The 45,768-nt window shown below is 73.9% G+C and carries 34 protein-coding genes, 1 tRNA gene and 1 pseudogene; 14 read left to right on the top strand and 22 right to left on the bottom strand.

Annotated elements, in window-relative coordinates; translation table 11 throughout:
* Positions 1-293 precede the first annotated feature (293 nt).
* Together ACFWOG_RS11480 and ACFWOG_RS11475 are read right to left on the bottom strand one after the other, a co-directional pair.
* The gene (locus tag ACFWOG_RS11480) at positions 294-1,634 is read right to left on the bottom strand and encodes a hypothetical protein (protein ID WP_380357083.1); all 1,341 of its coding nucleotides are present in this window, start codon (positions 1,632-1,634) and stop codon (positions 294-296) included.
* Positions 1,631-2,335 carry an RNA polymerase sigma factor gene (locus ACFWOG_RS11475; protein WP_380357080.1) on the bottom strand — a complete coding sequence of 235 codons (705 nt, stop codon included), beginning with the start codon at positions 2,333-2,335 and terminating at the stop codon, positions 1,631-1,633. Before ACFWOG_RS11475 ends, ACFWOG_RS11480 begins: the two co-directional genes overlap by 4 nt.
* A gap of 633 nt (positions 2,336-2,968) precedes the next feature.
* Here ACFWOG_RS11475 and ACFWOG_RS11470 point away from each other — a divergent pair.
* Together ACFWOG_RS11470 and ACFWOG_RS11465 are read left to right on the top strand one after the other, a co-directional pair.
* Positions 2,969-3,703, top strand: a complete 735-nt coding sequence (locus tag ACFWOG_RS11470) for a hypothetical protein (RefSeq protein WP_380357077.1) — start codon at positions 2,969-2,971, stop codon at positions 3,701-3,703.
* A 242-nt stretch (positions 3,704-3,945) separates the two neighbouring features.
* Positions 3,946-4,683: a tyrosine-protein phosphatase gene (locus ACFWOG_RS11465; RefSeq protein WP_380357074.1), complete on the top strand. Its 738-nt coding sequence runs from the start codon at positions 3,946-3,948 to the stop codon at positions 4,681-4,683.
* A 28-nt stretch (positions 4,684-4,711) separates the two neighbouring features.
* Here ACFWOG_RS11465 and ACFWOG_RS11460 read toward each other — a convergent pair whose 3' ends face one another.
* Positions 4,712-5,284, bottom strand: a complete 573-nt coding sequence (locus ACFWOG_RS11460) for a GNAT family N-acetyltransferase (RefSeq protein WP_380357071.1) — start codon at positions 5,282-5,284, stop codon at positions 4,712-4,714.
* A gap of 51 nt (positions 5,285-5,335) precedes the next feature.
* Between ACFWOG_RS11460 and ACFWOG_RS11455 the strand changes: the two genes are divergently transcribed.
* From ACFWOG_RS11455 to ACFWOG_RS11445, 3 genes are all read left to right on the top strand, one after another.
* The gene (locus tag ACFWOG_RS11455; protein ID WP_355400625.1) at positions 5,336-5,782 is read left to right on the top strand and encodes a GNAT family N-acetyltransferase; all 447 of its coding nucleotides are present in this window, start codon (positions 5,336-5,338) and stop codon (positions 5,780-5,782) included.
* Between the two features lie 107 nt (positions 5,783-5,889).
* Positions 5,890-6,597: a class I SAM-dependent methyltransferase gene (locus ACFWOG_RS11450; protein ID WP_329952359.1), complete on the top strand. Its 708-nt coding sequence runs from the start codon at positions 5,890-5,892 to the stop codon at positions 6,595-6,597.
* A 186-nt stretch (positions 6,598-6,783) separates the two neighbouring features.
* Positions 6,784-7,533, top strand: coding sequence for a Clp protease N-terminal domain-containing protein (locus ACFWOG_RS11445; protein ID WP_329885653.1), 750 nt, complete (start codon positions 6,784-6,786; stop codon positions 7,531-7,533).
* A gap of 57 nt (positions 7,534-7,590) precedes the next feature.
* On the opposite strand, the gene ACFWOG_RS11440 is transcribed toward ACFWOG_RS11445, so the two are convergent.
* The gene (locus ACFWOG_RS11440; RefSeq protein ID WP_329885654.1) at positions 7,591-8,082 is read right to left on the bottom strand and encodes an NUDIX hydrolase; all 492 of its coding nucleotides are present in this window, start codon (positions 8,080-8,082) and stop codon (positions 7,591-7,593) included.
* Between the two features lie 197 nt (positions 8,083-8,279).
* Entirely contained in the window at positions 8,280-8,717 is a 438-nt protein-coding gene (locus tag ACFWOG_RS11435) for an SRPBCC domain-containing protein (RefSeq protein ID WP_380357066.1), read from the bottom strand.
* Here ACFWOG_RS11435 and ACFWOG_RS11430 point away from each other — a divergent pair.
* A pseudogene (locus ACFWOG_RS11430) lies at positions 8,686-9,084 on the top strand (hypothetical protein); the annotation flags it as partial. The gene ACFWOG_RS11435 and the pseudogene ACFWOG_RS11430 overlap by 32 nt on opposite strands.
* Positions 9,085-9,267: 183 nt before the next feature.
* Here ACFWOG_RS11430 and ACFWOG_RS11425 read toward each other — a convergent pair.
* The 3 genes from ACFWOG_RS11425 to ACFWOG_RS11415 form a co-directional block, all read right to left on the bottom strand.
* Positions 9,268-10,284, bottom strand: coding sequence for a sigma-70 family RNA polymerase sigma factor (locus ACFWOG_RS11425; protein WP_380357063.1), 1,017 nt, complete (start codon positions 10,282-10,284; stop codon positions 9,268-9,270).
* A gap of 293 nt (positions 10,285-10,577) precedes the next feature.
* Positions 10,578-10,850 carry a hypothetical protein gene (locus tag ACFWOG_RS11420; protein WP_355400633.1) on the bottom strand — a complete coding sequence of 91 codons (273 nt, stop codon included), beginning with the start codon at positions 10,848-10,850 and terminating at the stop codon, positions 10,578-10,580.
* A gap of 174 nt (positions 10,851-11,024) precedes the next feature.
* Entirely contained in the window at positions 11,025-11,291 is a 267-nt protein-coding gene (locus ACFWOG_RS11415; RefSeq protein WP_329952365.1) for a UBP-type zinc finger domain-containing protein, read from the bottom strand.
* A 210-nt stretch (positions 11,292-11,501) separates the two neighbouring features.
* On the opposite strand from ACFWOG_RS11415, the gene ACFWOG_RS11410 reads away from it, so the two are divergent.
* Positions 11,502-14,084, top strand: a complete 2,583-nt coding sequence (locus tag ACFWOG_RS11410) for a lysylphosphatidylglycerol synthase domain-containing protein (protein ID WP_380357059.1) — start codon at positions 11,502-11,504, stop codon at positions 14,082-14,084.
* Between the two features lie 86 nt (positions 14,085-14,170).
* Here the strand turns inward: ACFWOG_RS11410 and ACFWOG_RS11405 are convergent, their stop codons facing one another.
* Positions 14,171-14,362 (bottom strand): hypothetical protein, encoded by a 192-nt coding sequence (locus tag ACFWOG_RS11405; protein WP_329885660.1) that lies wholly within the window; start codon positions 14,360-14,362, stop codon positions 14,171-14,173.
* A gap of 210 nt (positions 14,363-14,572) precedes the next feature.
* Between ACFWOG_RS11405 and ACFWOG_RS11400 the strand changes: the two genes are divergently transcribed.
* The 3 genes from ACFWOG_RS11400 (at position 14,573) to ACFWOG_RS11390 (ending at position 16,485) form a co-directional block, all read left to right on the top strand.
* On the top strand, positions 14,573-15,121 hold the full coding sequence (locus ACFWOG_RS11400; protein WP_380357056.1) for a carboxymuconolactone decarboxylase family protein: 549 nt from the start codon (positions 14,573-14,575) through the stop codon (positions 15,119-15,121).
* 138 nt (positions 15,122-15,259) lie between these two features.
* On the top strand, positions 15,260-15,904 hold the full coding sequence (locus tag ACFWOG_RS11395; RefSeq protein WP_380357054.1) for a class I SAM-dependent methyltransferase: 645 nt from the start codon (positions 15,260-15,262) through the stop codon (positions 15,902-15,904).
* The gene (locus ACFWOG_RS11390; protein ID WP_380357050.1) at positions 15,901-16,485 is read left to right on the top strand and encodes a TrmH family RNA methyltransferase; all 585 of its coding nucleotides are present in this window, start codon (positions 15,901-15,903) and stop codon (positions 16,483-16,485) included. The genes ACFWOG_RS11395 and ACFWOG_RS11390 overlap by 4 nt, the downstream gene beginning before the upstream one ends.
* 59 nt (positions 16,486-16,544) lie before the next feature.
* Here ACFWOG_RS11390 and ACFWOG_RS11385 read toward each other — a convergent pair whose 3' ends face one another.
* From ACFWOG_RS11385 to ACFWOG_RS11360, 6 genes are all read right to left on the bottom strand, one after another.
* Positions 16,545-17,603 carry an MDR family NADP-dependent oxidoreductase gene (locus ACFWOG_RS11385; protein ID WP_380357048.1) on the bottom strand — a complete coding sequence of 353 codons (1,059 nt, stop codon included), beginning with the start codon at positions 17,601-17,603 and terminating at the stop codon, positions 16,545-16,547.
* Positions 17,600-19,414, bottom strand: coding sequence for a phytoene desaturase family protein (locus ACFWOG_RS11380; protein WP_380357045.1), 1,815 nt, complete (start codon positions 19,412-19,414; stop codon positions 17,600-17,602). Before ACFWOG_RS11380 ends, ACFWOG_RS11385 begins: the two co-directional genes overlap by 4 nt.
* 63 nt (positions 19,415-19,477) lie before the next feature.
* Complete coding sequence (locus ACFWOG_RS11375; protein WP_329885666.1) at positions 19,478-20,668, bottom strand: cytochrome P450; 1,191 nt, start codon at positions 20,666-20,668, stop codon at positions 19,478-19,480.
* Positions 20,669-20,777: 109 nt separating this feature from the next.
* Positions 20,778-30,530, bottom strand: coding sequence for an amino acid adenylation domain-containing protein (locus tag ACFWOG_RS11370; RefSeq protein ID WP_380357042.1), 9,753 nt, complete (start codon positions 30,528-30,530; stop codon positions 20,778-20,780).
* Positions 30,531-30,799: 269 nt separating this feature from the next.
* Positions 30,800-31,678: a sterol desaturase family protein gene (locus tag ACFWOG_RS11365; protein ID WP_380357039.1), complete on the bottom strand. Its 879-nt coding sequence runs from the start codon at positions 31,676-31,678 to the stop codon at positions 30,800-30,802.
* A gap of 189 nt (positions 31,679-31,867) precedes the next feature.
* The gene (locus ACFWOG_RS11360; protein WP_380357036.1) at positions 31,868-32,878 is read right to left on the bottom strand and encodes an Lrp/AsnC family transcriptional regulator; all 1,011 of its coding nucleotides are present in this window, start codon (positions 32,876-32,878) and stop codon (positions 31,868-31,870) included.
* 129 nt (positions 32,879-33,007) lie between these two features.
* Between ACFWOG_RS11360 and ACFWOG_RS11355 the strand changes: the two genes are divergently transcribed.
* Positions 33,008-34,543, top strand: coding sequence for an MFS transporter (locus ACFWOG_RS11355; RefSeq protein WP_380357027.1), 1,536 nt, complete (start codon positions 33,008-33,010; stop codon positions 34,541-34,543).
* A gap of 161 nt (positions 34,544-34,704) precedes the next feature.
* On the opposite strand, the gene ACFWOG_RS11350 is transcribed toward ACFWOG_RS11355, so the two are convergent.
* Complete coding sequence (locus tag ACFWOG_RS11350) at positions 34,705-35,721, bottom strand: DUF2332 domain-containing protein (protein ID WP_380357024.1); 1,017 nt, start codon at positions 35,719-35,721, stop codon at positions 34,705-34,707.
* 149 nt (positions 35,722-35,870) lie between these two features.
* Positions 35,871-36,356, bottom strand: coding sequence for a nuclear transport factor 2 family protein (locus ACFWOG_RS11345; protein WP_380357021.1), 486 nt, complete (start codon positions 36,354-36,356; stop codon positions 35,871-35,873).
* Positions 36,357-36,656: 300 nt separating this feature from the next.
* Here ACFWOG_RS11345 and ACFWOG_RS11340 point away from each other — a divergent pair, with 300 nt between their 5' ends.
* The 3 genes from ACFWOG_RS11340 (at position 36,657) to ACFWOG_RS11330 (ending at position 40,039) form a co-directional block, all read left to right on the top strand.
* A complete protein-coding gene (locus tag ACFWOG_RS11340) occupies positions 36,657-37,763 on the top strand; it encodes a sugar ABC transporter substrate-binding protein (protein WP_380357020.1) in 1,107 nt (368 codons plus the stop codon).
* Between the two features lie 171 nt (positions 37,764-37,934).
* Positions 37,935-38,714 (top strand): ATP-binding cassette domain-containing protein, encoded by a 780-nt coding sequence (locus ACFWOG_RS11335; RefSeq protein ID WP_380357017.1) that lies wholly within the window; start codon positions 37,935-37,937, stop codon positions 38,712-38,714.
* Positions 38,715-38,770: 56 nt separating this feature from the next.
* Positions 38,771-40,039 carry a sugar ABC transporter permease gene (locus ACFWOG_RS11330; RefSeq protein WP_380357087.1) on the top strand — a complete coding sequence of 423 codons (1,269 nt, stop codon included), beginning with the start codon at positions 38,771-38,773 and terminating at the stop codon, positions 40,037-40,039.
* Positions 40,040-40,101: 62 nt separating this feature from the next.
* Here the strand turns inward: ACFWOG_RS11330 and ACFWOG_RS11325 are convergent.
* From ACFWOG_RS11325 to ACFWOG_RS11305, 5 genes are all read right to left on the bottom strand, one after another.
* Positions 40,102-40,175 (bottom strand) — tRNA-Thr (locus ACFWOG_RS11325).
* A 79-nt stretch (positions 40,176-40,254) separates the two neighbouring features.
* Complete coding sequence (leuE, locus tag ACFWOG_RS11320) at positions 40,255-40,905, bottom strand: leucine efflux protein LeuE (RefSeq protein ID WP_329885756.1); 651 nt, start codon at positions 40,903-40,905, stop codon at positions 40,255-40,257.
* Between the two features lie 124 nt (positions 40,906-41,029).
* On the bottom strand, positions 41,030-42,766 hold the full coding sequence (locus tag ACFWOG_RS11315) for an alpha/beta hydrolase (protein WP_380357014.1): 1,737 nt from the start codon (positions 42,764-42,766) through the stop codon (positions 41,030-41,032).
* A gap of 117 nt (positions 42,767-42,883) precedes the next feature.
* Positions 42,884-44,056: a hypothetical protein gene (locus ACFWOG_RS11310; protein ID WP_380357011.1), complete on the bottom strand. Its 1,173-nt coding sequence runs from the start codon at positions 44,054-44,056 to the stop codon at positions 42,884-42,886.
* 312 nt (positions 44,057-44,368) lie between these two features.
* Positions 44,369-45,580: a DNA polymerase III subunit delta' gene (locus ACFWOG_RS11305; protein WP_380357085.1), complete on the bottom strand. Its 1,212-nt coding sequence runs from the start codon at positions 45,578-45,580 to the stop codon at positions 44,369-44,371.
* Positions 45,581-45,768: the final 188 nt, after the last annotated feature.

Below are 45,768 nucleotides of genomic sequence, written 5' to 3'. Positions count from 1 at the left end.
GGTGCGACGGGCGGCGGAGCACCGGCGTCGGCGGTCAGCGGGGCGGCGGGCCCGGCGGGGGGGGCCGGGCGGGGCGGGGGGGGGGGCCGGGTGGTGCGCCGGCGGGCCGGGCCGGGGCCGGGCCGGGTGGGCGGCGGGCACGGGGGAGCCGACCGGCCACCCGGAGTCTTCGGGTGGAGCTGGGTACTGCGGCGGAACGGGTCACGCGGGTGGAACGGGTGGTGCCGGGTGGGGCGGTCCGGATGGGCGGCGAGCCCGGGGGGATTCGCTCACCGCCCACCCGGAGTTCTGGGTCACCTCTCGGACGAGGCGTCGTCGGACCGGGTGTCGACCTTGTCGTCGGGTCGGCTGTCGGGTCGGCTGTCGGGGTCGGGTGTCGGACGGCCGGTGGCGGACCGGTCGGCCGGCGCGGACGCGGCCGTGGACGGGCCGCCCGGTGCGCCCGTGGACGGCGGGAGCGGTGCGGTCACGGGCGGGGTCACCGCGCCCGCGTCCGCCCTGCCCGTGTCGTTCCCCCCACCGGTACCACCGGCACCACCGTTGCCGCTGCCGCTGCCGCTGCCGGCACTGCCCCCGCGACCGTCCCCGGAACCTCCCGAGCCGCCCGAGCGGCCGCCGCGGTCGCGGTCGTCGTCGGAGCCCTTGCCGGATCCGTTCCCGCCGGGCTGCGGACGCGAGGAGGAGTTGCCCCGGCGATCGTCCTCCGACTTCCGGAGCACGTCCGCGCAGTAGGCCTCCACCTTCTCCGGCCCGCCCGCCGCCGCGATGAGCGCGTCGAACTGCGGGTCCTTGACCAGCTGACGCGGCCGCTCGCCCTTGCCCGCCCGGTCCGTGAAGCGCTTGCAGAGGGCGGCCGACACGCCCTGACCCGGCAGGCCCCGGCCCTCCGCGTCCGGCGAGGCCGACGTACCCGGAACCGCAGGACGGCCGGCCCCGGCGGACGGGCCGAAGGCGGTGGGGCCTTCGGACGGGACGCCGGAGGAGGTGCCGGACGACCCCGCGGACGAACCTGCGGACGACCCGGCGGAGGGGGCTGCGGAGGATCCGGCCGACGACCCGGCGGACGGACCCGCGGTGAGCGGCACGGGCGACGGCGTACCGGTCGCCGCTCCGGGCCGCACCGCCGAGGAGGACGACGGGCCCGCGCCGGTCGGCGCGACCGGACTGCGGCGCGGCTCGTCCGCGCCGCCGCCCAGCGCCGACGGCAGGTTGCCCGTGCCCGCCGCGACCGCGACCCCGCCGAGCGCCGTGGCGCCGAGCACGACGGCAGCGGCCTTCGTACTGAAGGCCCTCGTCAGCGCGGCGGTCGCCATCGTTCGTCTCCGGACGGGTGCGGGTACGGCAGGTGCGGCGGGCACTGCCGGAACAGGTGCGAGACGGGCCTCCCGGAACGCGGCCAGGGCCGCGGCCTCCCCGGCCAGTTCACCCTGCGTCGCCGGAGCCGCCGCAGCGGCGAGCACGCGGGCGACCTGCCCCGTCCGCCCGTCCTCGGGCGGCCTGGGGCCGGTGCGCGCGGTTCCGCCGTCCGGTCCGGTGAGCGAGGCGCCCTGCCCGGCCGACGGGCCTCCCACGGCACCGGAGAGCAGCTGCTCGGCGGTGTCACGGTCGATCCGACGGGGTCGGTTGGTGCTCATCTCATGTCCTTCAGCGTCGCGGCCCGGCGTTCTGTCACACCCTGCGGAGAACTTTTTTCGACCGGCGTCCCGGCGCCCTCCCGGACAGCCCTGCCGGTGCCCCCGCCCGTCCGGGCGGCGGGGATCCCCGGTCCGGCCGGCCCCGGCACGAAGGGCTGCTCCAGCAGCTTGGCGAGCCGCCGCAGCCCCCGGTGCGCGGCCATCCGGACGCTGCCCGACCGCTTGCCCAGGACCCGGGCGGCGCTCTCGGCGTCCAGTTCCATCACCACCCGGAGCATCACGGCTTCGGCCTGGTCCCGCGGCAGGCGGGCGATCAGCGCCAGAGCGTCCGAGGTGCCGACCGCGGTGAGGGCCGCACCGGCGGTGTCGTCCCCTGCGGCGAGCTCGGCCAGGTACTCGAACGGCAGGTCCGCGACCGGCCGGCGGCGCCGGGACCGCAGGTGGTCCAGCGCCCGGTTGCGCGCGATGGTGGCGGCCCACCCCCGGAAGCCGTCCCCGTCGCCGGAGAACGAGCGCAGGTCCCGGGCGATCTGCAGCCAGGCCTCGGAGGCGATGTCCTCGGCGTCCTGGGCGCCCTCGGGCCGACCGCCGACCAGCACGCCCAGGTAGCGGAGCAGACCCGGCTGAACGCTTCGGAACAACAGCCGGTAGGCCTCCTCGTCCCCGTCCTGCGCGGCCCGTACGGCCTCGGTCAGATCCACGGGGGAGGTGGCCGCGCGCGCGGGCGGGCCGGGCGGCGGGCCTGACGTCGTCACCGGGACGGACCGGCCGACGTGCCTGTCGGTGCCCGCTCCGGGGCGTTCTGCACTCTGCACCCGCCACATCATGCGCCATCCGGGCGAACAGCCGGCCGTGGCGGAGTCGGACCGTTACGCGGGGCCCGGGGAACGGGCGGGCACGGGTCCGGCGGGCGGTCCGTGACCGCGGCCGGGGGCGCCGGTCTGCCGGACCAAAGACATCCGGCCTTCGGGTCGAAGGTCCTGCCGCCCGCTGGCCTTGGCCCGCAGCGGTCGAAGCGGCCTCCTGCCTATGTTGTCAGTGGACGATCCATTCGGCCGGCCTCTCCCCGGCCCTCGGATCCCGGCCTTCGGATCCGGCCTCCGAACCCGGCGGCCGGCCCCGGCCGCCCGCTTCGGGCGGCCCGAGTCCGGCAGCCCGCACCCGCCCACCGCGCCGCCACCCCCTTCGCCCCGGCCGCCCTCCCCGGCCGCCGAGCCCCGCCTCCCCGGCCGCCGAGCCCTGCCTCCCCGCTGCGGCCCCCGCCGGAGTCCCGGCCCCTTCCGCCTCCCCACCGGCACCACCCGCCCGCCCGACACGACCGTTCAGGACCCGCCATGACGACCGCCCACGAGCTCTACGAGCGCGGGCTGCGCGACCACCTCGCCCCCGCCCTCCGCCTCCTCGGTCTCACCGGACGGCTCCGGACCTTCAGCCTCCCCGACGAGACCCACTGGGCGCTGCTCGGCCTGGTCGAGCAGCGGACCGAGGACCGGCTCCGCTACACCTTCGACCTGAGCCTGGTCGGCCGCGCCGACTGGGCCGGGGCCGCCTTCCCCGGCCCGCGTCCGGACCCGCGCGCCGTCTACGGCATCGAGGTCTGGCGGGCCCGGATCGGCGAGCTGATGCCGGTCGGCGAGGACGTCTGGTGGGAGGTGCTGCCCGGGCCGCGCTGGCGGGTCGCGCTGGACGACTCGGTGGCCGCCGTCCGGCACTACGGCCTTCCCGAGCTGCGCCGCCGTGCCGAGCGCGACCGGGGCGGCGAAGTCGGCGAGACCTACCTCTCCCCCGCCGAACTGGAGCAGGTCAACGCGACCCTGCTGACGGTCGCGGTCGCCCGGATCCAGCGCGCCGAGCTGGTCGACAAGGCACTCGTGCTCACGGGCGCGTGGACGAGGGCAGACGCGGCCGCCCGGACCGTCCTGCGGGGCGTCGCCCGGGGGTTCCTCTCGGCGGAGGACGAGCGCTTCCGCACCGTCCGCTGCCAGGACACGCTCGGGCGGCCGCTCTGGGACTTCGGCCCGGGCCTCGACCGGGGCACGGGCGGCGACGGGCGCCACCCGGAGCGGTGAGCCGACTCCCGCGCCGGTGAACAGCCCCGAAGGCAGCCTGCCGGTCGGCGCGGAGCCTCCGTCCGACCGCGGGGACCCGTCCCGCCGTCCCGTACTCCGGCCCGTCACTCTCGTCGATCACACCCCATCTGACGCCCCATCAGGCATACGATCGTCCGAACATCAGAGGAACCATCCGGACCCCCTGAGAGTCCATAGATAACGAGGGGGTAACGAGCCCCCGTTCGGGAAACGGGGAGCCAATGAGCCGGGCACACGCGCAGACCACCACCGAGGACCGCACCCTGGTCTGGGACGGCTGCCTCAACGTCCGCGACCTGGGCGGCCTCCGCACCACGACCGGCGCCCGCACCACCCGCCGCTCGATCACCCGGGCCGACAACCTGGACCGGCTCACCGCCGAGGGCTGGGACGCCCTCCTCGACCACGGCGTCCGCACCGTCGTCGACCTGCGCAACATCGAGGAGTACAAACCGCTCCTCCCGCTCCCGGAGGGCGTCGAGCTGATCCGCGTACCGCTGGACGAACTCGCCGGCCCCGCCTGGTGGGAGGCGTACGGACACCTCGACGGCACCCCCCTGGCGCTGCGCCCCTACCTGGACCACTGCCCGCACGCCGCAGCCGAGTTGATCACCACGATCGCCGGCGCCCGCCCCGGCGGCCTCGTCGTGCACTGCGGCGCCGGCCGCGACCGGACCGGCCTGGCCGCCCTGCTGCTGCTCGCCCTGGCCGGCGTCGAGCCCGCCGAGATCGTCACCGACTACCTGCTGAGCGCGCCCAACGTCCGCCCGCTGTACGGCATGCTCGGCCTCCCGGACCAGTACCGCCGCATCGACGCGGTGCTCGCCGAAGCCGGCACCACCGCCGAGGACGCCCTGCACGCCACTCTCGACGACTTCGACCCCGTGCCGTACCTGCTGGCCGCAGGCGTCGACCCGTCCGACCTCACCGCCGCCCGGGACCGTCTGATCACCATCTGAATCTGACGCCCCGCCATCCCGGCCTGCTCTACCAGAGCCTGTCGATCTCACCGGGGTAGAGGCCGATCCGGGCACCGGCAAAGTCCGCCCGGTGCCGCCGGGCGCGCCCGGTCAGGAACGCCGCCATGGTCAGCTTGTCGAACCCCTCCCGATCGCTCGGGAAGGGCCGCTCGACCGTCCCGCCGACCAGCACCGCACCCGGGAGCAGCTCCCAGCCCGCCCCCTCGTAGAAGGTCCGGAGCTCCCGGTCGCAGGTGAAGAGCCCGAGATCCGCGCCGCTCTCCTCGATCGCCGCACGGGCCGCGACCACCAGTCGCCGCCCGTACCCGCGACCCCGCAGGGCCCGGTCGGTGACCACCGCACTCAGCCCGCTCGCCGCGTACGTCCGACCGGCGTGGTCCAGCGACTTGGAGAGCACGTCGAGCGCGGCCACCACCCGGTCGCCGTCCAGCAGCAGCATCGACCGCGGACGCAACACCGGGTCGTGCACCGGCTCGGCCGACGGGCCGGGCGGCCCGGGCCAGACCTGGTCCTGCAACTCGGCCACCTGGAGCTTCAGTTCGCGAGGCACCTCGGCCTCCGCCAGAGTGACCGTCCGCATCACCGCTCCTCCGATCGACCGGCCCGGACGCCGCTCTGGCAGACTCCGGGCGTGATTCTCCGCACCGCGACCCGCCAGGACCTGCCCGCCGTCATCGCCCTCCTCGTCGACGAGGAGGGCGTGACCGACCCTGCCGAGGTCCGGGTCGACGAAGCCTACGCCCGCGCCTTCGCGGAGGTGGACGCCGACGCCCGCAACGAGATGCTGGTGCTCGACGAGGGCGACGGCACGGTGATCGGCTACCTCCAGCTGACCTACATCCCCGGCCTCGGCCGGGGCGGCGCGGAACGCGCACTGATCGAGGGCGTCCGGGTGCGGGCCGACCGGCGGGGTGCGGGCCTCGGACACGAGCTGTTGACCGAGGCGGTCGCCCGGGCCCGCGCGCGCGGCTGCACCCTCGTCCAGCTGACCAGCGACAAGCGCCGCACCGGGGCGCACCGGTTCTATGCCTCGCTCGGCTTCGAACGCAGCCACGACGGGTTCAAGCTGGCCCTCTGAGCGGCGAGTTGCGCCCCTCGCGCCCCGTCGCCGAGCCATGGCCGGGTCCGCGACCGGCCCCGATAATCGTTCGCGGCCGACCGGCGCCGCCGACGATACTGCCCGACATGGTGCACTTCTCCGACTTCGACACCCGCAACTACCCCACCGTGGACGTCAGGACCGGCTACGCCCAGTGGGTGGCCACGTACGAGCAGACCGTCGAGGACGCGATGGACCTCGCCGTACTCGACCGCCTCACCACTCCGGCCTGGCCGGAGGTCGGCCGCGCGGCCGACCTCGGCTGCGGCACCGGCCGCACGGGCGCCTGGCTGCGCGCCCGGGCCACGGACGGCCTGGTGCTCGACGGGGTGGACCTCACCCCCGAGATGCTCGCGGCGGCCCGGGAGCGGGGCGCCCACGACAGCCTCACCGAGGGCGACGTCGCCGCCACCGGCCTGGCGGAGGGCGGGTACGACCTGGTCATCTCCTCGCTGATCGACGAGCACCTCGCCGACCTCGGCCCGTACTACCGCGAGGCCTGGCGGCTGGCCCGTCCGGGCGGCCGCTGCGTGCTGGTGGGCCTGCACCCGTACTTCATCATGGCGGCCGGCATGCCGACCCACTTCACCGGTGAGGGCGGCGCCGACATCGCCATCACCACCCACGTCCACCTGGTGTCGGACCACCTCACCGCCGGCCTGGCGGCCGGCTGGACGCTGGTCGAGATGGCGGAGGCGGTCGTGGACGACGAGTGGATCGCGCTCAAGCCGAAGTGGGAGAAGTACCGCAGCCACCCGGTCTCGGCGGCGTACGTCTGGGAGAAGCGGGCCTGAGTCCCGGCGGAACCGGCGGGCGGGCAGCCGGGGCACACGGGCCGAGCAAGGTAGGTAGGCAGGTAGGACAGGTAGGACAGGTAGGACAGGTAGGCAGGCAGGTCGGGGAGACGGTCGGAGGACACAACTCGCAGGATCGTCAACCATCGGTTGACGATCCTGCAACGACAACCTAAGGTTGACGCTATGGAGAATCCGATCGTTCCCAAGACCACTCCGCTGCGTCTCGACGACCTGATCGACGCGATCAAGAAGATCCACACCGACGCGCTCGACCAGCTCGCCGACGCGGTCATCGCCGCCGACCACCTCGACGAGCTGGCCGACCACCTCATCGGCCACTTCGTCGACCAGGCCCGTCGCTCCGGGGCCTCCTGGACCGACATCGGCCACAGCATGGGCGTCAGCAAGCAGGCCGCCCAGAAGCGCTTCGTCCCCAAGGACCCGGCCACCCCCGCCGACCTCGACCCGAGCCAGGGATTCGGCCGGTTCACCGACCGGGCCCGCAAGGTCGTGATGGCGTCCCAGGAGGAGGCCCGTCGGGCCGGCAACGCCGAGATCGGTGCCGGACACCTGCTGCTCGGCCTGCTCGCCGAACCGGACGGCCTGGCCGTCCGGGCCCTCGCCGGCCAGGGCATCACCCCGGAGGCCGTCCGGACCGCGACGGCGGCGGTGCTGCCGGCCGCCGCCGCCGAGGTGCCGGCGCTCATCCCGTACGACGCCCAGGGCAAGAAGGCGCTGGAACTGACGTTCCGCGAAGCGCTGAAGCTCGGTCACAACTACGTCGGCACCGAGCACATCCTGCTGGCGCTGCTGGAGCTGGAGAACGGCGCCGGCGTGCTCAACGACCTCGGTGTCGGGAAGCCGGAGACCGAGGCCTTCATCACCGACCTCCTCGCCGCGTTCATCGCGTCGAGCGCCACCGACCAGGGGTGACCGGAGCGTTCCGGGGCCCCGGGACAGGCGGGGCCCCGGAACCCCCGGTGCGCGGACTCAGAATCCCGACACGTGGGTGGTGATGATCCGCACGCGCCCGTCGGCCGCCGCCTCCACCGCCGCGCGGAGGCGCAACGACCGCGCCGGACCGAGCAGTTCGAGCGCCTCCTCGTCGTCGGCCCAGCGGTGGTCGTCCAGTTCACCGGCCGGGACGGTCACGGGGGTGCCGTCCGGGACGGTGCCGAAGTCGAAGAGGAAGTGCTGGGCCGGGTGGTCGAGTTCGTCCGATGCGTGGGTCCAGGAGATGGCCAGCAGGTCACCGGCCCGGCGGACGATCCCGGTCTCCTCCTCCAGCTCACGGGCCGCGCACTCGACCGGCCCCTCACCGAGGTCGATCGTCCCGCCCGGGAACTGCCAGTACTCCCGGTACCCGGCCTTGACGATCAGGATCCGTCCGGACTCGTCCCGCAGGACGCACCCCGCCGCCGCGTAGATCCGGGGCAGTGACGCCAACCACTCTTCACGGGACTTCAACGGCTCGGCCGCCACGGCGGACCTCCTCCGGCTCAGGGGACGACTGCGCCCACTCTGCCATCCCGCCCCGCCGCAGGCAGCCTCAGACCGTCACGGGCGTTCGCGGACGCGGTCGGAGACGAGGCCGGCGGGAGCGGCCGGCAGGCGTGGCCGGCGGGAGCGGGCCTCGGGGGTCCGCGGTGGCCCGCCGTGGCCCGGAGCGCCGTTGCGGGTCAGCTCCGGGCCACGAGGTGCTCCACCAGGCGGTCGAAGCTGGAGTTGAGGCCCGCCTCGGCCTCCGGGCCGAGGTACATCTCCGGGACGTCGCGCTGCTGCATGACCACCTTGGTGCGGCCTTCGCCCAGGTCGACGAAGGTGAGGCTGCCCGTCATCCCGATGCCGTCCTCGACGAACTCCAGCAGCTCGCCCTCCCGGATCGCCGTGATCGTGCCCCGGACCGGGTAGCGGTCGCCCGTCTCCTCGATCACCATCGTGCTGTCGAACCGCCCGCCGACCTTCGGCTCGATGGTCACGGTGTCCAGCGGCACGTGGGTGCCGACCGGACCCCAGAAGCGGACGAACTGCTCGGGCTCGACGTACGCCCGGAAGACGTCCGCCGGGGTGGCGGGCAGCTCGCGGATGATGGTCAGCTCGCCCAGGTTCTCGCTCATGTCGTTTCCTCTGCTGTGTTCCGCCGCGTTGTGCGGCTCGGTGTCGCGCTCTCGAAGGGGTAGACCGGACCACCGCACGGAACTCATCGCTCCTCGGCGAACTTCTTCGAGAATTTTCGGGAATCCTCCCGACCGGCCGATGAGCCGGGAGCGCAGCACCGGTCTCACCTACGTGAACACCCGACCCAGCACCGGACCCACGGCCGGACCGACCACCACGCGCCAGGTCACCTGTGACCTCGGCGCCCTGCCCGCCCCCGACCTCGCCGTCGTGGACGCCCTCGCCCGGCTCCGGCTCGCCGCCGCCCGGCAGGGCGTCGGTCTGTCCCTGCGGAACGCGAGCGGCCCTCTGCGGGAACTGCTCGCGTTCAGCGGGCTGGCCGCCGTCCTCCCCACCCAGGCACCTACCGACGCCCCCGGGACCACGGAGGCCACGGAAGCCGTGACCGCCACGGCCCCGCCCGGCGACCTCCCGTTCCTGGTCCCCGACCGGCTGCCCGGCCCGATCCCCGAACCGCAGCCCGGGCAGCTGACGGATCTGCCGCCGTGGCTACCGCCCGATCTCCCCGCCGATCTCCTGGCCGATCTCCTGACCGGCCTCCAGCCGGGGCGGCAGGCCGAACAGCGGGAAGAGCGTGTCGGTGTCGAGGAAGTTGGTGAGCCCCGCGATCCGGCCCGCTGAAACGTCCAGCACGATCAGTGCCCACGGCTCGTGGCCGCCCTCCGGGCTCGGCCGGTACTGCCCGAAGGCCGGGCTGCCGTTGGCCACCACCGGCACCAGCCGGGAGCCCCGGCAGCCGTGGCCCGGGCCGAGCATCCACTCGCGGATGTCCGTGTGCCCGGTCAGCCACAGCGCGTACGGCGGCATGTTGAGCGTGACGTCCTCGTGCAGCAGCGCGGCCAGCCCGTCCATGTCGTAGGCCTCGAAGGCGCTGACGTACCGGGCGAGCAGCGCGCGGTGGTCCTCGTCCAGCACGGGCGCCGGGCGGGCGGCGGCGGTGTCGGCGGCGAGGGTGGCGCGCGCCCGCTGGAGCGCGCTGTTCACCGAGGCGACGGTCACGCCGAGCAGTTCGGCGACCTCGCCGGCCTTCCAGGCGAGCACCTCGCGCAGGATCAGCACCGCCCGCTGGCGGGGCGCCAGCCGCTGGAGCACGGCGACGAAGGCCAGCCGCACCGACTCCCGCTGGGCGGCCACCTCGGCCGGGTCCCCGGTCTCGGGCACCACCCGGCCGTCCGGCGCCGGGCCGATCCAGGTGACCTCGGGCAGCTGGGCATCGGTCGCGGTGGCCACGGTGGACGGGCCGGCCAGGTCCATCGGACGGGCCCGGCCGTTGCGGCCGTTCAGCGCGTCGAAGCAGACGTTGGTGGCGATCCGGTACAGCCACGACCGCAGGGCCGCCCGGCCCTCGAAACCCCGGTACCCGCGCCAGGCCCGGACCATGGTCTCCTGCACCGCGTCCTCGGCCTCGAAGACGGAGCCGAGCATGCGGTAGCAGTATCCGGTCAGCTCCGTCCGGTGCCGCTCCAGCTGGAGCTCGACCGGCTCCTCCGTCATCAGGTCGGCCATCGCCCTGCCCCCGTCCCACACCGTTTCCGGCCCTGCCGGTGATCGGCACGAACGTATCGCAGACCACCGACACCGGCCGTCGCGACCGGGGCGTCGACGGCTCCGGCCTCGCCGACGCTTCGGTCGCCCACCCCGAACGGACGGCGGCGGGGCGGGAGCCGTCGTGCGGCTCCCGCCCCGGTGGAGGACGGAACGGCCGACGAACCGACGCACGGTCCGCATCCGGCCGGCCCGTGACCGGCGCGCGCGGCCGAACGCGATCAGCGCGCGATCAGTGCGCGATCAGTGCGCGATCAGTGCGCCGAGTGCTTCTCGGCCCCACGGTGCCGGTGGCCCTTGAGCTCGGCGTGCTGCGCGGGTGCGGATTGCACGGACCCCGTCCGGATGTCCCGGCCGCCGTGCCGGAAGGCCGCGTCACCTCCGTACGCGCCGCCGGCTCCCGCCGCGGCGCCGGTGCGCGGGCTCGGTGGGGACGTCATCGGGGTCGTCGCCATGCCCCGGCGTTCCAGCAGCTCCTGGGTTCCCCTGCGGAGCTTGTCGGTGCTGCCCGGTGTTCGCTTGGTCATCGTCGGCCTCCCATCGGCGGTGGCCGGCCGGGTGTCGGCCGGAGGGACCGCACGGGCGTTATGTCCCGATTATGGCCGAGTTACACCTGGGAGTTCGTTCCGGTGTCCGGGCGGGGAACCGTCGGCACCGCCCCCCGGCGGCGGACCCTGAACCGCACACCCCGCACCACCGCCTCAGCCCATCACCTCGTGGACGTAGCACCAACGCCAGTCCTCACCCGGCTCGTACGAGCGGATCACCGGGTGGGAACTGTTGTGGAAGTGCGAGGTGGCGTGGCGCTGCGGCGAGAAGTCGCAGCAGCCGATGTGGCCGCAGTCCAGGCAGACCCGCAGATGCACCCAGTCCCGACGGCCCTCGGCGAGACAGTCGGAGCAGCCGTCCGCGGGCGGGAGGGGCGCGATGTCCCGGGGTGCGGCGGCGAGGTCTTCGCAGGCACTCATGGACGCAGAGTAGTGACGACCGCCCCGGACCGCGCCCCGAGACACGCTGCACTCCGCACCCGCCCCGCCCCGCCGCAGACCGCCCCGGACACGGACACGGACCGCCGGCCGGTCCGCCACCCACCCGGCCCCGCCTCCCACACCGGACCACGCCCGGCACCCCCGCCCGGCGGCCGACCCCGGCGTGGGAGCATGCCAACCGTGGTGGACGTGACGGGGAGAACGAACAGCGACACCGGTGGCACCCCCACCGCCGAGGGGGCCGACCAGGCGCCGACGAGCAGCGCCGGGGCCCCGCCCGACCTTCCGGGCATCGCGGGCACCGGCCGGGTCCGGCAGCCCGTGGCGCTGATCCGTCTGCTCGTCGGCCTGGGCGCGATCACCCTCACCCTCCTGCTCGCCGACTACGCCCGCGCGACCACCGGCGGCATCGCCGCCGACGTCGCCCAGGTCGCCGAGCTGGTACCGCCCCCGCTCGCCGGCATCGCCGCCGGACTCACCACCGCCGCCCTCCTGCTGGTCCCCGCCTACTCGGCGACCCGGCGGCTGCTCGGTGCGGTGCCCGACCGCCGGCACGTCCTCCAGCACCTCGCCGACGGTCTGCTGGCCGCCGTCCTCGCGTACGGCGTCTCGCTCGTCATCGATCTCTGGATCGACGGCCCCGCCCCGTTCTCCCTGGTCTCCGCGCTGACCCAGCCCCTGCCCGGCGACGCCCTCGCCCGCACCGAACCGGTGTACGGCTACCTCGCTCCCGTCCTCGCCTTCCTCACCGCGTCCGGAGCGCGCGAACGACGGGTGCCCCGAGCCGTCCTCACCCTCTCCGGACTCGCCGGGCTCGCCGGCGGCTTCGCCACCCCGATCGCCCTGCTGCTCGGACTGCTGATCGGCTGGACGGCCGCCCACGGCACCCGCTACGCCGTCGGCACCCCGGACCCCCGGCCCCGGCCGGCGCAGCTCCTGCACACCCTGCGCGAGGCGGGCCTGCGCCCGGTCGCCGCCGTCCCGGCCGGCCCCGACCGCTACCTCGTCCACCAGGAGGCCGGCCGCCCCGACCTCGACGTCCAGGTGCTCGACCGGCAGGCGGTCACCGCCGCCCTGGTGCAACGGGCCTGGCGCCGGCTGCGCCTGCGCACCGCCCCGCACCCGCGGGCGCTGCGCTCGCTCCGCACCGGCCTGGAACACGAGGCACTGGTCTCGTACGCGGCCGTCGCCGCCGGGGTCCGCACCTGCCGGATCGCCGCCACCGCCGAACTCGGCCGGGACACCGCACTCGTCGCGTACGAGCGTCTGCCCGGCCGCACCCTCGACCTGCTCGCCGACGACGAGGTCACCGACGCGCTGCTCGTCGACGCCTGGCGCCAGCTCGCCCTGCTCCAGCGGCGCGAGATCTCCCACCGGGCGCTGGTCCCGTCCGCGCTGCTGGTCGACGGGGCCGGCTCGGTGCACCTGGTGGACTTCGCGGACGGCGACATCGCGGCGAGCGACCTCGTCCTGCGCTGTGACATCGCCCAGCTGCTCACCACCCTCGCACTGCGCACCGGCGCCGAACGCTCGGTCCGGGCCGCGGTCGCGGTACTCGGCCCGGACGCGGTCGGCGCGGCCCTCCCGCTGCTGCAACCGATCGCCCTGTCCCGCAGCACCCGGCACGCCCTCAAGCAGTCCTCCGCCCTCGCCGACTGCACACCGGCCCCGGCGGCCGTCCCGCCCCAGCGCCCCGCGCCGGACACAGCGGGCACGCCCGGCGCGCCCGACACGGACGGCGCGCCCGCCGCGGCGACGCCTCCCGACCTGCTCGACGCCATCCGCACCGAGGTGCTCCGCACCCGGCCGCAGGCACCGGTCCGCCCGGTCAAGCTGGAGCGGCTGCGTCCCCGCACCCTCCTCGCGGTCGGCGGCGGCGTGGTGGCCGGCTGGCTGCTGCTGCCCCAGTTCTTCGCCACCGAACAGAACCCGATCGCCGCCGTCGTCGATGCCGATCCGCTCTGGCTCGTCCTCGCCCTGCTCGCCGCGGCCGCCAGCCACGTCATGTCGGCGATGGGGTTCGTCGGCTTCGTCCCGGAGCGGCTGGACTTCCGCAACGCGGTGCTCGCCCAGGTCGCCGGCTCGTTCGTGAAGCTGGTCTCCCCCGGCGGGGTGGGCGGCGTCGCCCTGAACATCCGCTTCCTCCAACGGGCCGGCATCCCGACCCCCCAGGCGGTGTCCAGCGTCGGCGTGGGCCAGCTCCTCGGCCTGGTGCTGCACCTGCTGCAGCTGGGCGCCTTCGTCTACCTGCTGGGGCTGGAACCCGGTGGCTCCGAGCTGGACGCCCTGCCCGCCGTGGTCGGCGGCCTCGTCGGGGCGGCCGTGCTGCTGGCCGGGGTGTCCACCGTGCCGCCGGCCCGGCGGTGGCTGGCCGCCAGGCTGCGTCCGCTGACCGCCGAGGTCCTGCCCCGGCTGCTGGAGCTGCTCCGCAACCCGGGGCGGCTGGCGGTCGGGATCACCGGCCAGCTGCTGGTCTCGATCTCGCTGGTCGCCTGCCTGTACTGCTGTGCCCGGGCGGTCGGGCGGGAGCCGGCCTTCGCCTCGGTCGCGGTGGTGTTGCTGATCGGCAACGCGGCCGGCAGCGCGGCGCCGACCCCGGGCGGGGCCGGCGTCGTGGACAGTGCGCTGGTGGCGCTGCTGGAGCACACCGCGTCGATGGAGGAGGGCGGGGCACTGGCCGCCGTCGCGCTCTACCGGCTGCTCACCCTCGTCCTGCCGGTGCTGCCCGGCTGGGCCGCGTTCACCTGGCTGCAGCGCCGCCGGGCCCTGTAGCACCGACCGCCGGGCCCGGCCGTCCCTGACCTCCGACCGGCGCCGGCCCGGCTTCCGGGCGCCCCGGCGCGCGCTCCGGTGAGCGGCTACTCCCGGTACTCGTCCTCGTCGAGCTGTACCACCCGGCTCTGCTCGGCGACGTCCGCGACGTCGGTGGCCGGGTCCGCGCCGAGTGCCCGGCGCTCCGCGAGCTCGTCGTACTCGTCCTCCTCCACCTCTTCGTCCGGCTCCACGGCCTCGGCGACCTCGTCCAGGTAGTCCTCGTGGTTCTGCGGCATGACGTCCGTCCTCGCTGCTCGGAGGCTCCCTCGGGTCCGGTGGGGGTACTGGAAGTATCCGCCGCCGGGCGCCCGGGCGCGACGCGCCGCCCGCCGACCGGCGTACGTCCGCGGCCGCTGCGGGCCCGCCCGGCGGTGGCGGATTGACCCGCGAAAGAGACCTGTGAATGCACCATGAACGGGGTTCACCCGCTCCCTAGGCTCATCGCCATGACGACGAACACGACCACGAACGCCGCGCAGACCCGGACCCGGGACCAGCCCCAGCCCCAGGACCAGGTCCGGACCCGGACCCGGACCCACGAGGAGCACCCGCCTGCCGGCCGCCTCGACTACGCCCGCACCGTCCCCAAGGTCTTCCGCGCGATGATCGCCCTGGACGCCGCGGCCCGGGAGGGCCTCGACCCGGCCCTGGTCGAGCTGGTCCAGGTCCGCTCCTCCCAGCTCAACGGCTGCGCCTACTGCCTCGACATGCACATCAGGGACGCCCGCAAGGCCGGTGAGAGCGACGAGCGGATCTACCTGCTCCCGGTCTGGCACGAGGCCCCGGAGGGTGTCTACAGCGACCGCGAGCGCGCCGCCCTGGCGCTGGCCGAGGAGATCACCCACATCGGCGGCGGCGTCTCCGACGCGGTGTACGGGCGGGCCGCCGCACTGTTCGAGGAGAAGGAACTCGCCCAGCTCATCTCGCTCTGCTTCACGATCAACGCCTGGAACCGGATCAACGTGGCCACCCGCAAGGCCCCGGGCACCCGGTAGCCGCCGGCCGCGCCACCGGCACCCCCGCCCTCGGGGAGAACGGGTCACAGGCCGCCGGGGGTACGATCGGTGCCGTACCAGCAGGGCTTACCCACACCTCCCGGTGGCCCCGAGGCCCATACGAACGACGGGGAAATCATGTCCGGCTCGCACTACTTCACCGGTGCACCCGAGGTCGCCAGCGAACGCCGCCCGATCACGATCACCCTGCCGGACCTCACCCTGGAACTGACCACCGACGCGGGCGTCTTCTCCCGCACTCGGCTGGACCCGGGCACCCGGATCCTGCTGGAGCACGCGCCCCCGCCCCGGGTGCGCGGCCCGATCCTGGACATCGGCTGCGGCTACGGCCCGATCGCCCTGACCTGGGCCAGCCGGCGCAAAAGGCTGCCGGTCTGGGCGGTCGACGTCAACACCCGCGCGCTGGAGCTGGTCCGGTTGAACGCCGAGGCGCTGCGGCTGGGCAACGTGCAGGCCGCACTGCCCGAGGAGGTCCCCGCCGACCAGCGGTTCGCGGCGATCTACTCCAACCCGCCGATCCGGATCGGCAAGACCGCGCTGCGCAGCCTGCTGGAGCAGTGGATCGGCCGGCTGACCCCGGACGGCTCGGCGTTCCTGGTGGTCCAGAAGCACCTGGGCTCGGACTCTCTGCAGCAGTGGCTGAACGACCAGGGCTACCCGACCACCCGCGTCACGTCGGTGAACGGGTTCCGGATTCTTGAAGCGCGGCCCCGCCCGACGGCGGGCGAGGGCCCCGAGAGTGGACGAGGTACGACGTCGTGAAGCAGCTCCGCGGGACCGAACTGAAGCGGCTGCACCGCCAGTGGCGGCGTGGCAACGAGTTCCGGCTCGCGATGATCCTCGAAAACCTGCAGTCGCCGTTCAACGTCGGCTCGATCGTGCGGACCGCCTCCGCGATGGGTGCGGAGAAGCTGTACCTCAGCGGCGACACCCCGTCGGTGCGGTCGGCGGGTGCGCAGAAGGCCGCGATGGGTACCGACAAGTACCTGAAGGTCGAGTACTTCCCGACGATCGCCGAGGCCGTGGCCGCGGCGAAGGGCGACGGCTTCAAGGTCGTCGGGCTGGAGCTGGCGGACGAGGCGGTGCCGATGTTCGCCGCCGAGCTGACCCCGGCGGTCGCCTTCGTGCTGGGCCACGAGGACCGCGGTGTGACGGCGGACGCGCTGGCGCTCTGCGACCAGGTGGTGTTCGTGCCGCAGCTGGGCCGGGTCGGCTCGCTGAACGTCTCCGCCGCCGCGACGGTCGCCTGCTACGAGGCGCGCCGCCAGGGGTACGCGATCACCGGAGCCCCGGACGGCTCCGACGCGGGCGGTCCCGACGAGGGCGACCTCGGCGACGACTGACCGCCACGACCGACCCGCCGCCGGCGGGAGGAGACGCCCCCTCCCGCCGGCGGCGTGCGTCAGACCTCGACGAGCACCTTGCCCCGGTTGCCCTCCCGGTCCACGTAGAGGCTCCGGTACGCCTTCGGGATCTCGTCGAACCCCTTGTGCACGGTCTGGTGGTAACGGATCTCCCCGTCCCGGACCAGCCCGCCCAGTTCCTGGTGCATCTGCGCCAACAGCGGCTCGGTGAACCACTCCTGGGCGAAGATCCCGCGGATCGTGGTGCGCGGGAACATGATGTACGGCAGCAGCCGGGGTCCGGTGAGATCTCCGTTCACCGTGGTCGCCCACTGCCAGCACACGGCCACCTGGCTGTCCACGTTGAGCATGGTGAACACCGCGTCGGTGACCGTGCCGCCCAGGTTGTCGAAGTACCGGTCGACCCCGTCGGGCGCGGCGAGCGACAGCGCCTGACGCACCTTCTCGGCGTCGTCGGTCTGGTCGTAGAGGACCACCTCGTCGAAGCCCAGCCCCCGCAGGTACTCGGCCTTGCCCGGCGAGGCGGTGGTGCCGACCACCCGGCCGGCCCCCGACCGCTTGGCCAACTGGCCGACCAGGGTGCCGATCGAGCCGGACGCGCCGCTGATCACCACGGTGTCGCCGGGCCTCACCGCCATGAACCGGGTGAGCGTGCCCCACGCCGTCATCCCCGGCGCGCCCATGATGCCGAGGGCGGTGGAGACCGGCAGCCTCTCGTCGTACCAGGCCGGGTCGAGCCGCCGGTAGGCCGGGAAGACCATCGGGAAGGTCCCGGTCTTCCACAGCTCCTCGGCACCGTTGTGCACGACGTGGCTGCGCCAGCCGCCGAACCCCTGCACGAGGTCGCCGACCCGGAACGCCGCCTCCGGCCCGGCCTCGATCACCTCCATGATCGAGTCGGCGCCCATGTGGTGGCCGATCGGTGTCTCCAGGGCGAGCCCGTTCTGGTACGGGTCGACCGAGACGTACCGCGTCCGGAAGAGCATCTCGTCCGGCCGGAGGTCGATCTCGACGTCCTCGACGACCTTCCGGTAGATCCGGTTGACGTCGGGCACCCCGTCCAGGTGTTCCCGGACCACCCACTTCTCGATCCTCATGCGAGGGCTCCTGTCTCCATGTTCTCGGTGTCCTTCGCGGCGGCACGCTTCCCCGGGGTCCCGCCGGTCCCGCCCGTCCCGCCGGTCTCCCCGCCCTCGCCGCCCCCGTCGGCCGGCCCGGCCTGCCGCGGCGGCCCGCCGACCGGGATGACCCGGTGCGTCGGCAGGGGCGCGCTCAGATCGACCTCGGCCGCGAACTCCAGACCGTCGTCCCGGCAGATGAACTGCACGACGTGCCGGCCGGCGGCGGCCGCCCGGATCAGACCGCCGATGGTCGCCCAGACCCCGGAGAGGTAGAAGCCCGACAGCCCGGGCAGCACCGGACCGCTCTTCTTGATCTCCGCCTCGACCGTCTCGGCGCCCTCCACGAACGGGTTCCACCCCGGGAAGGTGCCGTCGTAGACGCCCGTGTAGCGGACCTGGGTCAGCGGGGTCGACACGTCGGCGACGGCCACCGCGTCCTTGAAACCGGGGAAGCGCTCGTCCAGGAAACCGGCGATGCCGTTGCGGACCCGCCGCTTGGCCGCCATGTACTCCCGGCCGTGCTTCACCGGCAGCGTGTGCAGTTCCTCGCCGCGCCGGACCCGGGACGACTGCTCCGGCCCCTCGTGCAGTGCCCGCCACGGGGCGATGTCCGAGAAGTACGTCGCGAACACCACCGTCGACTCGCGCGGCGCCAGCTCCGGGTAGTGCCGGGTGCGGAACTGCACGTTCATCGAGCGGCAGCGGATCCCGGTCAGCTCCCGCGCCTGCTCCTCCGTCAGCAGGTACGTGGTGCAGGGATCGCCCTGCGGGAAGGGCCGGCGCAGCCCCAGGAAGAGGGAGACGTAGCCGGGCGACAGCTGGCCGGGCTCGTCGATCAGGGAGGTGTACAGCCGCCGGTAGGTGTCGTTGAGGTACCGGCCCTTGAGCAGCTTCATCACCGTGGTGTGGCCGTCCGCGGCGGAAACCACGATGTCGGCGCGGAACTCCCGGCCGTCACTGAGCCGTACTCCGACCGCGCGGTCCTGCTCGACCAGGATCTCCTCGACCTTGGCGTTGTAGGTGATCTCGCCGCCCAGCTTGCGGTACCGCTCCTCGATCGACCGGGCCAGCCCGAGCGAACCGCCCTCGGGCACCCCTGCGGCCTGGTTGGCGTGCGAGGCCAGCTGGAAGTAGAACGGCAGCACCGGGAAGGCCGGGTGCTTCTCGTAGAGGATGAAGTTGAACGCCTCACGCAGCAGCGGGTCGCGGAACCGCAGCGCGAAGTCCGTCATCAGCACCGTGATCGACTTGCGGATGGTGTTGAAGTACGGGACGAACGAGGCCAGCATCCGCCAGCGCTCCAGCCTGCCCATCAGCCCGACGGGCTTGAGGAACGGGTAGACCGCGAGTGCCTTGCGGAAGGTCCGGATGCCGGCGCAGAACTCCCGGATCGGTGCGGCGTCGGCCGGGGAGAGGTCGAGCAGGTGCGCCTCCAACCGGTCCGGGTCGGAGTAGAAGTGGACCGCCCGGCCGTCCCTGCCCCGGACGATGTTGAACACGTCGAAGTGGCGCATCTCCTTGCCCTGGAGCGCGCCCAGTTCGAGCCAGATCTGGTACATCTCGTTGCCCGGTCCGTTGCCGAGCAGCCAGCTGATGCACCAGTCGAAGGTGAAGTCGCTGCGGTCCCATCCGGTGCACGAGCCACCGGGGATCTCGTGCATCTCGAAGACCTGCGTCCGGTAGCCGTTCATCCGGGCGTAGCACCCGGTGGAGAGGCCGCCGAGGCCGCCGCCGACGATGATCATCGTCTCCCGTCGGCGCTTGGCGTCCGGTTCCCGTGTCGTCATTCCAGCCTTCCTCGTCCGTACCGTTGGGTGCGTTGCCGTTGCGTTGCCGTTGTCGGAGGGTGCTCACCACGCGATCGGGAGCGCCTGCAGGCCGTTCACCATCGCGTCCTCCTTCCAGCGCAGTTCGCGCTCGGGGACGGCCGGCCGCAGACCGGGCAGCCGGGCCAGCACCCGCTCGATCGCCACCTGGAGCTCCAGCCGGGCCAGATGGGCGCCGATGCAGTAGTGCACGCCGTGGCCGAAGCCGATGTGCGGGTTGCCCGGGCGGTCCAGGACGAGGCGCTCCGGCTCCTCGAACACCTCCGGGTCGCGGTTGGCGGCGGCGGTGGCGATCATCACGGCCTCGCCGGCCCGGACGGTCACCCCGCCCAGCTCGACGTCGGCGGTGGCGTACCGGGGCAGGCTGAAGCCGGTGAGCAGCGGCACGTACCGCATCAGCTCCTCGACGGCCCTGGGGATCAGCTCGGGCTGCTCCCGCAGGCGCTGCATCTCCTCGGGGTTCACGAGCAGTTGGTAGAAGAAGTTGCCGATCTGGTTGGTGGTGGAGACGAAGCCCGCGATCAGCAGGTCGCAGGCGATCGAGAGCAGTTCCTCCTCACCGATCAGCCGCTGCTCGCGGCAGGCCCGGACCAGCACGGTGAGCAGGTCGTCGCCCGGCTCCCGGCCGCGCAGCTCCAGCACGCCCGCCATGTAGTCGATGAACGCCTGGCCCTCGACCGCGAGCACCTCGCCGGGGGTGACGGCGGAGAGCACCGTCTCGGCCCAGCTCCAGAGCATCCGGTGGTCCTTGGCCGGGATGCCGAGCACCTCGCAGATGATGGTGGTCGGCATCGGGATGGCGAAGTCCTCGACCAGGTCGGCGGGGTGACCGGCGGCGATCATGCCGTCGATCAGCTCGTCCGCCAGCTCCCGGGCCCGCGCCCGCAGCCGCTCGACCCGGCGGGCGCTGAACTCCCGGGCCACCAGCGAACGGAGCCTGGTGTGGTCGGGCGGCTCGGTGGAGAACAGGCCGGCGCCGGTACGGGCGACCGGGCGCATCCGGGGCTGGTCCCGGCCCATCGCGGCGGCGAGGCTGAACCGCGGGTCGGCCAGCACCGTCCGGACGTCCTCGTAGCGGGTGGCCAGCCAGGCGCCGTCGCCGTACGGCATCCGGATCCGGACCAGCGGCTTGTCGCGCAACTCCGCGTACGTGGGGTCGAGTTCGAGGCCGGTCGGCTCGAAGGGGTAGGACAGCGGCTGGTGCTGCCTGAGCATGAGGGGGTCCGCCTCTCGTGCGGGGGTAGCGGGGGCGCCGGGGACAGCGGGAGCGCCGGGAGTGGTGCTGCCGCGCGGCCGGCCGGGGGCGGGCAGGGCGGTACCGGTCTCAGGACACATGGACGTCGACTCCGGTGAGGATCGACCGGGCGAGCCCGGCGTTGTGGGCGATGAACTCGCGGTCGAGCATCTCGGCGTGGGTGCCGAAGCCCTTGAAGACCGCGGTCCGGGTGGCCGAACTCCCGTGCCAGGCACCGTGCCGGCCGGCCTCGTAGAGGGACACCTTCTCGTCGTCGGAGATCACGCTGAGCGCGGCCGCGACCACCCCGAGGTTCGGGGTGCGGCTGCAGAACCTCAGGTAGTCCCGGGCCTGTTCGCGGGTCTCCTGGGCGACCACGTCCGAACCGGTGTGCCGCCGGAGGTGCTCGGCCAGCTCGCGCTCGAAGGCCTGGACGTGCTCGTCGGCGAGGTCGAAGGACTCCGGGATCCGGTGCGAGTCCATGATCACCACGTTGGGCACCGCCCGGCCGCGCCGCTCCAGCTCCTTGGCCACCTCGAAGGCGAGATTGCCGCCGAGCGAGTAGCCGAGCAGGGCGCACGGCCCGTCCGGCTGGAGGGACTCGACCAGGTCCGCGTACCGGTCGACCTTGTCGTCCCCGGTCACGTAGTTGAACGCGACCATCCGGTACTCCGGCAGGTGGGCCGCGAACTGGCGGTAGACCAGTCCGTGGCCGCCGGCGGGCGGGAAGCAGAACAGCGTCTGCTGCTGCTCCCGGTTGAACCAGAGGTACGGCTGGGCTCCCTCGATCCGGCCGGTGATGATGGCCTCGACGGTCTTCGCCATCCCGTGCAGGGTGGTGACCTTGAAGAGCTGGCTGACCGGGATGCTGATGTTGAACTCGGCCTGCAGGCCGTGGATCAGCTCGATCAGCCGGATCGAGGACCCCCCGGACTCGAAGAAGTCGTGCTGCAACCCGGGCTCCTCGACGCCCAGCAGGGTCCGCCAGTGCTCGGCCATCCGGACCTCGTAGAGGGTGACCGGCGGCTCGACGGCCCGGTCCGCCGCATCCGCCCGGGGCGCCGGCAGCGCGGCGACGTCCACCTTGCCGTTGGCGGTGAGCGGCAGCGTGCACAGCTCGGTGAAGTGGGTCGGGATCATGAAGGTCGGCAGGTAGCCGGCCAGGTGGCGGCGGAGTTCGCGGCGGTCGAGCGTCCGCCCGGGCGCCGGCACGCAGTACGCGCAGAGCACGTGCTCGCCGCCGCGGTCGGGCCGGACGGTGACCACCGCCCGCTCCAGCTCCGGCCACTCGGCGAGTTGGGTCTCGATCTCCCCCAGCTCGATCCGGTGGCCGCGCACCTTGATCTGCGAGTCGGCCCGGCCGAGCAGGTGCACCCCGCCGTCCGCGTCCCAGCGGGCGAGGTCCCCCGTGCGGTAGAGCCGGACCGGCTCGGTGCCGTCCGCACCGCCGAGCGGGAGGACGGCGAACCGCCGGGCGGTCTGCTCCTCGTCGCCGACGTAGCCGAGCGCCACCCCGGAGCCGCCGATCCACAACTCCCCGGTGACGCCGGGCGGGACGGGCCGCCCGTGATCGTCGAGGAGGTAGAAGGCGCTGTTCGGGAACGGCCGCCCGATCGGGACCATCCGGCTCGGTTCGAAGCCGTCCGTCGGTCCCTCGAAGTAGGCACTGTCGATGGTGGCCTCGGTGAGGCCGTAGGAGTTGACCAGCCTGGTCTCCGGACCGCAGAGGGCCCGCAGCCGCTCGTACTCCTCGACCTTCCAGACGTCCGAGCCGACCACCAGCAGTCGCATGAACCCCAGGTCCAGGCCCGTCCGTTCGCAGTGGCCGACGACCGTGCGGACCACCGCGGGGACGAACTCGGCGGCGTCCACCCGCTCGGCGCGCATCACCGCGTGGAGCCGGGCCGTGTTGAACAGCAGCTCCCGGCCGACCAGCACCAGGGCGCCGCCCGAGCAGAGCGCGCGGACCACGTCCCCGGTGAAGACGTCGAAGGAGGGGCCGGCCATCTGGAGGTGGACCCTGACCTCGGTGTCCAGCCGGTACTCGGCCCGCCACGCCTGGTAGGCCGAGGCCAGGTTGCCGTGGCCGACGCGGACGGCCTTGGGCCTGCCGGTGGAGCCGGAGGTGTAGATCACGTACGCCGGATCGTCGGGGCCGACCGCCGCGTCGGTGAACTCACCCGGCTCACGGTCCTGCTCCTCGTCCAGTTCGTCGGTGGTGACCAGACGGGCGGGCAGCCGACCGAGCCGCTCCCGGTCGTCGCCGACCAGCAGCCCGGCGCCCGCCCGCCCCACCATGTCCGCCAGCCGGTCCGCCGGGTGACCCGGGTCGAGCGGCAGGTAGGCGGCCCCGGTGCGGAGCACCGCGAGCAGGGCGACGATCAGCTCCGGCGACTTCTCCAGGCAGAGCGCCACCACCGTGCCGGGCCCGGCGCCCAGCGCGCGCAGCCGGGCCGCGGCCCGCCGGGAGCGCTCGGCCAGCTCGCCGTAGCTCAGCCGCACGGTCGGGCCGGACTCGGCGGGCGCCGCCACCGCGAGCGCCGCCGGATCGGCCGCCGCCGCACGCAGGATCAGCTCGTGCACCGGCTCCTCGTGGGCCACCTGCCGGTCCGCGCCGCTCCACCCCCGGAGCACCAGGGCGCGCTCCTCGCGGCCGAGCAGCTCCAGCCCGGTGGCCGCCCGCCCGGGGCCGGCCTCGGTCAGCCCCTCCAGGAGGTTCAGGTAGTGGCCGGACAACCGGGCCATCGTCTCCGGGAGGAAGAGGTCGGTGTTGTACTTGAAGACGCAGTGGAAGCGGTGCTCCGCCTCGTCCTCGTAGGCGGACAGGGTCAGGTCGAACTGGCCCTCCTCCTCGGGGAGTTCGATGTACTCCAGGCGATAGCCGTACTTCTCGGTGGCCACCTTGTGGTGGAGCAGGATGAACATCGCCTGGAAGACGGCGGAGCGGCTCGGGTCGTGCTGCAGCCCGAGCTTCTCCACCAGCAGCACGAACGGGTACTCCTGGTGGTCCAGCCCGCCGAGCACGGTGGTCCGCACCCGGTCCAGCAGTTCCGCCACGGTCGGTTCACCGGCCAGCGAGACGTGCAGCGGCAGCGGGTTGACGAAGTAGCCGTAGACGCCGGCGAACTCCTCGTCGGTGCGGCCGGTCACCGGGCTGCCGACGATGATGTCGTCCTGGCCCGCATAGGCGTGCAGCAGCAGGTAGTAGGCGCTGAGCAGCACCATGAAGACCGTGACGTTGTGCTCGCGGGCCAGCGCGTGCACCCGGGCGCTGAGCGCCTCGTCGAGGACGAAGAACTCGGAGGCGCCGTTGTGGGTCTGGACCGCCGGGCGGGGCTTGTCCGTGGGCAGGCTGAGAATCGGCACCTCGGCCGGCAGGTGGGAGCGCCAGTAGTCGAGCATCTTCGGCGCCTCGCGGCCCGCCAGGAAGGCGTTCTGCCGGTTGAGGAAGTCCAGGTACCGCGCGGTGACCGGCGGCAGCTCGGGCGCCCGGCCCTGCCGCAGCCCCTCGTAGACGGCGAGCAGTTCCTCGATGAAGGTGAAGGTGGAGATCGCGTCCGAGATGATGTGGTGGACGGCCTTCATGATCACCCAGCGGTCCGGGCCGCGCCGAAACAGCCGGAACCGCACCAGCGGATCGCGTTCCAGGTCGTACGGCCGGCGGTACTCGCGGACGATCAGCGCGTGGATCTCGTCCCAGGCCAGGTGCTCGACGTCGAAGACCCCGAAGTCCGGCTCCACCGCGGCCGAGATCCGCTGCACGGCCCGGCCGCCGTCGAGCACGAAGTTGGCCCGCAGGCCGGGGTGGCGCTCGACCATGGTCCGGAAGGCCACCGCCATCAGCTCGGGCTCCAGCTCCACCCGGACCTCGACCGCCCCGCCGATGTTGTAGGCGAAGCCGTCCGGGTTGAGCTGCTTGAGGAACCACAGCGCCTTCTGGTTCTGGGTGAGCGGGTACGCCGTCTCGTCCTCGTGGCGCTCGACCGCGACCGAGCCGACGCCGACCGGGTCCTCGTCCAGCAGTTCGGCCAGCGACTCGTGCAGCCGGGCGACCAGTTCGCCCACCGGTGCGTTGCTCAGCAGCGCCACCACCGGGAGGGTGGTGCCGAGTTCGGTGTTGAGCCGGGCCCGCAGCTCCATCGCGAGCAGCGAGTCCAGACCGAGGCCGCCGAGGCCGGCGCCGGGGTCGATCTGCTCGACGGGCGCGCGGAGCACGGTGGCGGCCAGGTGGACGAACCGCTCGCCGAGCAACACCAGCCGCTCGGCCTCGCCGGCGGCCCGCAGGGTGTCCAGGAGGCCCGCCCGCTCGGTCACCGGCACGGCCTCCCGGGCGCTCGCGGCCAGGTCCGCGACCAGCGGCGGCGGGGCCGGGTACCAGGAGAGGAAGACCGGCCAGTCGACCACGGTGGCGACCAGCAGCTGGGCCCGGTCCTGCCCGAGCACCCGCTCCAGCACGGCCATCCCGGTCTCCGGGGCCAGCGAGCTCATGCCGCGGCTGTTCCGGTAGTGGTCGATCAGGCCGAGCTCCTCGATCATGCCGGTGGCCCAGGGGCCCCAGTCGAGGCTCATCGCGGGCAGGCCGAGGGACCGGCGGTGGTGGGCCAGGGCGTCCAGGAAGGCGTTCCCGGCCGCGTAGTTGGTCTGACCGGCGGTGGTCAGCAGCGAGGCGATGGAGGCGAAGAGCACGAAGTGGTCGAGTGGTTCGCCGGCCAGCCGGCGGTGCAGGGCGAAGGCGCCCAGCACCTTGGGGGCGTGGACGGCGTCGAAGGTCCCGCGGTCCAGCTCGCCCACCAGGGTGTCCCGGACCTGCCCGGCGAGGTGGAAGACACCGCGGATCGGCGGCCGGTCCAGCCGGTGGTACTCCGCGAGCCAGTCGGCCAGCGCGGACTCGTCGGTGATGTCCAGCGGTGCCGGGACGGGCTCCGCGCCGAGCGCCTCCAGCTCGCGCAGGAAGGCCGCGCGCCGGCCGTCCGGGCTCGCCGGGTCGAGGTCGCGCCACAGCTCGCGCGGCGGCAGCGGGCTGCGGCCGACCAGGATCAGCCGCCGGGCGCCGCGCCGGACCAGGGTGCGGCAGAGCAGCCGGCCGAGCGCGCCGAACGCACCGGTCACCAGGTACGCGGCGTCCGGTCGGAGGCAGGGCGGAAGCGGACGGCTGAGCCCCTCGCTCGGGCGGAGCCGGCTGGTCAGCCGTCGGCCCGGACGGAGCGCGATCTCGTCCTCGTCCGCGAGCGCGAACTCGCGCAGCAGCGCGGCCGCCTCGGCGTCGACGGCGGTGGCGGTTGCGGTGGCGGTTGTGGTGGCGGCCGGACGGGTACCGGGGCCGGAGCCCGGACCGACGCCCGGACCGGCGCCCGGACCGGTGATCGGACCGAGGTCGACCAGCTTGCCCGGGTGCCCGGGCAGCTCCTGGTGGCGGAGCACCCGGCCGATCCCCCAGGCAGGCGCACCGAGCGGTTCGACCGGCTCACCGGGGGCGGTGGCCTGCGCGGACCGGGTGACGATGTGCAGCCGGGTGTGCGGGAGTTCCGTAGCCAGCAGGGCGGCGAGCGTGACCAGGCTGTACGCGCCGGCACCGGTGTGACCGGCCACCGCGTCGTGATCGGCGGCGGCCAGCTCCGGCCGGTCGAGGTTCCAGAGGTGGACGACGGCCGCCGGGTCGGGCGCGCCTGCGGCCCGCCGGTCGGCCAGAAGTCGGGCGAGGTCGGCGGCGGAGCCCGGCTCGACGGTGGCCGGCCGGCCGTCGGCCGAGGGCCGGTAGCCGGTGGCCGGGAGAACCAGCTGGCAGCTGCCGCCGCGCGCGGCGATCTGCCGGGCCAGCGCCTCGGCGACGCCCTGACCGTCGGCGAACAGCAGCCAGTCGTCCGGGTGTTCGGCCAGGAGGTCGGGGGCCCCGGCAGCCTCCGGCAGCTCGATCCAGGCCGGTTCGACGAGCCAGCCGTCGATGGTGGCCAGGCCGACGGCGGTGGCCGCCTGCTCGATGTCGGCGGCCCGGAACCCGGTGACCCCGCCGAGCGGCGCGCCGTGCTCGTCGTGCACCGCGATGTCACCGACCAGCTCGAAGCCGGCGTCCCGGGTGACGGTCGCGTGCACCCAGAGCGGGCGGTCGCCGACCGCCTCCAGCCGGACCTCCTCGATGGCGACCGGCAGCCGGATCCCGCTCCCGGCACCGGTGCCCGCCACCAGCAGCTGGGGGGTCAGCAGGGTCTGGAAGAAGGCGTCCATCACCACCGGGTGCACCTGGTGGTCCGCGCCCTGCCCGGCGACCGCCGTCGTCGGCCGGACCCGGGCCAGCGCCTCGCCGGGGCCGATCCAGACCTCGTCGATGCCCTGGAACGCCGGGCCGTAGTGGTAGCCGAGCCCGGCCAGCGCCGCGTAGCAGTCGGCCCCGGAGAGATGGCGGACGGCCCGTCCGCGGATCGCCGCGACGTCCAGCGGTCGCCCCGGTCGGCGCCGCTGGCCGGGACGGACGGTCCCGACGGCGTGCACGGTGCGCTCGGGGCCGCCCCCGCCCGGGGCGCCGTCCTCGCCGCCCGCGGCGACGCCTCCGGCTCCCGCACCGCCGGTCGCGATGGTGAAGCCCCCGTGCTCGGCGGAGAGGGTGAGCCGGACGGCGCGGCTCTCGTCGTCCGGGAGGAACAGCGCCTTGCGCAGCTCGATGCCGGCCAGCGCGGCGTCCGTGCCGCCGGTCAGCGCGCGGACCGCCTGGACGGCCATCTCCAGGTAGCCGGCGGCGGGGAAGAGCACCTCGCCCTGGATCCGGTGGTCCTCCAGGTAGGGCAGCGCCTCGGCGTCCAGCCTGGCCTCCCAGGCCGGTTCGGCGCCGGCCAGCCGGCGGCCGAGCAGCGGGTGGTCCAGCCGGCCCTGCCGGACCGCCTCGACCGACCGGGGCTCGACCCAGTGCCGGTCCCGTCGGAACGGGTAGCGCGGCAGGGGAACCGTCCGGCCGACGGGCTGGAGCACCGACCAGTCGACCTCGACACCGAGGTTGTGCAGGGCGGCCAGCGAGGCCGTGAAGGTCGCCTGCTCGTCCTCCTGGCGGCGGATCGAGGGCAGCGTGCGGACCTCGGGACGGTCGGCGCCCCCGGGGCGGGCCTCCACGGTCTCCTGGATCGAGCGGCCGAGCACCGGGTGCGGGCCGATCTCCAGGAAGAGGGCGTACCCGTCGTCGGCCAGCCGCTCGACCGCCTGCTGGAAGCGGACGCTGTCGCGGACGTTCTGCCACCAGTAGGCGGCGTCCAGCTCGGTGCCCCGCGCGGTGCCCTCACGTCCGGTGAGGTAGAGCGGCACCTGGGCCGGGCGGGGCTTGAGGTCGGCGAGCGACTCCAGCAGCTCGTCCTTGATGAGCTCCATCCGGGCGCTGTGGTAGGGCACTTCGACCGTCAGCGGGCGCACGAAGACCTGTTCGGCGGTGAGCGCGGCGGCCAGTTCGGCCAGCACCGTCTCGTCACCGGCGAGGGTGAGCGACGTGGGGCTGTTGATCGCGGCCACCGAGACCGCGTCACCGTACGGGCGGAGCCGGCGGACCGCCTCGGCCTCGGTGAGTGCGACGGCCAGCATGCCGCCCGTCCCGGCCAGCTTCTGCTGGAGCCGGCTGCGGTGGACCACCACCTTGACCGCGTCCGCCAGGTCGTAGACGCCGGCCTCGTGGAAGGCGGCGACCTCACCGGTCGAGTGACCGACGACGGCGTCCGGCCGGACGCCGCGACTGCGCCAGAGCGCGGCCAGACCGACCTGGACCGCGAAGTTGGCGGGCTGGGCGAGCCAGGTCTCGGCCATCCGGGAGTGCGCCTCGTCGGCGGCCAGCTCGTCGGTCAGGGACCAGCCGGTGAGTTCGGCGAGGTGCTCGGCGCAGCGCTCGACGGCCTCCCGGTAGACGGGTTCGGTGGCGAAGAGCCGACGGCCCATCGCCCACCACTGCGGGCCCATGCCGGTGAAGACCCAGGCCAGCCTCCGGTGCCGGGTCTCGCGGCGGTGGCCGGTGAGCACCCGGGGGTGGGGCTCGCCCCGCAGGTAGGCGCTGAACGCCTCGTCCAGCGAGGCACGGGCGGTGTGGCCCCGGGAGTCGTAGACCACGGAGAGCCGGGCGTCGTGGTGCTGGCGGCGGTGGGCCAGGGTGTGGCCGAGGTCGACCGGGCGGGCCGCGGTCCCGCCGCGGACGCCGGCCAGCTCGGCCTGCACGCCGGCGGCCAGCTCGGGCAGCGCGGCGGCCTCCCGGGCGGTGAGCGGCAGGACGGTCCAGACGGGCTGCCCGTCCGGCCCGGGCTGCGCGACCGGCACCGGCTGCGGGGAGGACTGCGGGAAGGACTGCGGGGACGACTGCTCCGGCGCCGGATGCTCCGGGGACGGCTCCCGCGACGACGGGAACGACGGCTGCGGGGCGGCCTCCAGCAGGACGTGCGCGTTGGTACCGCCGAACCCGAAGGAGTTGACCCCGGCGCGGGCCGGCCCCTCGTGCGCCGGCCAGGGAGTCGGCTCGGTGGGGATCTCGTACGGCAGGGTGGCCGGGTCGATCGCCGGGTTGAGCTGCTCCAGATTGATGTGCGGCGGGATCAGCCGGTGCTTGAGCGCCAGCGCGGACTTGATCAGCCCGGCCAGTCCGGACGCCGACTCGGTGTGCCCGATGTTGGTCTTCACCGAGCCGACGTAGCAGCGGTCGCCGGGGCGGCGGCCGACCGCCAGCGCCCTGGCCAGCGCGTTCGCCTCGATCGGGTCGCCGACCGGGGTGGACGTGCCGTGCGCCTCGACGTACTGCAGGCCGCCGGGGACGATCCCGGCCTCGGCGCAGACCCGCTCGATCAGCGCGACCTGCGCGTCCGGGTTGGGCACGGTGATGCCGTTGGTGCGGCCGTCCTGGTTGACGCCGCTGCCGATGATGACGGCGTGGACCGGGTCGCCGTCGCGGACCGCGTCGGAGAGCCGCTTGAGCGCGACCACCGCGACGCCCTCGGCCCGGACGTAGCCGTCGGCCGCCGCGTCGAAGGTGCGGGAGCGGCCCTGCGGGGAGAGGAACCCGCCCTTGGTCTCGGCGATCGTGTACTGCGGCGCGATGTGCAGCAGGGTGCCGCCGGCCAGGGCGAGATCGGTCTCACCGCGCAGCAGGCTCTGTGCGGCGAGGTGGACGGCGACCAGGGAGGAGGAGCAGGCGGTGTCGAGGGAGACGCTGGGGCCGCGGAAGTCGAAGCAGTGCGAGATCCGGTTCGACACCATCGTCATCATGGTGCCGGTGGCGGTGTGTGCGGCCAGGGTCTCGAAGGAGAGGTCCGAGAACTGGACGATCTTGTAGTCCAGCGTGAACGCGCCCACGTAGACGCCGACCTCACGGCCCGCCAGCTCGGCGGGCTTCTGCCCGCCGTCCTCCAGCGCCTCCCAGGCCACCTCCAACAACTTCCGCTGCTGCGGGTCCATGTGGTCGGCCTCACGGCCGCTGATGCCGAAGAAGGCCGGGTCGAACTCGTCGAAACCGTCGATGTAGCCGCCCCGGCCGCCGACCAACCGGCCCGGCTTGGCCTTGTCCCGGCTGCCCAGGGTCGCCACGTCGTACCGGCTGCGCGGGGTCGGCGTGATGCAGTCCTTGCCCTCCACGAGGTTCTGCCAGAACGACCGGTGGTCGCAGGCGCCGCCGGGCAGGCGGCAGCCGATCCCGATGATCGCGATCTTCTCCCGGTCCTCGCCGGCCGGGGAGGGGGAAGGGACGGAGGCGGCCCGCGCGTGAGCAGCGGTACCGGCAGTGCCGGCGGGGTCGACGGGCGCGGAGAGGTCAGAGAGGTCGGAAAGGTCAGAGAGGTCGGAAAGGTCGGCTGAATCAGGAGAGTCGGGGGATGCGGCGAAGCATGAATCCGTCATGGTCGAGTCCTTGAGTCGCTGCGTTCGCGCGCGGCACGAGTGTGGGAGAGCCGCACGGGCATGGGAACAGCGGCCGTGGCCCGGCTCCGGGCAGGCCGGGAGACGGGCCGGCCGAGAGGGACGGGCCGGAGGAGAGCCGGGATTGAGCGCGGACGGTCGGACGGGAACGGAGGGCCGGCCGGTCGAACCCCCGGGCCCCGGACCGACCGGACCTGCCGGCGCGACCCGGGCGGTCAGGTCGACTCGGTCGCCCCGGCGAGTCGGACGGGTCAGGTCGATCCGGTCGGGGAGTCGTCGGCACGCACCGGCCGACGCCAGGCTTGGAGGTGACTGGCGATCACTTCCCCGGTAGCGGGGAAGTCGGCCGGGTTCTGCAGCCCCACCTCGACCGGCCGTCGGCCGGGCCGCCAGGTGAAGCTACCGAAGGCGTGGTCCCAGACGGAGAGGTCGGAGCCGTAGTGTCCGGCCTCCGCCAGGTCGACGCTGTGGTGCAGCCGGTGTTGTTCGGGCCCGGCGAGGACGTGGTTGAGCAGACCGATCCGGACGTCGATGTTGGCGTGCACGAAGTAGCCCTGGGCGACCACGAACAGGCCCACGACGAACACCGTCTCCGCCGAGAACCCGGCCAGCGCCAGCGACACCTGGACCGCGCCCTGGGTGAGCACCACGTCCAGCAGGTGGTTGACGCCGTTGTTGGCGACGTTCACCTTGTCGGGCACGTGGTGCACGCCGTGCAGCCGCCAGAGCCGGGGGTTGGTGTGACACCACCGGTGGACGAGGTAGTTGGCCAGCGAGCCGAGCAGCATCGCCACCGGGATCTCGACCCAGAGCGGCAGGGCCGGATGCGGCGGCGCCAACCAGCCGACGAGCGTCGTCACGGGCACCTGGGACAGGGCTCCGCCGATCATCGTCAGCACGAAGTAGATGCCGTACCAACCCCACTCGCGCACACTGGGAGTCCACTCCGATTCGTACGGAATCAACCATTCCAGAAGCGTCAGATAGGCGATGGTTCCGACCAGGAAGAGCTGACTCGCCCGGCCGAGATCCCAGCGCAGACGCAGGGCCGCGACCGCTATCGCCACGAGGGCGACCAGCAGGGACGGGTAGGCGACATGGCGCAGCGCGGCCCGGAGCTGCCCTCCCATGACGACCCCCTTTCGCAGTCCACCGTCGAACGCTCACCGAAAGTGTTCGTTCAGATACTAAGGGCGCCCAGAAGTCGATGCGAGGGATTTTAGAAAAGAATCACATGGCGTTCAATTTGTCTGATGATAAGCAAACAAACTATCCGCCAGAAAGGGTGAAGAATCGGCCAAGCGACCCTGATCAATCGATTAGCGAATCATCACTCCGGAGCGCTTCACACTCCGGACCACGGGCGCCGTCTCCAGCGCCACCACCCCCTCCAGACCGCCCAGCCGACCGGTCAGGTAGGCGTAGAACGCCTCCACGTCCCGGCAGACCAGCCCGGCCACGAGGTTCGTGGGGCCGGTCGTCGCGGCCACGAACCCCACCTCCGGATGCTCCGCCATCGCGCGCCCGACCGCGGCGAGCTTCCCCGGCGCCACGGTCAGCCAGCAGAACGCCTCGACCTCGAAGCCGAGCAGCCGGGTCTCCACGTCCACGTCGAAGAAGAGCAGCCCCACCCCGGTCAGCGCGGCCAGCCGGCGCCGCACCGTCGCCTCCGAACCCCCGGTCCGGGCCGCCAGCCCGGCCAGCGGCGCCCGCCCGTCGACCGCGAGCGCCGCCAGCAGCACGCGGTCCAGCTCGTCCGGTACCACCGGTACCACCGGTACCACCGGCACCGCAGCCGCCACGGTCGCCTCCGCCTCCGTCGGCTGCGCCTGGCCCGCACGCAGCCGACGCACCTGGTCCGCGTCCAGTGCGGAGGTCCGCCCGCTCCACGCGACCGTCCCCCCGACGAACGTCCGCAGCAGGTAGTGCGCGCTGACGCCGAGCACCCGCGGCGTCCGGGGAAGCTTCCCCAGCAGGAACTCCTCCCGGTCCGGCCGGACCTGCGAGCGGGTGTTGCAGACGATCTCGCCGCCCGACAGCAGGCTGACCCAGGACGTGTCCGGCCGACGGGCCAGCGCCTCGGCGAGCGCCGACGCCGCGTCCGGAACGCACCGGATCCGGGTGAGCCAGTCGACCTCGCCGAGCCGCCGGGCGTCGGTCCGCCCGACCACCCGCACCACCCCGGCGGTCCGCAGCCGTTGGTAGCGGCGCGCGACCGTCTGGTCGGAGACCCCGAGCACCTCGGCGATCCGCCGGAAGGGCACCCGGCCGTCCACCTGCAGGGCGTGCAGCAACGCCCGGTCCAGCTCGTCCAGCGCCACGGTTTCCATCACCGGGACGGTAGTGGATGTCGAGATCCGCCGGAACGACCCCACGGGGCGGCGCGGACGGCGGCTCCGGACCGAGAGTGACGGTGCGCCGGGCCGCCCGGGCCGGCGCACGGACGAAGGAGTACGGGGATGCGGAAGTGGTGGCCGCTGATCGCGGTCAGCCTCGGGGTGTTCATGCTGCTGACCGACATCAGCATCGTGATCGTGGCACTGCCGGACATCGGCGCCGCGCTGGGCATGGACTTCGACGGCCTTCAATGGGTGATGGACGGCTACGCGCTCGCGCTGGCTGCCCTGCTCCTCGGCCTCGGCGCGCTCGCCGACCGGGTCGGCCGGCGGCGGGTGTACACGGCGGGCCTGGCGGTCTTCGCCGTCGCCTCGCTGGGCTGCGGGCTCGCCCCGAACGGCGGGGTGCTGATCGCGGCGCGGATCGTCCAGGCCACCGGCGGGGCCGCGATGTTCGCCACCGCGATGGCCCTGCTCAACCTCGCCTACCGGGGCCGGGACCGGGCGGTGGCGTTCGGCGTCTGGGGCGCCGTCAGCGGCGCCGCGGCCGCCACCGGGCCGGTCGCGGGCGGACTGCTCACCGAGTACCTGGGCTGGCGGTCCGTCTTCCTGGTCAATCTGCCGGTCGCGGTCGCCGCCGTGATCCTCACCCGCCGGACGCTGCCGGAGTCCCGGAACCCGGACGCGCACCGGATCGACCTGCCCGGCGCCGCCGCCTTCACCGTCGCGGCGGGCTCGGCCGTCCTGCTGCTGATCCGCGGCGGCGCGGACGGCTGGACCTCACCGTCCGTCCTCGGTGCGGCCGGGACGACCGCCGCCGCGCTCGCCGTGTTCCTGCTGGTCGAGCGACGCAGTCCGCACCCCCTGCTGGACCTCGCGCTGTTCCGCAGCCCCGTCTTCACCGGGGTCATGCTCTGCGGCCTGGTCTACTCCGCCGCCGCGTTCTCCTACCTGCCGTACACCTCGCTCTGGCTCCAGTCGGTGCTCGGCCGGGGCCCGATGGCCGCGGGTCTCACGCTGCTGCCGATGAGCCTCGTCGCCTTCGCGGTCTCCGCCCGGGCCGGCCGCCGGCTCGCCGTCCTCCCCCCGGCGGTGCCGCTCGCCGGCGGGCTCGCCGTGATCGGCGCGGGCGCCCTTCTCCAGTGCACCCTCGACGCCTCGTCCACCTGGACCGCGCTGCTTCCCGGCCTCGCCCTGACCGGGCTCGGTGTGGGCGCGGTCAGCCCGGTCCTGGCGGCCGGCGCGATGGCCGCCGTCCCGCCGGAGCGCGGCGGCATGGCGGGCGGCGCCCTCAACACGTTCCGCCAGCTGGGTCAGGCCCTCGGGATCGCGGTCCTCGGTCTCGTCCTCCACCAGGGGCTGCGGGCCTCGCTCGCCGACGGATCCACCGGCGTCCCCGATCCGGAGGCCGCCGCCCGCGCCCTGAGCGCGGGTGCGCCGGTGCCCGGTATCCCCTCCGAGCTGGTCCGCGCCGCGTTCGCCAACGCGCTCGACCGCACCCTGCTGGTCGCCGCCCTCACCGCGCTGGTCGGCGCCGCAGTCGTCGCGGTCCTCCTCCGGGCCCGGCCGACCCCGGCCCGACCTCCGGCGGACGGTCGACCCTCTGCGAACGGCCGGGCCACGGAGGAGCGGCCGACGGGCACACTCGCCCAGCGATGACGGTCCGCCGCCTCGCCCGCGCCGGACGTCCTGAAGGAACGGAACGAACGGATCAGGACCGGCCCGAGCAGCTGGTCCGTCGCGAGGTTCGGATCGTCCCCGGCCCGGAACCCCGGTGTCCGGTGCGTCCGGGGCCGGGGGTCCTGGGCCGGGGCCCTGGCTCAGCCCCCGGAGGGGAGCCACTCCAGCGACTGGCCGTGCGGGCCGGTGCGGGCGAGCGGCCGCTCGTTCAAGGCCAGGGTGAAGAGCAGGTGCTCGGTCGCGGGGACGTCCGGCAGACGGCGGTCCACCTCCGGAAGCACGCCCGGGCCCTCGTTGGAGATCCAGGGGCATGCCAGCTCACGCATCGTGGCGGCGAAGGACTCCCGCTCGTCGGGCGTCAGATAGGCGATGACCGCGCTGTGGAAGACCACCGGCGTCGCTCCCGCCGGGGCGGCCGCCACCAGCTCGCGGATCGTCCCGTTGAGGTCCCCGCGGACCAGCTCGGGCGGCTCGGCGCGGGCGATCCGCACGGCGCCCCGCAGCCGGGCCAGCCGCTGGTGCTGCTCGGGCCAGACCAGGGACTCCAGCCACCGGACGTCCTGCGGGTCGGTGACGTCCAGCGGGTTCAGGTCGACGCCGGCCCGCCACGCGATCTCGGGCAGCCGGACGGGCTCCGGGACGACCGCCCCGCCCCGGTCACCGCCGGGCGGGGCACCGGACCCGCTGCCCGTCGTGAGGCACTCCAGAACGACCGGGCTGTCGGCCGGACCGAGAGCCGTGACACCGTCTCCGTGCCGGTACAGGTAGCGGTACCGGTCCGGATACAGGCAGAGGCCCGCCGAGGCGCCGACCTCGATCAGGGCCAACGGCTGCGGCAACCGGGCGAGCACCGGGAGCAGGGCGGCGCACCGGCCCGGCTCGTTCGTCTGCGTCCGGCGCTCCAGGACGGTGGCGCGCACCCGGGGCCAGTGCCGGGCGGTCCAGTCACGAAAGGCGGACTCGTCGTCGATCGGGCCGCCCAGGAAGCGCACCGCGCCCAGCAGCAGGTTGGGCTGACGCTTGGGCGGCGGGAGTTCGTCGATCAGTGCGAGCAGACCCGGGTCGCCGGAGACGGCCGAGGAAAGCCTCTCGTAGGACGGGGAGTTGCCCCGCGCCTCCGTCGTCGCGAACTGCCGGTACCGCCCCGCCGTGTCCACTTCCCGCTCCCCCTCCCGGACGATCGAGCCGGCAGCATACGAGGAGGGCCCCGGAGTCCGCCACAGGGCCTTCCGGCGGGCCGACGCCGGGCCGGGCCGGGCCGGGCAGCCGGAGCCTCCCCCCGCCCCCCGTACCGGCAGCTCGCGCGTCACCCGGCCGGGAGTGCCGCGCGGAACGGCCCGGGGTACCCGATCGGCGGAGCGACGGCCTCGGTGACGCCCTGCTGCCCGAGGACGTCGCAGACCGACGCGAGCAGGGCCGTGTCGCAGTAGATGTGCAGTTCGGTGATCTTCGCCCACTTGATCCGCAGGACGTGCACGCCCTGGTTGGAGTAGTGGTTGCCCTCCCGGTCGGTGAGGTGGTCCACCCACTCGACGAACGCCACGGTGTCCCCGGGCCAGCCCTTGGCGACGACCTTCTTCAGCTCGAAGCGCAGGTCGGGCATGACCTCGGCCAGCCTGTCGTACCAGCGCTGGATCTGCTCCGCGTCGTGCCGCCCGCCCGCCAGGGCGTGCGAGCCGGAGAACCAGTGCTCCGCGTCGGGGGCGAACTGCCGGACGATGGCCGGGTAGTTGCCGCGATTGACCTCGGCGAAGGAGTTGCGCAGGTTGCGCCGGACGATGGCGTGATACACGTTTCCACCCCTGCTCGACATGGTGACGACCCGTCATCGACTCTAGGACCTCCCGGCGGCCGACGGCGTCCCGCCCTCCCCGGGCCCGACGCGTTCCACAGCCGCGCAGGGGCGCAGGCGCCCACCGGCCCCTGGCTCCGGCTCCGGCTCCGGCTTCCCGCGGCGGAGCGAGGCGGCGCGAGGCGGCGCGACCCGGAGGCACCCGCTCGGCTCAACCCGAATCGTGGTGCGAGGCCGTTGTTCGCAGACTCGATACAGGGGCGGACTCCAGGGTCGGACCCATACGGAAGAGGCATCCTCATGAGCAACGGTCTTCGCCACGTCCTCGCGGTGATCGCGGTGACGTCGGTCGGTCTCGGCCTGGCGTCCTGCGGGAGCGCCAAGGAGTCGACCGGCAGCACGTCCTCGGGCAGCGCGGCGTCGGGCGGGACGATCAAGATCGGCCTGCTGCTGCCGGAGACCAAGACGACCCGGTACGAGCAGTTCGACCGTCCGCTGATCGAGCAGAAGATCAAGGAGCTCGCGCCGAACGCGCAGATCGACTACTACAACGCCAACGAGAACGCGACCACCCAGCAGACCCAGGTCGACACCGCCCTCACCAAGGGCGACAAGGTGCTGATCCTGGACGCCGTGGACTCCAAGTCGATCCAGTCCTCCGTCCAGAAGGCGCACGACGCCGGCGTGAAGGTGATCGCCTACGACCGCCTGGCGCAGGGCCCGGTCGACGCCTACGTGTCGTTCGACAACAGGAAGGTCGGCGAGCTCCAGGGACAGGCCCTGGTGGAGGCCGTCGGCGACAAGGCGAACGCCGGGCAGATCATCATGATCAACGGCTCGCCCACCGACCCCAACGCGGCCGACTTCAAGGCGGGCGCGCACAGCGCGATCGACGGGAAGCTCCAGATCGGCAAGGAGTACGACACCCCGAACTGGGACCCGAACAACGCCAACCAGGAGGCCGCGGCGGCGATCACCGCGATCGGCGCCCCGAACGTCGTGGGCGTGTACTCGGCGAACGACGGCATGGCCGCCGGCATCGCGACCGCGCTCAAGGCCGCCGGCCTCAGCGTCCCGCTGACCGGCCAGGACGCCCAGCTCGACGGCGTCCAGCGGATCCTGGTGGGCACCCAGACCATGTCGATCTACAAGCCGTTCAAGCCGGAGACGGACGCCACGGCCCAGATCGCGGTCGCCTTCGCGCAGGGCAGGACGCCCGATCCCGCGCTGCTGCCGACCACCGTGACCAACGGCAGCGGCAACTCCGTGCCCGCCAACCTGATCACCCCGATCGTGCTGACCAAGGACAACATCAAGACCACGGTGGTCGCCGACGGCCTCTACACCCCGCAGCAGATCTGCACCGCCGACTACGCCGCCGCGTGCGCCGAGGCCGGCATCTCCTAGCAGCACACCGCCCGGCCCGCCCGGCCCGCCCGGCCCGCCCGGCCCGCCCGGCCCACCCGGCACCGGCCCCGGCCCCGACGCCCGGGGCCTGCCCCCGGCCGCACCACACGGCCGGCCCCCGAATCCGTAGACGCCCCGCCCCGCCCGGGCGGGGCAAGGGAGTTGGTCACTGTGGCAGGTGAGACCGTTCTGGCCCTGCGCGGGGTCTCCAAACGGTTCGGCGCCGTGCAGGCGCTCACCGACATCGAACTGGAGGTGCACGCCGGCGAGGTGCTCGCCCTGGTCGGCGACAACGGCGCCGGCAAGTCGACCCTGGTCAAGGCGATCGCCGGGGTGCACCAGCCGGACGAGGGCGTCATCGAGTGGAACGGCAGGCCGGTCTCCATCCACCGGCCCCAGGACGCCCAGCACCTGGGCGTCGCCACCGTCTACCAGGACCTCGCGCTCTGCGACAACCTCGACGTGGTCGCCAACCTCTTCCTCGGCCGGGAGATCCGGCGCTTCACCGTGCTCGACGAGGTCGAGATGGAGAAGCGCTCCCGCGAGCTGCTGGACACGCTCTCCATCCGCATCCCCAGCGTCCGCATCCCGATCGCCTCGCTCTCCGGCGGCCAGCGCCAGGTGGTGGCGATCGCCCGCGCGCTGATCGGCTCGCCCAGGGTCGTGATCCTGGACGAGCCGACCGCCGCGCTCGGCGTCGAACAGACCGCCCAGGTGCTCGACCTCGTCGAGCGGCTGCGCGACAAGGGCCTCGGCGTGATCCTGATCAGCCACAACATGGCGGACGTCATGGCGGTCGCGGACACCGTCGCGGTGCTCCGCCTGGGCCGCAACAACGGCGTCTTCGAACGGCGCTCCACCACCCAGGAACAGATCATCTCGGCCATCACCGGTGCCACGGACAACGCCGTGACCCGTCGGCAGGCCCGCGGCACGGAGGGCACCCAGTGAGCGACGACACCCCGGACGGCGAGCAGCGCCGCCACGTCCCGCTGCCCGAGGACAGCATGCCGAAGGGGGGCGTCAACGCACCCGTCCCGGTGGCGCCCGAGGCGACCCCCGCCGTCGACCCCCGGCTGATCGTCCGCCAGGAGGGCGTCAAGGGCTACCTGGGCGAGTTCCGCCGCCGCCTCGGCAGCGGCGAACTCGGCTCGCTGCCGGTCGTCCTGGCCCTGATCGTCATCTGGGCCGTGTTCGGCAGCCTCAACAGCAGCTTCCTCTCCGCGCAGAACCTCTCCAACCTGTCGCAGCAGATCGTCGGCACCGGCATGATCGCGATCGGCGTCGTCTTCGTCCTGCTGCTCGGCGAGATCGACCTGTCGGTCGGCTCGGTCAGCGGCCTGTGCGCGGCGATCTTCGCGGTCATGAACGTCACCCACGGCGTGAACCAGTGGGTGGCGCTGATCGTGGCCATCGCCGGCGGCGCCGTCGTCGGCCTGATCCAGGGCCTGTTCTTCGCCAAGGTCGGCGTGCCCGCCTTCGTCGTCACCCTCGCCGGCAACCTCGGCTGGAACGGCGCCATGCTGCAGATCCTGGGCTCCAGCGGCACGGTCAACCTCTCCGGCAACGACATCGTCTCCAGGCTGTACAGCACCATCTACGGCCAGCAGGCCGCCGCGTACGGCGCGGCCCTGGTCGGCGTCGCCCTGTTCCTCCTCGCCACGCTGGTCGACACCCGCCGCCGCCAGCGCGCCGGAGTACCCTCCCGGCCGATCGTGGACATCGTGCTGCGCACTGCGGTCCTGGCCGTCATCGCCTTCCTGGCGGCCTACACGCTCAACCAGTACAAGGGGCTCCCGCTGGCCCTGCTGATCTTCCTGATCTTCATCGTGGTGCTGGACTTCGTGCTGCGCCGCACCCGGTACGGCCGCCAGGTGTTCGCCCTCGGCGGCAACATCGAGGGCGCCCGCCGCGCCGGCATCAACGTCTCCTGGATCCGCATCAGCGTCTTCGTCATCTGCTCGACGATGGCGGGCATCGGCGGCCTCTTCCTGGCCGCGCAGATCCAGTCGGCCAGCCAGACCTCCGGCGGCGGCAACCTGCTGATGAACGCCATCGCGGCGGCCGTCATCGGCGGCACCAGCCTCTTCGGCGGACGCGGCAAGACCTGGTCGGCCCTGCTCGGCGCGCTGGTGATCGGGTCGATCCAGTCCGGCATGAACATCCAGGGCCTCAGCAACGCCATCCAGTTCATGATCACCGGTGCGGTCCTGCTCGCCGCCGTCGTCATCGACTCCCTGGCCCGCCGCACCCAACAGGCCGCCGGCCGCGCCTGACCCCGCACCACCCCGCGCACGCAGAAGCCCGGGTCGGATACATCCGACCCGGGCTCCGTCCGAGCCGCCTGCGGGATTCGAACCCGCGACCTACGCATTACGAGTGCGTTGCTCTGGCCAACTGAGCTAAGGCGGCAACGTTGCCGGTGGTGACGGCAACGCGGGCCAGTCTACACAGGTTTCGGCGGTGATCCGTACCGGGTCGAGGGGTGCCGTCAGGCGGAGGAGACGGCGAGCTTGGCGGCGAAGCCGGCGAAGAGGGCGGCGACGCCGCTGGTGAGGCCGGCGGAGAGGCGCTTGCGGCGGCGGAAGGCGGCGGCGAGCGTGGTGCCGGCGAAGATCAGGAGGGTGAGGTAGAGAACGCTGAAGGTCTGGAGGATCCCGCCGAGGAGGGCGAAGGAGAGGACGGGGCTGCCGTAGGAGGGGTCCACGAACTGGGTGAAGAAGGAGAGCAGGAAGAGGATGGCCTTGGGGTTCAGCAGGCTGATCACCAGGGCCCGGCGGAACGGGCGCTCGGTCGGCTCCGGGGCGGCGTCGGGGGCGGCGTCGGCGCCTGCGCGGTGCTCGCGCCAGAGCTGGCGGGCGGCGCGGAGCATGCCGATGCCTATCCAGAGCAGGTAGGCGGCGCCGCCGAACTTGACCACCGCGAAGACGGCCGGGTTGGCCTCCAGGAGGGAGGCGGCGCCCAGCGAGGTGAGGCTGATCAGTGTGAAGTCTCCGACGAAGACCCCGGCGGCGGCGGTGTACGCGGTCCGGACGCCCTTGCGGGCGGCGACGGAGAGGACGTAGAGGGAGTTGGGGCCGGGGAGGAGGATGATCACGAGGGCGCCGAGGACGTACGTCGCCAGGTCGTTGACTCCGAGCACGGTGGGCTCCGGTGGGGGTGACGGGGAGAGCGAGGGGCGCTCATCGTAACGTCGTACCGGAGGGTGGTTGAAGGTGATTTCCCCCGCCCGTCCGACCCGTCCTGACACTCCCGCCCGGACCGCCTCACCGACCGCAGCGCTTCCCGTTCTCCGGGGCTTCGCCGCCCAGCAGGTAGCGGTTGACGGCGCCGTCCAGACAGGTGTCGTGGCGGCCGTACGCGGTGTGGCCGTCGCCGTCGTAGGTCAGCAGCCGACCGGACTCCAACTGCCCGGCCAGCGCCTGCGCCCAGGCGTACGGGGTGGCCGGGTCGCGGGTGGTGCCGACGACGACGATCGGCGTGGCGCCGGAGGCGCGGACGGTGTGCGGCGCGCCGGTGGGCCGGGCCGGCCAGTAGGTGCAGGTCAGCGCCATCCAGGCCATGTCGCGACCGAAGCGCGGCGAGGCCCGCTCGAAGTCCGGCACGGCGCGCGCGGCGTCGTCCGGACCGGCGAAGGGAGCGGGCAGGTCGAGGCAGTTCACGGCCATGTTGGCGAACATCAGGTTGGGGTACGAGCCGCCCGGCTCCCGGCCGTAGTAGTCGTCCGAGAGCTTCAGCAGGCCGGTGCCGTCGCCGGCCCGGGCGTCGGCCAGCGCGGTGCGCAGCCGGGGCCAGAGGAAGTCCGCGTACATGGCCTGGATGACGCCGGTGGTCGCCTGCGCCTCGGTGAGCCGGCGGCTGTCGGAGGTGGTCGGCAGCGGGTGGGCGTCGATCGCCGCGAACAGGGCGGCGAGTTGCTCGCCGGCCTTCTGCTCGGTCCGGCCGAGCGGGCAGTCCTCGCGCTTGGCGCAGTCCTGGGCGAAGGCGGCCCAGGCGGTCTCGAAGCCGCCGGCCTGGGTGCGGTTGCCGGCCAGTGAGTCGAGCGAGGGGTCCATCGCGCCGTCGAGCACCATCCGCCCGGTCCGGCCGGGGAAGAGCCCCGCGTAGGTGGCACCGAGGAAGGTGCCGTACGACTTGCCGACGTAGTTGAGCCGCTCGTCGCCGAGCAGGGCCCGCAGCACGTCCAGGTCGCGGGCGGCCTCGACGGTGCTCAGGTGGCCGAGCCGGTCCCCGGCCTGCCGGCGGCAGCCCTCGGCGAACTCCTTGGCGGCGGCCACCAGGGCGTCGATCTCGGCCGGGTCGTCGGGAGTGATGTCGACGGCGGTGTAGGCGTCCATCCGCTCGCCGTCCAGGCAGGTCACCGGGGCGCTGCGGCCGACTCCGCGCGGGTCGACGCCGACCAGGTCGTACCGGGCGCGGACGCCGCTGTCGTAGGTGCGGGCGACGCCCTCGACGTACTCGACGGCGGAGGCGCCGGGGCCGCCCGGGTTGAGCAGCAGCGAGCCGAGCCGGTCGCCGCGGGCGGCGCCCGCCGCCCCGGAGCCGGTGACGGCCGGGGCGCGGACCGCGGCCAGCGTGAGGTCTCCGCCGGCCGGGCGGTCGTAGTCCAGCGGCACCTTGAAGGTGGTGCACTCGTAGCCGTCGTCGCACGGCTGCCAGGCGAGTCGCTGCCCGTAGTAGGACGCGAGCGCGGCGGGGACGGCGGCGGGCAGCGGCTCCAGCGGCGCGGCCGCGGGGCGGGGGGCGCCCGCGAGCGCCGCTGCCGGCGCGGAGCCGGAAGCGGCGGCAGAGGCAGCGGCGGAAGCAGAACCGGAGGCGGGAGCGGACGGGGCAGACGCGGGCGCGTCACCGGCCGGCGGCACCGTGTCGGAGGAGGCCGCGCCGGGGGTGGTCGTCCCGGTCGGGGTGCAACCCCCCGCCACCAGCCCGACGGCCGCCAGCAGTGCGGCCGCGGCGACCACGCCCGCACGCCGTTCACGGTCGGCCCGCAGCTCGGCCGGCATAGGGGTCCCCCTCAGCTGATCGCGTCCGGCGGCTTCGGTGCCGTCCGGGTTCCGCCACCGGGTACCGGTGCCGCTCCGGGCACCGGTACCGGGAAGCGTAGTGCCCGCCCGGGCGGGTCAGGACGCCTTGGCGAGCGCCTCGCCGAGGTACTGCGCCGCCTGCCGGACCAGGCGCAGTCGGATCCGGTCCGCCGAGTAGTCCTGCGCGTTGTCGGAGATCCGTACCTCCGCGCGGGCGGCGGCTCCGGTGCCGGAGCGCAGCGTGGACTGCAGCTTGCGGGCCGCGTCCAGCCCGGCGGTGTCGGCCTTGCCCGCGGCGAGCAGCAGCTTGGGGGCGGCGGTGGCGGGCGCCTCGGCCCCGGTCCGGGCGAGTGCGGCGGTGTCGTACCGGCCGGAGACGGCGGCGGCCGCGCCGTAGAGGTCGGGGCGGGCGAGCCCGGCGGCCGCGGCGCAGGGCGCGCCGCCCTCCACACCCAGCGTGCCCCAGCCGGCCGGCCCGGGCGGCAGGGTGCGGAAGGTGGCGGCGATGGTGGTGCGGAGCGCGGCGTCGTCGGCGACGGCCATCGGGGCGGCGGCGAGCAGGTCGCAGGGGTGCCCGGTGCCGATCGGTGCCTCGGGGGCGACCAGGATGAACGGGCGGGCCTTGGCGCCCTGGGCAGCGGAGGAGAGGCCCTCGAAGACGTCGGGGACCTCGGTGTCGGCGGTCTTCCCCGGGCCGGCGGCCTGCATCACGACGACCGGGAAGCGGGCGTTCGGGTCCTTCCCGTACTGCGCGGGCAGCCAGACCCGGACGTTCCGCGGGTGGCCGTCCGGGCCGGGGACGGCCGACTGCAGCAGCTCTCCGCCGCCCGGTCGGCCGACGCTGTCGAACCGGCTGACCACCGGCGGCGGGGCGGGCGCGCCGGCGGCTTCCGCAGGAACCGCAGCCACGGCGGGGGCCGCGGCGGGGGCCGGGGCGGCGGCAGGTGCTCCGCCCGCGGACTCCGGCGGCGCGGCCTGACGGTCCGCTCCCCCGCCGTCGGCCGACCGGTCGGCGGCGGACCCGGTCGGTGTGCCGACCCCGGCCAGGTCGCCGAAGGCGCCCAGGGCCGTGAGCAGGGTCAGCACGGTGACGCAGATCCCGCAGACCATCGCCCCGGCCGCCCGTACCAGCATCGGCCGCTGGTCGCCGGTCAGCTCGTACGTCTCGGCGGCCCGTAGATCGCGCCAGCGCAACAGCGCGCCGCGCGCCAGCCAGATCCCACCCCCCGCGGCGGCGAGCAGGGGAACGACCAGAAGCGAACCGACCATGGGACGCACCACCTCGGGGAGGGCCGGACGACCGGGCCCGGCGCCGTACGGGACGCGACGGCCCCGGGACCGGGGCTCAGTCGGCCCCCAGCGTGCAAGACGACCCGGCGGCCGCACGAGGCTGTGCCCGGCGCGTATCGCTCGTTCACTCGAAGGTGGGACGCCGGGTAGGCGGGAAGCCGTACCCGAGGGGTGGTCCGGGGCTCGGCGCAGCAGCTCCCGGGCCGGTGCCGGCGCACGGACCGGCAGGAACCCGCACGCATCTCAGGGCTTCCGCACGGCTCCCTGCTACGCGCGCGCGGGCCCGGAGGCTCACCCCGCCCGCAGGGCCACCGTCATCGCCTCGACGGCGAGCAGCGGGTCGACGTTCCGGTCCAGAGCGCGCCGGCAGGCCAGCACGGCCTCGATCCGCCGCAGCGTCGACTCCGGCGGACCGGACTGGGCGACCCGCCCGAGCGCCTGCCGCTGGTCCTCGTTGGCCAGCGCTCCGGTCGAGCCGAGCTGGATCGCGAGGACGTCCCGGTAGAAGCCGAGCAGGTCGAGCAGCGCGACGCCCAGCGTCTCGCGGCGGGTACGGGTGGCGCGGCTCTTCTGCCGCTTCTCCAGTTCCTTGACCGCCCCGGCCATGCCGCGCGGTGTCTTGCTGCCCTCCGCCGCGCCGTACGCGGCCTTGAGGTCGTCGGTCTCCCGGGCGTCCTGGGTCTCGGCGAGCGCCTCGGCGTCGGCCTTGGCGGTGTCCACCAGGCGCTGCGCGGCGGCCAGGCAGCCGCCGATGTCGGCGACCTCCAGCGGGATCCTCAGCACCTCGTCGCGGCGGGTCCGGGCCTGCTCGTCGACGGCGAGGCGGCGCGACCGCTCGATGTCGCCCTGGCCGGCGAGTGCGGCCAACCGGGCGGTCCCGGGCTCGACGCCGTCCCGGCGGACCAGCATGTCGGCGACGGCCTCGGCGGCCGGGGTGCGCAGCACCAGCGTGCGGCAGCGGGACCGGATGGTCGGCAGCACGTCCTGCACGGAGGGCGCGCAGAGCAGCCAGACGGTGCGCGGGGACGGCTCCTCCACCCCCTTCAGCAGGGCGTTGGCGGCGGCCTCGGTGAGGCGGTGCGCGGCGTCGACGAGGATCACCGACCAGCGGCCGTTGGTCGGGTAGCTGGAGGCGCGCAGCACGAGGGCGCGCATGTCGCCGACACCGATCGACAGGCCGTCGGTCCGGACGTACTTGACGTCGGCGTGGCTGCCCGCGAGCACGGTGTGGCAGCCGTCGCAGAAGCCGCAGCCGGGCGTGCCGCCGAGCGCGAGGTCGGGGCTGGTGCACTGGAGGGCGGCGGCGAAGGAGCGGGCGGCCGTGATCTGGCCGGCCCCGGGCGGACCGGTGAACAGCCAGGCGTGCGTCATCAGCGAGGCGTTGCCGCCCGCCCCGGCCGCGGCTCCGCGTCCGGCGGCGACCGTCGCCCCGGCCGACCGGGCGGCGGCGGTCAGCTGCTCGACCACCCGGTCCTGGCCCACCAGGTCGTCCCAGACGGCCACTGCTGCTCCCAAGCTAGGTTCGGACCCCACCCCGGACGGCTCCGCCGTGCCGCGGACCGGTTGGCGGTAGCCGCAGCGGTACGGACCGCTGGTGGCGGCAGGGACCGGGATGTCGGACGGCGGCCCCGGCGCCGTCTCCGTCGTCGAGCATACGTGGCCGGTACGACGGCGGGCGGTGCTGCCGGAGC

It is taken from the genome of Kitasatospora sp. NPDC058406 (assembly GCF_042722765.1).
GTDB lineage: Bacteria > Actinomycetota > Actinomycetes > Streptomycetales > Streptomycetaceae > Kitasatospora.
Note: the sequence above shows the minus strand (reverse complement) of the source record. Positions and strands in the feature narration are given on the sequence as shown.

What these genes read in the sequence shown, in the direction of transcription:
- ACFWOG_RS11370 (WP_380357042.1), bottom strand. Translation starts at nt 30,530, where the DNA reads ATGACGGATTCATGCTTCGCCGCATCCCCCGACTCTCCTGATTCAGCC.
- ACFWOG_RS11470 (WP_380357077.1), top strand. Translation starts at nt 2,969, where the DNA reads ATGACGACCGCCCACGAGCTCTACGAGCGCGGGCTGCGCGACCACCTC.
- ACFWOG_RS11330 (WP_380357087.1), top strand. Translation starts at nt 38,771, where the DNA reads ATGCCGAAGGGGGGCGTCAACGCACCCGTCCCGGTGGCGCCCGAGGCG.
- ACFWOG_RS11310 (WP_380357011.1), bottom strand. Translation starts at nt 44,056, where the DNA reads ATGGTCGGTTCGCTTCTGGTCGTTCCCCTGCTCGCCGCCGCGGGGGGT.
- ACFWOG_RS11480 (WP_380357083.1), bottom strand. Translation starts at nt 1,634, where the DNA reads ATGAGCACCAACCGACCCCGTCGGATCGACCGTGACACCGCCGAGCAG.
- ACFWOG_RS11415 (WP_329952365.1), bottom strand. Translation starts at nt 11,291, where the DNA reads ATGAGTGCCTGCGAAGACCTCGCCGCCGCACCCCGGGACATCGCGCCC.
- ACFWOG_RS11435 (WP_380357066.1), bottom strand. Translation starts at nt 8,717, where the DNA reads ATGAGCGAGAACCTGGGCGAGCTGACCATCATCCGCGAGCTGCCCGCC.
- ACFWOG_RS11450 (WP_329952359.1), top strand. Translation starts at nt 5,890, where the DNA reads ATGGTGCACTTCTCCGACTTCGACACCCGCAACTACCCCACCGTGGAC.
- ACFWOG_RS11380 (WP_380357045.1), bottom strand. Translation starts at nt 19,414, where the DNA reads ATGACGACACGGGAACCGGACGCCAAGCGCCGACGGGAGACGATGATC.
- ACFWOG_RS11385 (WP_380357048.1), bottom strand. Translation starts at nt 17,603, where the DNA reads ATGAGGATCGAGAAGTGGGTGGTCCGGGAACACCTGGACGGGGTGCCC.
- ACFWOG_RS11360 (WP_380357036.1), bottom strand. Translation starts at nt 32,878, where the DNA reads ATGGAAACCGTGGCGCTGGACGAGCTGGACCGGGCGTTGCTGCACGCC.
- ACFWOG_RS11425 (WP_380357063.1), bottom strand. Translation starts at nt 10,284, where the DNA reads ATGGCCGACCTGATGACGGAGGAGCCGGTCGAGCTCCAGCTGGAGCGG.
- ACFWOG_RS11445 (WP_329885653.1), top strand. Translation starts at nt 6,784, where the DNA reads ATGGAGAATCCGATCGTTCCCAAGACCACTCCGCTGCGTCTCGACGAC.
- ACFWOG_RS11400 (WP_380357056.1), top strand. Translation starts at nt 14,573, where the DNA reads ATGACGACGAACACGACCACGAACGCCGCGCAGACCCGGACCCGGGAC.
- ACFWOG_RS11405 (WP_329885660.1), bottom strand. Translation starts at nt 14,362, where the DNA reads ATGCCGCAGAACCACGAGGACTACCTGGACGAGGTCGCCGAGGCCGTG.
- ACFWOG_RS11355 (WP_380357027.1), top strand. Translation starts at nt 33,008, where the DNA reads ATGCGGAAGTGGTGGCCGCTGATCGCGGTCAGCCTCGGGGTGTTCATG.
- ACFWOG_RS11420 (WP_355400633.1), bottom strand. Translation starts at nt 10,850, where the DNA reads ATGACCAAGCGAACACCGGGCAGCACCGACAAGCTCCGCAGGGGAACC.
- ACFWOG_RS11375 (WP_329885666.1), bottom strand. Translation starts at nt 20,668, where the DNA reads ATGCTCAGGCAGCACCAGCCGCTGTCCTACCCCTTCGAGCCGACCGGC.
- ACFWOG_RS11395 (WP_380357054.1), top strand. Translation starts at nt 15,260, where the DNA reads ATGTCCGGCTCGCACTACTTCACCGGTGCACCCGAGGTCGCCAGCGAA.
- ACFWOG_RS11465 (WP_380357074.1), top strand. Translation starts at nt 3,946, where the DNA reads ATGAGCCGGGCACACGCGCAGACCACCACCGAGGACCGCACCCTGGTC.
- ACFWOG_RS11340 (WP_380357020.1), top strand. Translation starts at nt 36,657, where the DNA reads ATGAGCAACGGTCTTCGCCACGTCCTCGCGGTGATCGCGGTGACGTCG.
- ACFWOG_RS11460 (WP_380357071.1), bottom strand. Translation starts at nt 5,284, where the DNA reads ATGCGGACGGTCACTCTGGCGGAGGCCGAGGTGCCTCGCGAACTGAAG.
- ACFWOG_RS11365 (WP_380357039.1), bottom strand. Translation starts at nt 31,678, where the DNA reads ATGGGAGGGCAGCTCCGGGCCGCGCTGCGCCATGTCGCCTACCCGTCC.
- ACFWOG_RS11315 (WP_380357014.1), bottom strand. Translation starts at nt 42,766, where the DNA reads ATGCCGGCCGAGCTGCGGGCCGACCGTGAACGGCGTGCGGGCGTGGTC.